The following is a 57,671-nucleotide window of genomic DNA, read 5'->3' on the forward strand; positions in this document are numbered from 1 at the left end:
AGGTATTATCATCATGGCGTGTTTAACTACAACCGTAGGATTAACCAATGCATGTGCAGAATACAGTCAACAAACATTTCGTATTCCGTTTGCAATTAGTGCAACTGTTGTGACTGCGATGACAGGCATTGTTGCCAATTTTGGTTTAGAGCAAATTCTAGCCATCAGCTTACCTGCCATACTTATACTGTGCCCAGTGGCGATTGCTTTAGTATTAGCGGCATGGTTTTTACCTACGACAAAACACAACACCATTTCATACGTTAGTGTTGTGATAATTAGCGTTGTATTTGGTGGATTAGATGCATTGCATATCTTGGGCTTATTACCTGAATTTTTATCAACACCTTTAACTCGTTACGTCCCTTTATTTTCGGCTCATGCGAGTTGGTTCTTACCTGTTGTGCTAGCGGTATTTATTAGCTTATTGCTAAACCGACAATCAAGAGTGTTAAAAGCGTCAGCAGAAGTGTAGCAGGTCTACATAAAGTGGATGACTAACCGCGAAAATATGAATGTACTTAACTTGCTAATGACTTATGTTAGTCGTTGGTTTGGTTAATATTTGGTAACGTTATACTCGTTATTGTAAAGGCGTCTGTTGCCTTAATTGTTAATATTAACAATAGTCTTAAATTCTGTGATATTTCATTCTTTTATAAGGGTTTATACTCTTTTAAAAATGGTATTTAAGGAGGATACTCACTCTATTAATGACTTTTGTCATCAGAGAAATAGTGAGTTGAAAGAGGTCAGTATGACAACAATAAAGAAAGGGTTACGTGCGGTTGCCGTATTGGAAGCAAGTAAGGGGGTTGTATCTCTATTAGTTGCTTTTGGGGTACATGCTTTAGCGGGTCATAATTTACGCCATTTAGCTGAGTTAATAGTGAGTCGTTTGCACTTAAATCCGGCAAGTCATTTATCCAGTGTATTTATTAATGCCGCGAGTGGATTAACTGATGGAAAAATCCTATTTTTTACCATTGGTGCAGTGGTGTATTCAATCATTAGGCTGGTTGAAGCTTATGGATTATGGCGAGCGCAAGTGTGGACAGAATGGTTTGCTTTGGTGAGTGGAGCAATCTATATCCCGTTTGAGCTGTATGAAATTATTTTCCGCACAAGTATTCTTAGTATCGGTGCATTCATTATTAATATTGTGATTGTGGGATACATGGCTTATGTGATCTTTGATAAGAAGAAAGTCGCGCCAATAGCTTGATCGTTAATTTACCTTCAAATACGCACTGAATAAGTTTCGTCATAAATACAAAAAATCCCCATACTCTTAAAAAGTAAGGGGATTTTTGTATTTATATATTAGCAATTATAATGGAACCGAGAATCCTGCTTGAAAGCTGTTTTTATCGGTGATTGGATTATCATCATTGTGAATATATTGCGTGTAAAATCCAATCGGTAATGCATTCATAATTAACGTATCAAAATGAAGTCCAACAACGCCTTGGTTAACATCCACATCACCCAGAGTATTTACACTCCCTAAATCATAACGTCGATAAGAAAACTCAATCATTTCACGACGCAGTGATATTGGACCTTTGAAAGAATAAGCAGATAAGTTGATCACTTTTGAAAGTGTTAACTCAGCCAAGCTAGCGGTTTCAGCAAAGGCATCGTCTTTAAGTGATGGCATAATAAAGCTGCTAGGGTCATTATTTATAAAGTCACTGCCTTGTGTTAGCTCGACACCTCGACGTTCATATATGCCTGCTTTGTTTGTATCGCTGGCTGAATATTTACCTGATAGATTAATGTAAAACTCTGATGGTAAATCAGTACCAAAAGATAAAGAAGCACCGTGAATCATGTCATGTCGATCTTGAACACCATAGAGTGACACAGCCGCTTCTTTGTTTAATAGCCAGCTATTGCCGTAATGCTCGGTACGAGAAATATCTAATTGAGCAGATAAGGGTTCACGTTCGTCTAATTTATAATCTTGATAGAAATTACTTGAGATCTCTGCATTCCAAAATCCTGTTTGCAAGAAAGGCAAACGTAATTGAGCAGCAATACCGCTATTTCGAGTTTGATCTTTTTGGATATGAGTATCAGAGTAATTGTCATTTAAGACATAATAAGCACGAACACCACCCATAATGAAAAATTGGTTATTGCTGAAACCAGCACCGATCAAATCACTGTATTCATCATCATTCATAGCCCATAAACTATAGGTACTGCGCTGTAGAGGGTCAGAAAACTCAAATGTCGCGTTGTAGCGCAATTTTTGTTTACTATCACCGTTATCCTCTTTCTCAGTTACCGCACCAGCCGTTAACGCCCCTCGGGTGTAGTGAATGTTGTTGAAAAGCCCATAAGACGTTTCAGTGTTGAGTGGTTTATCTTCAATATTCGCTAATTTCTGCTGTTGTTGATCGGCTAGACCACCTTTGTCATCCCAAAAAAGCGTAACTTGATAAGGCGCTTCTGCAGTTATCGCCATATCTTCAACGACATAATAGTAATCATCTGCAGAGATCGCGGTTGCGAGTACTTTATCATCATTAATTAATCGAGCATCAATGACATTGTCTGCATTAAGAACGCGCTCAACTTTGCCATCTTTAGTTCGATAAAGAGAGCTACCTGTTTCAGTGTTTGCGATAAAGTACACTCTGCCTGAGCTATCTACATCTTTAACGATGGTATAGAAAGCGGGCAGGGTTAAGATCGCTTCTTTATTTCGGTATAAAGTTCGGTCATTGCCTTTTTGGACAAAGTAATAGAGGTTGTCATTTTTAACTAAGACCGATGAATTAACTGCGCTGTAAAACTGGTCGCCAACATAGAGTTGAGGTTGAACAAAAGACTCTGTGGTTTTGAAATAAACCTCTTTGCCATCGTTCATATAGCCTTGATGTACTCGACCTTCGCTGCCTTCCTTAATTTGGGCATCGTTATCAAATAAACCTTGAGTGGTACGCCAAACCGAAGTGCGACGTCCTGAAACCGTATAGTATTTATCTTGGTTGTAATAGACTTTCCCCATATCTAAGCTGCTGCTTTCTTTTGTTATTTCATTATTGGTTAAATCATAATGAACAAGCATTGGCGCACGAACAGCAGTCGGGTTGGTTAAGAAAAGAATATTGCCTTGCTGGGTATTCAGTTCACCATAATATTTAGAGCGGGCAACGATTTTACCTTGTGCTAATTGCATCTCTTTTGCTTCTTGGGTTTCTTGTTTAACCCATGCCGCGAAAGTGGTATCAAAATCTTCTCCAACCGTTTGTTTCATTGGTCTGTTGACTTGGAAAGGCCATAACCAATGTTGAGATCGATTTTTGAAATACTTATTAGTGACATCTAGGCCGTAAGTTTCTGCTAGATAATATTGGTACTGAGAACCGAAAACATAAGCACTTTCTCCATACGGGAAGAAAAGCGTGTCGTTATAAAGGCGCTCTGGCGATAAGTTACCGGCTTTAGCGTGCACATGTGTCATTGCTCGGTATCGACCACTATAAAGTCGCCCCCCTTGACCATGCCAAGATTCATTTAAAACTGCATTACCCTCAAGCATAAAACTGGAAGAGGTTGAGTTAGGTAATACAGCAGGAATGATGCCAATAGGTCCAATAGAACCATTATGAAGAACAGCAAACATAGACTTAGAAACTACGTTATCTTTCGCGTTCATTTGATAATCATGAGCGGTTTCATGAAATAATAAGGTGTCGAGCCAAGAGCTTGATGAGAAATAGTCGGGAAGTTGTGCTCCACCCATATAGTTGATTTGTCGGTTAAGTGGGAATTGAGTTGAAAAACCATTGGCAATTTGATTATAAGATGACATCAAGCCAACATTTAAACGGTCATCCATTTGATAGCCAAAGGTGTCCTCATAAGCTGGTTGTAATATGCTCTCAACACCGGCGGCATGTTCGGCGTGTTGTTTGTTTTCTTCGGTGAAAATAAGGCGAGTATTACGTACATCTTGAGTGTAGTAATCCTGATCTTGTGCAACACCCGCTTCATTTGGCGTTACCAATGGTGCAGCATAGGCAAGCGTAGGGATTGCAATAAAGATAGTTAATCCGGTAATGAGTATTTTCATTTAAATTCTCTTAATATATTAAAAGGTTGTGTTGCCTAGAACTGATATAAGTAAGTGAGCCATGAAAAATGCAATGAGCACAAAGGTGATGAGATAAATTATAGGTCTATTTTTAGATATATAGAGTGATTAGAGGAGGAATAAAATGGGCAGTCGAAAACTACCCACAGATTAATTGCCTAGCCAACAATCGTTATTATTAGAATTTGTAAGTTGCGCCAGCGTAAAATGAACCAATGTTCATAGCGTAATCATCAGAATAGCTATAGTAATCGTAGTCGTTTTCTTCAACGAAAATGTCTCCCTCATAAGCGACACGGAAAGCTAAACCACGGAGAGCTTTTGGTGCGTACTCAACTCCTGCGCCATAATGGAAAGTGGTGCTATTATCACTAAAAGAATGGCCTAATACTTTTGTTGAAGATTCTAGTGAACCTAAACCAATAATTCCAAATGGACGCCAGCCACTATCAAAGGTGTAACCAAGATTTGCTGCAAGTGAAAGAGAAGATGACTCAATTGCCAATCCCTTAAAGCCTTTTGATTTAGCTAAAGGGTGGTTAACGGTAACATCACCATAATTTGTATATTGCACTTCTACAGCAACAATACGATTGAATTGATAGCCACCAATAAATTTAATGGTTGAGTCATCAGTATCAATAGATACGCCACTATAATCAAAAGCACCACCATCATCAAAAGTTGTAGTACCAAGACCAGCACCTAGGTAAAAGCCTGAAATGTTATCGTTAGCGCTTGTAAATGCCGAAAAGAGTGTGAGTAATAATATGATTTTTTTCATGAGGTTCTCATTCTATAATGGGGTGCTTAAAAGTTGGTTGAATTATAAGAACACGAAAAAAATAAACTAAATAAGTTCCACACTAACAGCAAACATTTGAATTTTATTTGATTTGTCGTTTTTATAAAAATCTAAATTTAACTGATAACACAATTTGTTGAATGATATAACTAAATGTTTTAAAAGATAATTCTATGATTTAACATCAAATAAAGAGTCTGTTATTGATTTGTTTTATAATTGCGGTAGACTTCACGCTATATGTTTAAATGTTTGTTTTTTCAGCGTGTTTTTAGTTTTTTATTTAAATTATCACTAATCGTTAGGCCTAGATGCAGAAAATCACAATTGCAAATTTGGTTTTAGAACCCGCGACAAGAAGGTTAAGTAATAATGCGGATGATGCCATTATACTTAGGCCTTTGCCTTATAACGTCTTCACATTATTGTTAGAGCAAAAAGGAAATTGCATCGATCGTGATGAACTGTTTGATGTTTGTTGGGAAGGGGCGATTGTTACCGATCAAGCCTTAACGAATGTTATCTCCGGATTAAGACGTAATCTTATCCAATTAGAGGCAGAAGGCATTGCGATAAAAACCGTCAGTAAAGTAGGGTACTTACTGACCGTAGATGAAACCGTCGTTATGCAACCGGTAGTTGAACCAAAAATTATACCGCCAGTTATTGATGATATCGAACCGAAAGCGGTTTTGGTGTCACCTCAAGTTGAAGAACCCTTAATGGTTCATGAGAATGTCGAAATCAGTCACGATGTGCCGGTGTTGTCGACGACAGACGTTGGCCGTTCTCGCGTGCAATTATTAACAAAGCCCTCTTTGAAATCGGCATTAATCGCTTTTTGTTTATGCTCACTAATCGCCGCAGTGTGCTGGTATGAGAAAGCATCGTCTGTTCCTTATTTTTTAGTGAAAGAAAATTACAATCATTTTGAGATAAAAAATACAGATTTCTACATACTGAATAACACAAGAGGTAAAGATAATATTGAAGCTATTCAATCTGGTCTTGAATCTTTAAATTTAGTTGAGTGTAATGCTGAAATTTATATCCGTATGTATGACTCTGTGTACGATGATGATACCTATTCATTGAAAGGGTATATTGTTGCAAAAAACAGCAACCGTAATAGTAATTATTCATTAAGTAAGTTTTCACATGAAAATTTACCGGGCATTATTGCGAAGGGCCTAAAAAGAGCGAAATTAATATGCGAATAGTAAATCTAGTCCTATTCTTAATTTTAATTGGGGCCGGTATTTATAAATGGATGCCTGAGAATACCGAGTTTTCTGGAACTCGTTGGTCTTGCAATGAATTGTCGACGGGCTTCACTTCAGCACCTTATGAAAAGTATCAAGAAATTCTTGAACGAGATTTATTTGATTTTGCTTCGTCTTCGAATTTAACACTCTATCAATCAGGCGAGTTAGTGTTTAAAAACGGAGATAGGGAAAAGTACGAATTGCTTTATGAATTAGGATACAAAACGGTTGCTAAGAATAAAATATCACTGGTTTATAAGAAAATAGATTGGCATAGGCAGCCTAAGAATGCGCCTATTTTTATTCGAGATATTGAATCCCTAAAAGGGTTTGAGTTTGATCTAAAATACATGATTGATGATGGTCAATTGTATTTCCAGAACCGTATTAAAAATGAAGATAAGAATTTTGTCTGTTTTGCTTCTTAAGTAAAGGAGAGGTAGTTGTTATTTACCTCTTCTTTCTCATAATTCCACATTAAACGTCATCGAATATGCCATAGTTCCTGTATGTTCATCCGCTTGTACTACTTTATATAAAACCTCACCAAAAACACAATAAAAGTAAATCATTTGTTAGCGATTTGTACTAACTAAACATTAGGCATAACAATGGTTTATATATTTCATCTTATATTTATATAATTCTTAATAATGTGTGATCTGCCGCTATTTATTTAATGAATAACAGGACTATTATCCCTGCGATTTTTGGAGTTTAAATTACTAACGGTATACCCCTGTAATTTAAAAAATTAATTATATTAAATCTATCATCAGGGAGATTGATGTGTTTTTAATTGAGTTTTTAATCGTTCTAGTTTGTATTTTAATTGGTGCTCGAATTGGTGGTATCGGTTTGGGTGTTATGGGCGGTATTGGTTTAGCAATACTGAGTTTTGTTTTTGGTTTACAGCCAACAAGTCCACCTATTGATGTAATGTTGATGATCATGGCCGTTGTTGCAGCAGCAGCAGCAATGCAAGCGGCTGGTGGTCTTGAATATTTAATTAAGATTGCTTCAAATATTTTACGTAAAAACCCACGTCACATTACTTTCATTGCACCTTTAGTGACGTATATGTTCACCTTCTTAGCTGGTACTGGGCATGTTGCTTATTCTGTATTACCTGTAATTGCAGAAGTAAGCCGTCGTAGTGGCATTCGTCCTGAACGTCCATTAGGTATGGCTGTTATTGCATCACAATTTGCGATTGTTGCAAGTCCAATTGCCGCAGCTGTTGTTGCTTTGGTTGCTTTTTTAGAGCCTCAAGGCATTACATTAGCAGATGTGTTGATGATAACAATTCCAGGTACTTTCTTCGGTTTGGCTACTGCTTGCGTTATCGTAAACAAGCTTGGTAAAGACTTGAAGGATGATCCTGAATACCAACGTCGTATGGAAGATCCTAAGTTCCGTAGCGAGATGGAACAAGAAGTTAAGGTTGAGGATATTGAGATTAAACCTGGTGCTAAAAAAGCAGTAGGTCTGTTCTTATTCGGTGCCGTAGTGGTTGTGGTTATGGGGGCATTCCCATCATTACGTCCTAACTTCAATGGCTCGCCAATGGGCATGGCACATACGATCGAGATCGTCATGTTAGCAATGGCCGCATTTATTATCTTACTTTGTAAACCTGATGGTAACGAGATCACTCAAGGTTCTGTGTTCCATGCTGGTATGCGTGCAATCGTTGCTATCTTTGGTATCGCATGGTTAGGTGACACGTTTATTGCTGGTCATGATGCAATGGTTAAAGAAGCGGTTTCAGGTTTAGTTGAAGTTGCTCCTTGGACATTTGCTTTTGCATTATTTGGTTTATCTGTAATGGTGAACAGCCAAGGTGCGACAACGGCAGTATTAGTGCCTGTTGGTATCACGTTAGGTCTTCCACCTGAAGTTATTATCGCAACGTTTGTTGCTGTAAATGGTTATTTCTTTATTCCTAACTACGGTCCAATCATTGCGTCAATTGACTTTGACCGCACGGGTACGACTAAGATTGGTAAATACATATTCAACCACAGCTTTATGATCCCAGGTCTATTAAGTATGGTATTTAGTATTATCTTTGGTTTCATTTTTTCGAGTATGGTTCTATAACCCTTTATTTTTCGTAAAAATGTATCAAATACATGGCCATGGTTTGATTAAAAATGGTGGCCGTTTTTAATGTTTAACTTAATTTAACTGTACGTCGTTCCAATAGTTTGATATCATTATTTAAATAAAAGAAAGTAGTAACACTTATTAACATCGACTTTGGCTAGATACAAAAAATAAGAAATAAGACATCATACAAAATAAACGTATGGGTCCAAAAAAAGGTAATAGTATTAAGCTATTGCCTTTTTTTGTTTTTGTATTTTATTCAGAGAGAGTAATCTTATTCTTGTCTTTAAATTGAAATAAATCCGAAAACAAACTGTCACATAACCATTCTATGATCGCCAAATCAAATTGATCATGGAGGATACATGAATCGTAATACACTCACTTTAACCACATTAGCGGTGGTCACTTCAGCATTATTAGGTTGTAGCCAACAATCAAATATACCAACATCAGAAAATACATTTTCAGCAATAGACACTTTTGGTATTCAATGTAAATCACAAGAAGAACCAAAGCGCGGCAGTTTAGAAATTAGCGGGCTGACGTTGGTAGGATCATCCATCGCTGATGCCCCCTTCGTTACCTCAGCAGCAGAGATCGTCAGCTACGACTCGTGTACTGATAAGTTGTATGTAGTAAACGCTCAAGCTAAAAAGATTGATGTATTAACCCTTGATGCCAATAGCCAACCAAAGGCGGCAGGGTATATTGACCTTCAATCAGCCGCTAAGCAGTCTGGGGTTGAGATTGGTGCAGCAAACAGTGTCTCTGCTCATAGTGGGTTGGTTGCTGTTGCGATTGAAAACAAAGATAAACAGAAGAATGGCATTATTGCTTTGTTCCGATCGGATTCTCTTGAACTACTCACGACATACCCCGCAGGGGCTTTACCTGACATGGTGAGTTTCTCTAAAGATGGCCGCTATATTGCTTCTGCAAATGAAGGTGAACCTAATGCTGATTATTTGATTGACCCTGAAGGCAGCGTAACGTTAATTGATATCACTAATGGGCCACTAAATGCGTTAGTGACTCAACTTGATTTTAATGCGTTTGATAAGGGGGGCTCACGTCATTCAGAGTTAACCGATAACGTTCGTATTTCTGCACCGACGGCAAGCGTTTCCCAAGATCTCGAACCTGAATACCTCACTTTTGCCGATAACGGTAAACTGTATGTCGCATTGCAAGAGAACAATGCATTAGCTGCGATTGATGTAAAAAGTGCATCGATTGATGGTATTTTTGGTTTGGGTGGAAAATCATGGGAAAACGCTCAATTAGACGCTTCAAATAAAGATAAAACACTAGGAAATTTCCAAAATTACCCAATGCTTGAAGGGTTGTATATGCCAGACAGCATCACAAGTTATAGCGTTAATGGTAATACTTATATTGTGACGGCTAACGAAGGTGATGGCCGAGAATATGGGGTCCAAACAACCCAGAAACAGTGTGATGAAAAAGCGTATGAGTGGGATGGAGATGACTACAAGGGCACTGCCGAATATGTGACTAAACAAGATTTTTGTATTGCTTACGTTGATGAAATTCGTGGTAAAAAATTAGATGTTGATAATAATCATCCATTAGCATCGGCATTGAAAGATAAAAATCAGCTAGCCCGTTTAAAAGTGGTTAAGCCGCAAGGCACGTTAGCGGCTGATGAAAAAGTACAAGCGTTTGGCAGTCGTTCATTCTCTATTTGGGATGAATCTGGAGAGCTTGTATTTGATAGCGGCGATGAGTTTGCTCGTGTTGTGTTTGAAAAGAATAAAGAAAATTTCAATAGTACTAATGACAATAACAGCAGTGCAGATGATCGCAGTGATGATAAAGGCGCAGAGCCAGAAGCCATCGAAGTCGCTAATATTAATGGGCATCAATATGCGTTTATAGGCCTAGAGCGTCAAGGTGGCGTGGTGGTGTATGACGTAACAGAACCTAAAGCCTCTCGCTTTATTACGTATGTAAATAATCGAAACTTTGATGAGCCTGTATGCACGCAAGTGGATGAAGAGGGCGAATGCCAAAATGGTATTTATAACCCTAAAGCCGGAGATTTAGGACCTGAATCGATAAAATATTTTACGCGCCTAAATCAGCATTTTATTGCGGTTGGCAATGAAGTAAGTGGAACGACATCGGTATATCGCCTTGATTTTTAATCTCGATATATAGGATGAATAGATAAAATAACGTAAAGGGTAATCAAGAAAATTGATTGCCCTTTTTTATTCTTTATAAGACCATGTAAATACGATAATTTAACACTTAGTTCACATTTGTTGTGTAATTTATTGGACTTTAGTTTCACCGCGAGTAATGTGAGCTTGCTGATAAATTAATCTATTATAAACGGGTTTATCTAGTGGTGATATCTAGATAAAGCCTAATAATCAAGGAGATGATTGTGCTTAAACGTAATTTACTATTGGCTTTAATGCTTATATTGCCATCAGCGGTAAACGCTGAGAACTATTCAATTGGTACGGGTGGACAGAGTGGGATCTATTATCCGTTTGGTGGTGCGTTAGCAAAAGTGTGGTCAGAACATGTACCCGATGTGAATGCGAAAGCGGAAGTGACAGCCGCTTCAGTAGAGAACACAATCAAAGTGGTACGTGGCGATATGATCGCAGGTATCTCAATGGGGAATGTCGTGCTTGATGCCTACAATGGCAAAGGTAAATTTCCGAAAAAAATGCCAGTAAACACCCTTTTTGCACTGTACCCAAACCTAGTGCATACACTAACTCTTGAAAAGTCAGGCATTACGTCATTATCACAACTAAAAGGCAAACGAGTGTCTTTAGGGGCTCCTGCCAGTGGTACGGCTGTGACGTCTGCTGCTTTGCTTGAATCTTTAGGTATTGATGTAAAAAAAGACATTGATGCCGTGTATTTAAATTATTCTGAAACGACTAATGCGCTTGCGAATGGTCAAATTGATGCAGGCTTTATTGTGGGTGGTCAAGGCGTAGGGGCCGTAACTCAAATTGCGCTAACGCATAAAATTAAAGTGCTTTCAATTACACCAGAAGAAAGTGCAATGTTCATGAAAAAATACCCTGCATACAGCACGTACGATATGCCTGCTGGTGTATACAACAATGTAGGTGAAGTATCGACATTAAGCGTATGGAACGTATTAGTTGTAAACGCAAAAATGAGTGATGACATGGCCTATAACTTAACGAAAGCCGCGTATGAAAATATCGGTGATGTTCGTAAAGTGGTGAAAATGGCTGAGATGACAACACCTGAAAATGCAGATCGCTTACAAGGTGTCCCTCTTCATCCTGGTGCTCAAAAATATCTTGATTCAATCATGAAATAATAAGCGCCAAATACACGCAAAACGAAAGGGTAAGTGTCTCGCTTGCCTTTTCTTCTTTTCTGACTTTATCCAAAGGCATTAATATGGATATTATGACCGATAAAAATCAACCTGATATAGAGCATTTACCTCATGAAAAAACAGTAAATGTATTTGGATATCTCATTTTAGGTATTGCTGTTGCGCTCTCAATGTTTCAAATTTGGCAGGGCATTAGCTCGACCATTTCTGCGACGTATTTTCGCCCTATACATCTTTGTTGGGTGCTTATTCTTATTTTCTTGCATTACCCATTAATTAGTAATCGAAAAAGCCATTTATACCTTGTAGGACGAGTCGTTGATCTCGCTTTATGTGGTCTGATTGTCTTCGCAGCTTATCGAATGTCGATATTTGATTACAACGACATCAACCATCTATTTTATGGACTACAACTGCCAGACATGATTGCAGGGTGTTCATTAATTCTCTTATTAATGGAAGGATGTCGTCGAACGGTCGGTTGGGTGATGGTGCTTATCGCGGTATTATTCTTATCTTACAGTGCGTTTGGTGACTTGTTACCAAGTGGCTTTGCGATAAAGTCGTACTCTCTGCAAGAACTCATTCAATTTCAAATATTTTCTGCTAACGGTATTTTTGGTTCAGCCTTAGGCATCGCAGCAACAACGGTTTTTATCTTTGTTTTATTTGGGGCATTTTTAGAAGTCACAGGAGCAGGGAAATTCTTTATTGATTTGGCGTTTTCCATTGCTGGTAAATATCGTGGTGGTCCAGCTAAAGCAGCCGTATTGGCCTCAGCAGGGTTAGGTTCAATCTCAGGTTCTGCAATTGCAAATACTGTGACCACAGGCTCAATCACCATTCCTATGATGAAAAAGTTGGGTTATAAACCAGAGCAAGCCGCAGGGATTGAAGCCGCGGCCTCAACGGGCGGGCAAATTATGCCACCAATCATGGGGGCAGGTGCGTTTGTAATGGCACAGTTTACAGGCGTACCTTACAGCGAGATCATGTTGGCCTCTATCGCACCTGCGATTTTGTATTTCTTCTGTACCTTGTTATACGTGCATTTAATGGCGTGTAAGCTTGATCTTAAAGCCGTAAGTCGAACAGAAGCCGTAATGAGCGTGATGAAAGATGGCGCGCACCATTTAATTCCATTAGCACTGATCACAACATTACTTATGATGGCTTACTCTCCATTACTGGTCGGTGTGGCTGGTTGTGCCGCTATTCTAGTGACTGCGGCATTGCGTAAGCACAGCCGAATTGGCTTGAAAAAATTCATTGAAGGCATGAAAAACGGTGCCTTAATGGCATTACCTATTTCCGCTGCGTGTGGTGCTGCCGGTATTATAGTTGGGGTCGTTGGACAAACTGGGATTGGTTTGCAATTCACTCAATTTGTGATGGATTTCTCTGGCGGTTACATGCTAATAGCTTTAGGGTTAATAAGCCTTGTTGCTTTAGTGTTAGGCATGGGATTACCCGTGACTGCGGCCTATATTGTATTAGCGGTAATGGCGGTGCCAATGTTAAGTGATTTTGGTTTACCATTATTAACAGCACATCTTATTGTGTTTTGGTTATCGCAAACCTCAAATGTGACTCCTCCGATTGCTTTAGCTGCCTTTGCCGGTGCCGGTGTTGCGAATGCTAATCCAATGAAGTCTTCTGTTGAGGCGTTTAAATTGGCTGGTGGGTTATTCATTATTCCAATCATGATGGCGTATACCAATTTAGTTAATTCTGATGCCAGTGCGATGGATCTTGGTTTTTCTATCGTACAAACTCTAACGATCATTATTGCGATAGCTATCTTTATTGAAGGGTATTTACTGCGTCCACTAACCAGAGTTGAAAGGTTATTGGCCTTTTTTACCATCCCATTAGTCATGCTTAATCCTTTTGGTGTCGGTTTTCTCGGCATTATGATTATGCTGGGTTTGATTGTGATTCAGTGGAAAGGCAGAGGGCGAGTGAGCCAGAGTTAGTCTTTTATCATTAAAAAACGTATCTTAATTAGAATCCTCTTTGGTTATCAGAATCAAAGGGTTTTTTTTGTATTTATTGCTGAGTATTGAGATCTATAAGTCGAATAATCACCATTCAACTGCTACCTTTTAATAAGAGAATCAATTCAGTAGGGCGTTTTCGAGGATACATGGGAGAGTGGTATGTTTGATGAGAAAAGGGGTTTCCGTCATTGTGTTATTTCAATGGTTATTTTCGTGGCGGCGATGATTGGAGGAATAGAAAAAAGCCAAGCGAATACCGAGCTTAAAGTAGGGACATATCATTGCCCACCGTTTATTTTTCACGACAAAGGTCAAGAGTTTGCAGGTCTAAGCATGACGTTGTGGGAACGTATTGCTGAGATCATGGGCGCGACTTATACCTTACAGAACTACGAACTTGATGATTTGCTGTTAGCCTCAGAAAAAGGTGACATTGACGTTGGTGTATCCTGTATCTCTATCACGCCTGATCGTGAGGGACGGGTCGATTTCTCTCATTCTTTCTACGAAACGCATCTGGCTATTGCGGTGAAAAGCCGTAGCTATTTCGATACGTTTATTAGCATTGTCACTAACCCGACCTTATGGAAAGCGATAGGTATTTTTTTCACTGTTGCGATTAGCGTCGGTGGGTTCTTTTATTTGTTAGAACGAAAAAATAATGACAAATTATATTCAATGCCAACCAAGAAAGGTCGCTTGGCAGAAGCGTTGATCTTAGGGGTTTTATTCATCACAAAAGGGCCGTTTAATTACTTTGAGTTTAAAACGTTATCGGCACGAGTGATGACGGTATTGATCGCCATGTTCTCCACAGTATTTATTGCCAGTATCACCGCTATTTTGACCAGTTCACTCACATTAGAACAATTAAGATTTGATGTGAAAAACGTGAATGATTTATCTAAGCTCAGAACAGGAACAAAGCAAGCCACAACGGCATCACTATTGTTGGCTGATCACAGTATTGCTCATGAAAATTATCAAACTATGGATGAGTTATTATTGGCATTAGAAAATGATCAAGTCGATGCGATTGTTGCCGATGATGCAGTACTTCGCTACATGATAAAGAAAGGAAAGGGAAAAAATAACTTTTCTGATTTAGTTGTATTGCCATACCAACTTGAAAAACAGAATTATGGTCTAGTTTTAATTGAAAACAGCGAATATGAAGAAGATATTAATCGCGCCTTACTGCAGATCCGAGAAACAACAGAATGGCACCAGATATTACTAGAATATTTTACTGAGAAGTAGAATTGAATGATTAATCGTATTTTATTGTTCAAACATGTCTACGGAAAATGCAAAATGAACATTCCAAGGGCTATGCATATTAGTCAGTAATATTTGATGGTATCGCTTTAATTCATTGAGATGAATAGAATCTTGTGAATGCAAGGGATGATTATTATTGGCTACCATCGAAATAGGTAAATAACCCACCAAGCCAAGCTCCACTTTTTGAGGAAGAGCATCGTCACAGAGCATAAACCCTATACAGGCTTTTCCTTGGGCGACTAATTCAGAGATATGTTTATTTTCTGCAGTATTAATATGCAGCTCTGTATGAGGAAAAGACAGATAATGGATTGTATCAAAAGTTAGCATGATAATGCATAAACTTAATTAAAAGCACGGCGGCTTTTGTGGAAAGATAGATTATAAATAAAAATTAGGCGCTTATTAATTAAGCGCCTAATTACCTAATACGATACAAACTAGATAGTACGATAGTGTTTTAGAGCTTCACCAAGAGAAAGTGATGCTTGTGTGATGTGAGAAATTTGGTCAGATGATTGCTCTGCGACTGCTTTTACTCTGCTTGACTGAATACGAATATCACTTAATTCTGAGGCGATATCATTAGCTACCGCGCTTTGCTCTTCAGAAGACGTTGAAATTTGAATACTCATGTCCATTAATGCAGTTGCAGAGTTAGCAATAGTGCTTACATTATTACCGATATCTGAAATCAAATTACTGCTTGTGTGAGCTTGGTTTACCGTCTGTTGGGTGATGTTCGCGATATGTTGGCTTTCTGATTGCAATTTCTCAATCATCACTTGAATTTCTACAGTAGCCGCTTGAGTTCTACTTGCTAATGTTCTTACTTCATCAGCAACAACGGCAAAACCACGACCTTGTTCTCCAGCTCTAGCCGCTTCAATGGCAGCGTTTAATGCAAGCAGATTAGTTTGTTCAGAAATTGCATTTATTGTAGTTATAACATCGTTAATGTGAGTGGTATTCTCATTCAGAGTAGCCACTGAATTTGATGTTTTTTCAATGTACTGAGACAGTTGAGCAATTTCATTAATAGCTTGCTGAACGCGTTCGTCACTCGAATTAATGTGCTTAGCGTCTTGATCGGTTTGCGTGGTGGCTTTTTTAGCAATACTAGACACTTCTTGTGCTGATGCTGTCATTTGTTCCATTGCGGTTGCAACTGAATCGAGAGATGCATATTGATTTGCTATTTGTTCCTCGCTTTGTTTCATTTCTTTTTCAAAAGAAGAAGAGGTACGAGTAAGTGTCTCTACATTATCTTTTACACTAACAACAAGCTCGGTAAGCGTGTCCATCGATTTATCTAAAGCACACCCAATGCTACCAAACTCATCACGACCAGGATGAAAATTTAATCGTGAAGTAAGATCGCCAGCACCGATTTTCTCTGTAGTTGTAAATAGAACCCATAATGCACCACCAAGGAAAGTGGCAACCCAATAGATAAAAATACCGACAGGAATAGCCCACAGATAAGTTAAGAAAAAAGAAGTAAGGGCTTGTTGCTTTTTACCATTCTCAAGTGCTTTTACATTTTCTGTTAAGGAGAATGCCTGACCAGAAGAGTGAGATGCACTTGCAGTAACCGTTCCGTTAATATATTTAGTTGATTGAACACGGTTACTTTTAACAAGAGATGATGAAAGTGTATCAACATCGGGGTTGGATAATATGCCTTGAAGTTTATATTCTACAGCAGTAATGGATTGAGCTTCAATTTGTTCAATACTGTTGAAATAGCGAGCGCCTGCTGTTGATGTTATTGCGATTAAAAATAATCCAAAAATCACCCACATCTTATCATTAACTGACATTTTTATAAATAGTCGATCAATTGTCCTAAATTCTACTTCTTTCATGAATCCCCCAGAATAAAATAATATTGCATGAGTTTGACTTAATAAAAACCAATTTAATGTGCTAAGACTCACTTTGCTGTGAAATGGAATCACCGTTACTTTATTTTAGTGACACATCTATCATTTTGTTATTTACTGGCTAGTAATGACTTTGGGGTAAGCACTAGTGAACTTATCTCATTTTAAATGCAGTATTTTTGCTATCATTTATTTTAACTGTCTGAGTAGATGTTATTATCCGCCGCCCAGATACCCTTTGAGTTAAAGGACAAGAGAGATGCATGATCGTGCCAGCCAAATGGTGATATTTTACGCCCTAGCCAAAGCGGGAAGCTTTACTGCTGCCGCAAAACAAATGGGCGTATCTACCTCTCATGTGAGTAAGCAGCTGGGAATATTAGAAGCAGAGCTTAACGTTAAGTTAGTACAGCGCACGACACGCTCGTTAACACTGACTGATGCAGGGCAACAGTTCTATTTGTATTGTGAAAAGATGTACAGTGCGATGACCGAAGCCAGTGCCATTATGGATAATGAACGTGATGATGTCGCGGGCATCTTGCGTTTAGGGTTATCACAGTCTTTTGGTACTATGCATATTATCCCAGCGATAGATAAATTACGTCACCAATATCCAGATCTTCAGGTCGAAGTTCGTTTGTTCGATCATCGTGCAGATATGCTTAAAGACGGTCTAGATCTCTGGGTAACCAACTTTGAAGACTTACCAGAAGGTTACGTTGCACAGCGATTAGCGGATTCGCATTTTGTATTGGCAGCATCACCTGATTATTTGATTGATAAAGCGGTTCCTCATCATCCTCAAGATCTCACTGAGCACAATTGCTTAACGTATCAAAGCCGTCACCGTGATTACAGTAATTGGGATTTCAGTAAAGGTAATGAAGCATTGTGTGTGAAGGTATCTGGTAATTACCGTGTCGATTTAGCTGAAGCGGTAAGAGATGCCGCTATTTCAGGATGGGGCGTGGCGTATTTAGCCAGTTACTTACTTACCAATGAGTTTAATGATGGCAAATTGATTCAGCTTTTACCCGACTGGAAAGCGAGTCAAAAAATGCCAATTTACGCGGTTTACCCAAGCCGTAAACACCTGCCAAGAAAGATAAGTGCGGTGATTGATTTTTTACGAGAGCACATTGGACAACCGCCATATTGGGACAAAGCGCTAATGAAACGGGTTAAGTTATAATCAACGTTTGATTCGTTCAACATTGTCATTGATTAAATAAAATACAGCGCAATGATGTCTTTTTAATCAATGACTTAAATCTATTATCAGCCTTGAAATAAATATCTTTTCCATACGGCAACAATCCCCTTTCTATATTCTTTTCTTATGCTATAAATCAATTAGTTAACGAGGCCTACAAAATGTGATCTAAATCACCATTAACAGAGTGTTAGCAAACCCGACTTGCACGCAAACCTTTGCGCATTAGAATGCAGGCTCATTTTCGATAGCACAGGTTTCTATCATGACATCTTTCCTTGGTATTTTTGCCATTTTACTATTTGCTTACCTATGTTCGACTGATCGCCGTAATATCCCTTTAAGAACTGTCTCTTTGGCGTTTGGTCTACAAATTTTATTTGCTCTGTTGGTACTTTACGTTCCAGCAGGTAAAGAAGTTTTAAACTCAGTAACTGCAGGCGTTTCAGGCGTTATTGAATATGGACAAGAGGGCATTGCCTTTTTGTTTGGTGGTTTAGCAACGGGTAAAGTCGGCTTTGTATTTGCCGTTAACGTTCTTGGTATTATCATCTTCTTCTCTGCCCTTATTTCTGCGCTTTACCATCTTGGTATTATGCCTAGAGTAATCAATTTTATTGGCGGTGGATTACAACGCTTATTAGGCACAGGACGCGCAGAATCACTTGCAGCGACGGCAAATATCTTTGTAAGTATGGTTGAGGCCCCACTAGTAGTAAAACCGTACCTAAAGCACATGAGTGATTCGCAGTTCTTTGCGGTGATGACCTGTGGTTTGGCTTCAGTGGCTGGCGGTACTATGGTAGGTTACGCATCACTTGGTGTGGATCTTAACTTCCTTATCTCAGCGGCATTCATGTCGGCACCAGCTGGCTTATTAATGGCTAAGATGATGGTTCCACCGGGTGATGACGAAAATAATGATGATGAAATTACATCGGTAGAAATCGATCACGCAACCAATGTATTTGAAGCACTAGCTGATGGTGCAATGTCTGGTTTACGTATTGCAGTCGCTGTTGGTACAACGTTATTAGCGTTCGTGAGTGTGATTGCATTGCTAAATGGCTTATTAGGTCACGTGGGTGATTTATTCGGTTTAAATCTGAGCTTTGAATTGATCCTTGGCTATGTATTTGCACCAGTGGCTTTCCTATTAGGTGTGCCATGGAACGAAGCGATCCTTGCGGGTTCATTAATTGGTAATAAGATCGTAGTTAATGAGTTTGTTGCCTTTATTCAGTTGATGGAAGTGAAAGATCAATTAAGTGATCATTCAGTAGCTATTGTGACTTTTGCCTTGTGTGGTTTTGCGAACATTTCAACCATGGCGATTTTGATTGGTGGTTTGGGTAGTTTAGTACCAGAGCGTCGCTCATTCATTGCTAAAATGGGTTTCCGAGCAATCACTGCTGGCGTATTAGCGAACTTAATGAGTGCTGCGATTGCAGGTGTGATTCTTTCTTTATAGAAACGCACAATAAGTTGATTAAATAAAAAAGAGGCGCTCAATTGAGTGCCTCTTTTTTTCGCTAGTTTTGCCATTATTAAGAGGTAGGGTAGAGACTTTAGAAATACAATCCAACACCAACAAGGAAACCTTGAGACGCGGTGTTATAAGTGAATGTGCCTTCATTATCATAATCAACCCAAGTGGATTTATACGCCATGTTTAAATCTGACCATTCGTTCATTTCATATCGCACCCCAGTTAATACCGAACTTGTGAAGCTGGTATCGCCACTTAACCCGGCATCAATACTGGCGTGAAATTGCCATTTATCAGTAATGTCATTTATCCAACGTGCACCAATTAAGTAATCCACCCAATCTTCATTTAAGCTTTTGCTTGACGACAAATTTCCGTTGGTGGTATATAACTTGGCATCAATGTCATTATCCCACCAACGTATACCAAACATATAATCAATAGAACCAAAATCGTATTGATAACGTTTGAAACCTTTGGCTTCTAGTACACCTTGTCGTATTTCAGTCTTACCTTTAAGTAACTCTAGACTCGTGTTAAGTACAGAATTAGTACTCGCGCTTAGGTTCATGTAACTGTAATCAATGTAATAACCCCATTGATTATCATAAATGCCTTCAAGTCTAAGCATAGCCCCCATGTCGATATGATCCATGATGAATTTAGGATCAACATCAACGTCAGCTGAAAGGTTGCCAATCGTACTGTCGCCTCGAATATTGAGTGCAAGCGCATAGATCTCGACACTGTGTTCCCATCCGGATTTTTCTGTATTCATCTCCTCTGAAAAAGCAGAAGTACCAACAAAAGAGAGAGCAAGTAAACTGGTAGAAAGTGCATGAATTCTAGTCATTTTCACATCCTTGTTTTTAGGCTATTTTGTGTTCTTCATATAAAGCCTAGTGTATAAAAAAGTGAAATCCAAACTGAGAGAGAAAAATAAGAAGTCATAACAATTAACAAAACCCTGACAAAAAAACGCTAGACCGACTGGTTTGTATTGTGTATTCTGCAGTCAATCCAATAACGAGGTGACTTATGAAAAACGAAACGATGATTGAAGGTATGGAACATTCATTGACAACAATGAAGGCGGCATTTTCTCAGAGCCCAATGCCTTCGCTTGAACAACGAATCGAAAAACTAACTAAGCTAAGAGTGGCTTTGATTGATCATTGCGACCAGATTTGTGAGTCAATGAATCGTGATTATGGCCAGCGTAGTGAGCAAGATACGTTGATTGCAGATCTACTGCCTTGTATTGGAAATATTGATCACACCATCAGTCATTTGGTTGAATGGATGGCGCCTTCAGTCAGAAACGCAGGCCCATTGTTGTCGTCTTCAAGTGTGGAGGTGGTCTATCAACCAATGGGTGTTGTTGGCATTGTGACTCCGTGGAACTTTCCTATCATGTTATCGGTTGGCCCATTAATCTCAGCCATTGCGGCCGGTAACCGAGCAATGATAAAGATGAGTGAGTTCACGCCAAATACCAACCACGTACTGTCTACACTATTAAGCACCGTGTTTGAGAAAGACGAAGTGAATGTAATTGAAGGTGAAGCGGGTATCTCTGCGCACTTTACAGGACTGGCGTTTGATCATTTATTGTTTACTGGTTCGACTCAAGTTGGACGCTTAGTGATGAAAGCAGCATCAGATAACTTAACACCAGTGACCTTAGAGCTTGGTGGTAAGTCACCAGTGATTATCGCGGATGATGTTTCTATGGAATTAGCCGTAGAGCGCATAATTTATGGAAAAAGTCTGAATAATGGCCAAATGTGTGTTGCACCAGATTACGTATTACTGCCTGAAGATAAAAAAGAAGCCTTCATTACTGAATACAAAAAACAGTACCAAACCTTATTTGCTCGTGGTGTGCATTCAGACAATCTGACTTCTATTGCTAATCAACGTCAGTTTGAGCGCATTAATGGGCTATTGAATGAAGAAATTACGGCGAACACACGAATCGAAGCGTGTCACAGTGACAGCATTGACGAGCCTCAACATCGTTTAGTGACTCACTTAGTAATCAATCCAAGTTTAGAATCAACAATTATGAAGGAAGAGATCTTCGGGCCATTACTGCCTATTTTGACTTACCAACATATAGATGATGCGATTAACCTTATTTTAAACAAGCCACGTCCGTTGGCGTTGTACTTGATGTCATTTGATGAAGTGCTACAGAATCGAATTAAAACCACGGTTCACTCTGGTGGTATGTGTATTAATGATTGTGTATTCCATTTAGCAGTCGATGATGCGCCTTTTGGTGGGATAGGGGAATCTGGTAAAGGTAATTATCATGGACACGAAGGGTTCGTTACTTTTTCACACGCAAAAACAGTGATGACAAGCGGTGATGATCACCAAATAAAACATCTGTTTTCAGTTGGAAATAACGATTTTAAAGCCGCTGTAATGAGCATTATTGGAAAGTAATTCCTATACTTAGTTTATAACCACTTTTTGAGAGTTGAATTATGTTAGAACGTTTTTTTGAAAAAACCATGAAAGCCTATTTATTGGGGACAGGATTTTTAACCGCAACGGCATTCTTGACGTTTTTAGCGCCAGAATGGAGCATGCAAAACCTCTTTTTTTACAACGACGCGATGATGGAGAACAAAGAGTACCTTCAAGCAACTTATCAACATTGGGGGATAATGGTTGGTTGTATTGGTGTGTTGCTGATGTTCTCGGCTAAATACAAACAATTACGTACTTCAACCATGATTTACAGTGCATTTGAGAAATCAATGTTTGTTGGATTATTCTTATATAACGTATGTGTTAATGAATACAGCTGGTTCTATGGATGGAGTGGGGTATTTGCATTGGATGGCTTTGTTACTGTCTACTCACTTGTTTATCTATATTATTATTTAACGCGTGATAAATCAAAAACGCCAGCTCACTTGCGCTAATTTAAATGAGTCATAATCACCAGATTTTAGGAAGGAAATACGATTCATACCATTTATACCGATGCTCAGTTTATTCCAAAAAGACATGGTATTCGCGATGAATCGATACTTGTCAGCTATAACCAACATATTAATGAGCTTGTGGATGGTTTAGATAATACGAAGCCTGTAAATAGTGAAGGAGTGACAGAGGGTTATGGCATTGAAACGTTAGTTTCTGAATATGATTTTGACATGACATTAACAAAAATTAAAAAAGAGGTATTAAATCAAGATGACACCGTTTGGTTTATGAACTTTGATTATAAAAAGCGTGCAGAAGCGATAGGTAAAACGTTGCCAAATACAACCTTGCTCGTTTTTGGAGGGCCAGCACCAGGTGCTAAAGCAATGGTTGATTTTCCTAGCATTGGTTTAGATGCTTTTGGGCAAAAAGTACTTGTTATTGAACAAGATGGTCAGGTCTTAGTTAAATACAATAACATCGTTGATTTCGCAGAACTTCATTATGGCGATAATGCAATAGCTCACAAAGTCATCAATTATCGTTTAAGTAAAACATTGAGCAGAGCTATTGAGAAATAACGGATACGCTAAAAATCGGTCTAAGTAATTAAACTAAGGCCGATAATAAAGGCAGTTAATGTTGTATTTTTAGGATAATTTAACGCTCAAGAACCGCGAGCGTTTCTTTCATTGCGCTGTCAAGAATATCTCGACGGCGTTGCATAGCAGATGACAAGGTACTGCCTAACCACAAGCTGTATATCATTCGAGAGGTTTCTTCAGGATTTTGAATAGTAAAATCGTTTTCAACACGGCCTTGCTCAAAGAACTGAGCCATGCGTTGAATCACTTTTTCAGCGCCTTCTGCCATTACCATCTGCATCTTGCCAGAGGCTCCAGATATTTCACCTGCCAGTTTTACGACTAGACATTTAATATGGAAATCTTCTGTCAATTTAGACGTCGCCCAAAACTCGAAGTACGCTTTTACACGCTCACTGCGAGTCATTGAATCATCATTCAGAAAAGATTCCAACGTTGCTAAGTGTTCTTCAAAGTAGTCGCTCAGTAAGATCTCGCCAAAATGTTCTTTAGATTTGAAGTAATGATAAAAAGAACCTTTCGTTCCTTCGGCTTCATTGATGATTTTCATCAAGCCGACACCAGCAAAACCATGTTCATTAATCAGTTTTAACCCTGCATCGAGCATAGATTGTCGCATGTCTTTCATCATTATTTACCTATAACTAAAGTCAGTTAGAAAGTGTAACTGGCCTGTATACCAACCGTCCAGTTTAATTTGGTCAAAAATGTGTCAGAATAGTATAAGCAATCAATAAATAGAGGTTTTAATCGCTACATTACAACCTCTATTTACAGTAAATCTGTCTTATTTTGTTAGTTTAATACGTATCGGAGCTGTGTTATTGAACTCAACATTATCAAAGCTATCAAGTTGATGGTGCTTGATTAGAGATTGTAAATTCTCTACATAAGCGTCGCCACGAGTAGAGTAGTGAGATAAAGCCTCGACTAACTCATACCCTGATAATTTACCTTCACGACTTAGTTTTTTACGTAAAATCCAAAGATCTTTATAAGCCGATGTCGTATTTAAGTTATACATATAACGAGCAGTTCCTGCGAACAGGTTATCAAATGCAGCAACTTTTACATGCCCACCTGGGGTACTTAAATACTTACCGCCTTTAGAAGATAAGTGCTCTCCATATAAGCTATTCCCTTTAACTGCGAAATAACTGGTTCCCCAGCCACTTTCATCAATTCCTTGAGCGAGAACCATACCGACAGGAATAATATCTAGGCGCAAAAGCAGGTCATCAATGCTGTTTGATTTAATATCATAAGACGTCATTAACTCATTTAGCCATACTGTTTCTTCTTTCGACCATTCACTTTTAGGCTGCTTCGATAGCGTAATTACGTCATTTCTAACCGCACTTATGCGTTTATTCACCTCAATAATGGTAGGCAGTAATAAACGAATAAACCCTGAAATTTTCTCTTGAACAGGTAACGAATTTAAATCACTAGGAAGATTCTCAACAAAGAACGCTGGGATTTGATCCGTGCTGCTAACATTCGCTAATTGATACTGATGCAGCTTAAATTGATTGATAAGCGATTGAGCTGAGTTAAGTGTGGTGACTTTTACTTCAGGGTAGGGATTGTGGAGCTTCTCTGGTGAAATAGGCAGTTGAGTATCCGCAAGAGTGCTAGAAGATGCGATGAGAAGTAAAGAGGCAGAGATATGTTTTAACTTTTTAGATAAAGACATAAATGGAGTTCCATTTTAATATTAATAGGATCGAAAACGGCGCTATATTCAGCACCGTTTTTAGCGTTTATGTAGAGTTAACAGTCGCTCTGTTATTCTTCTACAATAGTCACTTTCTCGATCACAATACTCTCTTTTGGAACATCGTCAAACTCACCGATAGATTTAGTTTTAATTTTTGCAATTTTCTTAACTACATCCATACCAATAGTTACTTCACCAAATACCGCATAACCCCAACCAGTATTCGTGGTGGCAGTGTGATCAAGAAAAGTATTGTTAGCGATGTTGATAAAGAACTCACTGGTTGCAGAGTGAGGTGCATCAGTACGTGCCATAGCGATAGTACCGTTTAAGTTTTTCAAACCACGGTTCGCTTCATTCACAATCGGTGCGCGCATTTCTTTTTCTTGCATGTCCGCAGTAAAACCACCGCCTTGGATCATAAAGCCTTTGATAACACGGTGAAAAATAGTGCCTTCGTAAAAACCCTCTTGGCAGTATTTTAAGAAGTTTTTTGAGCTTACCGGTGCTTTTTCTTTGTTAAGCTCAATGTGAATGTCGCCAAAATTGGTGGTTAAAATGATCATATAGTTAATGTCTATTTAAAAGTTAATTGAGAAAGATTATACGTAGTTTCTTAGTTTATGTTGAACTCTTTGAATATCGCATTGCCCACTTCCACAATAATTTGGTTGCGTGAGGCCATATCTAAATTCGTTTGAGTTAAGTAGATAGAGATAATGATAGGGGCGCGTTTGTTACTCCAAACAATGGCCGTGATCCCGCGTGATCCAAAACCACCTGCACCAGAGCGATCAGCAATGGACCACTTAGCAGGTAAAATAGAACGCAATAGCGGATCAGATACCTTGTTATCGACCATCCAGGCCTTTAGCGTGCGTTTGTCTTTGGTATTAAGTGTTTGACCAAATAACAATTCGTTGAGTGTATTTGTCATCGCATTCGGAGTAGTCGTATCTCTAACATCTCCCTTTTGAGCTTCATTTAATGCAGGTTCAATACGGTCTAATCGAGTCATGTCATCTCCGATCAAACGTAAGAAAAGAGTCAGTGACTTAGGAGAGCCTGTCTCTGCTAGTACGATATTTGCGGCCGTGTTATCGCTCATTAGCATGGTCGCTTCACAGGCTTTTTCGGTACTAATTGTCTCGCCGATTAACTTTTCAGTGATAGGGGACCATGGAATGATGGATTCTTTGGTGATCCTTGTTAGCGCATCTTTATCCAAGAGATTATTGCTTGAGTTATAAAGCATCTGAGCACAAGCCAGAGTTTTAAAGGTACTCATCATAGGAAAGCGATGGTCGCCTTTATAACTCCATGTTGTATTTGTTTCGGTATCTAGAACTGAAACACCGATAGTGCCAGAGCTTGATAATTCAATAGTTTCAACGGTTTCTAATACAGAAGAAGCCATTGCGGTGTGAGAGAGCAAAGTTAAACAAAAAAGAAGAGTGATACGTTTCATTATTACGCCTAAAGGGAGGGCTGTTGTATATACAGTGATAGATTAATCAAATTTTCGCTGGTAGCGAGGTAGCATACTTTCATTACCTAACAAACCACCTTGGTGGATGTACAGTAGAGTCTGATTGGTGTTGTTTGGTAGCCAATCACTTAAGCAGCGCCACATCAAAGGATCGTATAGAAGTTCAAATTCAACGTCAGTTTGTAAGAGAAGCGTTTTCCACATCTCGTAATCGTGACGATATAACTTCCCAAAATGGTGTTTTTTCGTTGGCGTTAGAATCTCAGGATGATCTGTTTCACCAAGCTCTAAAAATTGCTCGGTAAGATAAGAATTACCACCGACACAAGCACAAGTAATCACTTTTATATCATGAGCTTTTAAGTGCTTATGAAGAAATAAAGCCGTTGTTCCTGTTCCTGATGGTAAGGCAACCGTTAGAGAATTGAGTGCTTGCTCTTTTTTCCATGTAATAAGCTCTGTCGCCAGCTGTTTTACTCCACTTTCAGCTAAACCACAGCGACCCCCTTCAGGCACAAATAACTCATGAGCGTTGGGTTGTCGAACTTGGTGGATGTAGTCGAAACTTGAATAAAGAGTACCGTCACTTTTTATCGCATCGTCACGCTCATTCAATGCAATTATATTTCCCCCTAATGCCAAGGCAGCGCGGTAGTTCCCTTTTGGATTTTCTTGTAGAAAAGAGGGAATATGATCAACGTAAAAGTCTAACTGCCAGCCTTTTAATTGAGCCAATGCCGCTAATGAGTAAAGTGAGTTTGCCTGTGGTGAGCCATAGCCAATAATCGTGGTAATCGCAGGGAAATCACCGTCTAACAATCCCATAAACTTACGAGCTTTGTTGCCAGAAAATTGAGGGTGAAGTTTATCATCGCGCTTTAAATAGAAATCGACACCATTAAATTGATGCTGAGTTACTGGGCTGTTTTGGATTTTCATGATGAGATATAAATATAGAGTGTAGGGAAGAAGAAATGACCTTTCAGTGAGTTGAAAGGCCATATAAATCTGTAATGAGAATTACTTTTTCATCATTGATTTTAAAGCAGCAAACGGGTTGTGCGTTGCGCCTTGATGATCATCTTCACCGGCTTTAATTTGAGAGCCGTATTGATCATGCTCTGTGTATTTAGAGTGCTCATGATCGTGACAGAAAAGACAAAGAAGCTCCCAGTTACTGCCATCATTTGGGTTATTAGTATGATCGTGATCTTTATGGTGAACCGTTAATTCACGTAAGTTTGAATAGACAAATTCACGCGCACAATTACCACAAACCCAAGGGTACAGTTTTAATGCTTTTTCACGGTAACCAACTTCTTGACGGGCATAAGTGGCACTAGAGCCATAAAAATCTGATGACATATAAATCTCGACTGCTAAAGTTAATACAATAATTATATGGAAAGAATATACCACGTTTTTAAGGAGAATAAATGCTATCAAAACTAGAACTGAGAATTCCACCGCCGTTAGTCATGCTACTGTTTATGGTAACCGTATTTGGCTTTGATAAAATAATGCCATTTACTCTATTTTATTTACCATGGTTAACTTACGCTTCGGTTATTAGCTTAGTCACGCTTGGTGGTGTCATTGCATTGTGGGGAGTGAAAGAGTTTAAAAATGCCAAAACAACAGTTAATCCACTCAAGCCAGAAAGCAGCTCATCACTTGTGAACTCTGGTATTTATCAATACACACGCAATCCTATGTATCTTGGTTTGTTACTGATCTTATTGAGTGCAGTGATTTATAGCCAACATCCACTTGGTTTAGTGAGTGCGTTAGGTTTTGTTCTGTATATGAATCGCTTTCAAATTGAACCAGAAGAAAAAATGCTAGTTAAGCTATTTGGTGATGAGTTTGTTGATTATAGCAATCAAGTAAAACGCTGGTTCTAATTTGCCATTTTAGATTGCGTCGTTGCTGTGTTGGTTTTGTTATCTCGACATAACCACGCGGCGAGTTCGCGAATCTTCGGTAAAACAGTTAAGTTAGCAAATATCGCAACAGGCCAAGCGATAGTAAACCCATTCATCCACGCAGATACCCATTCCGAACTAAATCCGCCCATCCTAATCGCAGATATTGAACCAGACATTATTAATGCCATGGTTCAATCTTGACATTTTTATGACAGATATTTGGATAATTTCGTCTTACAGCTCACGATTTAATCATTTTAAATCCATTAAAATATGTTCATAAATTCAACATCATGGCTGGGTGTATTATGAAAAATAAGATCAAATTTATAATTAGAATTACGTTATTTTTTGCTTTTTTCGGTGTCGTTGGGCAGGTTTTTGCCACAGAAGCTTTGTCAGCAAAGACTATTATTGAGAAATCAGATAAACAGATGCGAGGAGAATCAAGATACATTGAATTGACCATGAATGTTATTCGTCCTGATTCGACACGAAGTCTGAGTATGAAAAGCTGGAACAAAGGAGAAAATTTATCTTTAGTACTTGTTACTGCTCCGGTCAAAGTACGTGGTAATGCCTTTTTGAAACGTAATCATGAGATCTTGAGCTGGGATCCAAGAACAGCAACAGTCAGTGAAATTGTGCCATCAAAATTAGATCAATTATGGCTAGTGTCGGATTTTACCAACCATGATGTGATTAACCAATCATCAATATTGACCGACTATGACCAAAAAATCATCAAAGAAGAGGTGATTGACGGCGATAAAACGTGGGTGATTGATGCCATTGCAAAGCCCGATGCCCCTATTATGCTGAGCAAAGTCCGTTTATGGATTTCACAAAAGACGTTTATTCAACGTAAAGTAGAATCGTATGATGAGTTTAATAAATTAGTTAATACCATGAGCATGAATGACATTAAAGAATTTAATGGTCGTAATGTTGCCACTCGTATCGATATGATCCCAGCCAATAAATCCGGTTATAAAACCGAAATCCTAATTAATAAAGCGCAGTTTGATTTCATTATTGATGATGAGTTTTTCTCTGAATTACAAATGAAATCACTACGTAACTGATTCATTTGAGAACTCACACGTTTGTTGTCTTGTTACTACAGCTTTAATCTGGTAATTAGCAATATAGAGGAGATAAATGGCAAGAACTTACTGCATTATGTGAGATAGATCTTGACCTTAATCTGAGAGGACATAAACTCCATTGATTAGTATTATTTTATAACAGGCGTTTGAGCTTACTCTAACGCCTTTTTCTATTCATTGACGAGGTTAAGTCATGTCTAAGCGTGATTATTATGAAGTCCTTGGTGTCTCTAAAAGCAGCACAGAAAAAGAGATTAAAAAAGCGTACAAACGTCTTGCGATGAAATACCACCCAGATAAAAATCAGGGAGATCCACAAGCCGCAGACAAATTCAAAGAAATCAAAGAAGCGTATGAAATTTTAACGGATGCCGATAAACGCGGGCAATACGATGATTATGGCCACGCTGCATTCCAAAATGGTGGTTCAGGTGGTGGTGGTTTTGGTGGTCAAAGCCAAGGTTATGGCGGATTTGATGATATCTTTGGTGGTGCATTTGGTGGCGGCGGTCGTAGTCGTGGTGGTTTTGGTGGCGGCTTTGAAGATATGTTCTCTCAACAGCGTCGTCCTCGCCCACAAAAAGGCCAAGATCGTCAATTCAATTTAACGGTTGAGTTTGCGGATGCCATTAATGGGTGTGAGCAAGTTATTGAATTACCGATTAATGGTGAGAATAAAAAAATCAACGTTAAAGTACCTGCGGGTATTGATGATGGTGAGAAAATTCGCTTTTCTGGTAAAGGTGAGTCCGGCGCTAATGGTGGTCCGGCAGGGGATTTATTAATTCAAATTAATACGCGTCCTCACACTCATTTAAAACGTGACGGAAACGATTTAATTTGTCCTGTTACGATGGATTTTGCAACCGCAGCTCTTGGCGGTGAAGTTGAAATCCAAACGTTAGAAAGCCGCTTTAAACTTAAAGTGCCTGCGGGTACTCAAAGTGGTCGTAAATTCCGTATGAAAGACAAAGGTGTGACAAGTCGTAAAGGGATTACGGGAGATCTAATGGTAGAGATTATTGTCGCGACTCCGACAAATCTAACGGATAAGCAAAAAGAATTATTGATGGCGTTTAGAGATCTAGCGACAGCATAAAGAATTCATATTTATAAAATTTAAGGCATGAACGATGAGTATATTATTCATCGTTCATGCCTTATTTATTCATAACCAGTTGGCCCCCTTCAGACAGAAAGGGACACATTGAATTTGATGCTAATAAACGGTGCACCACTCATTTTTTATATCGATAAGATACCAGTTATCACGTTGGTTAGCTTCATCCATCGCTTTATCTAAATGGCCAATGCTCGACTTGCGGTCATATTCCCACTCACGTTTTTTATCGGTGTGATGAACAATCATTGCCATTGAGTTTGGTTGGCTAGTTGCCCATTGCATCATCGCCTGATCGCCATCTGAGTTACCAATGGCTAATACCGGTTTTTTCCCAATGATGTGTTGAATGTTTTCTACTTTTCCTGCTTTATCATCATTGGTTAGTAATTGAGGTTGCTTAGTCACCGTTGGGTTACCATTGTTATAATCATACTTGTATTTAAGTGCGCTGCCGATGATTTGCTCTTCAGGAATACCATAGACTTCTGGTGCCCACGCACGCATGAAGTCAACACCACCGCCAGAGACGATGTAAGTTTTAAAATCATGATCTTGTAGGTAAGTTATCATTTCTCGCATCGGTTTATACGTTAGTTCTGTGTATGCTTTTTTGAAGTGCGGATCTTTTGCTACTGCTAACCATTGAGTAACGGTTTCTTGGTACTCTTCCACAGTCATGCCACTATGAGTCGCAATGATAAGCTTTAGTAGTGATTTCTCTCCTCCAGCAAGCACTCCTTTAATATCGTTATTCAAAATAGATTTAAATGGTTCTTGTGTTTTCCATTCTGGATGTTCTTTCGCCATATTCTTCACTTGGTCTAGCGCGAAAGCTAACTGGAAGTAATACGGTTTTTCCGACCATAATGTCCCATCATTATCAAAAACGGCGATACGATCTTGCTGTGGAATAAATGTCTTTTTTGAGCTGTTGGTTGATTGTTCTACGTAGTTCACAATCGCCGTTTTGCTTGTGCCATCTTCCCATGAAGGGAGCAGATTTGGATCGCAATCTAAAGCCATCGCTGAAAATGATAGGCCAGACAAGACTGCTAGGGTACAGATTCTTTTCTTATTCATATTATTATTTACCTAAATGTTTTATATTCAAGGCTAAGAGTAAAGCCATATTAGTCAATCTCAGATATAACTATAGACTGGTTACGAAGCTATGATGAATATTAGCAATAAATTTCATGAAAAAAGGTTATAAACGCTATTACGGTCTCATTGATTTTTGTGCCTTTTATGGTTGTAACAATCATCTCTTAGCTAATATGAAGGTATTAAATTCTATTCATTGTCGATGAGATTTCATCAATCAATAGTTTTGCAGTGTCGCTTTTTATTTGCAGTAACGTCATAAACAATAAATCGGTAATTACATTCTGAGCGGTTCTTGAAGATATTGATGAACTGCGGAATTGTCTTTCATCTGCTATCGTATCAATACAAAAATTAGCGAGTTTACGTAAAGGGCTCTTTTTTGTACTGGTTAATGCAATCACGGTTGCCCCTTTATCTCGTGCGGTTTGTGCTGCCATTAAAATGTCTTTTCGACTACCAGAATATGAGATAACAATTTGAATATCATTTTTGGTTAAGGCGTTCGCTGTTGCAATTTGAACATGACTATCTTGTTCAGTCAGAGCGGTCATTCCTATCTTTAATAACTTAAAGGCCAGATCTTTAGCCGTTAATGCTGACCCCCCAATGCCTACTATTTGAATACGTTGTGCTTGGTTAAGTAGGGTGGTAATGACTTCAAATTCTGAAAAATCAATGGCGTTGGTTGTCGCAATAAGTGCGTGGTTTTTTTCTTGCACTAATTTTTGCGCAATCGTTAGGGCAGAGTCGTCACTATTTATCTTGTTATGAATGGGGCGATCTGGTTCTAGTATTGCTTGTTTTCGTCCTGCATCTTCAATGATAGCTAATTTAAAAGCGGTAAATCCTTTGAAGCCAAGTTTCTGAGTGAATTTGACAATGCTTGATTGAGATACACCGATTTTAGTGGCAAGCGCTTGGCTTGAATAGGCGCTAATTTCTGATGGTTGCTCAATGATAAAGTCTAAAATTTTAATACCATTGGTTGATAAATGGCTTCTTTGGTTTTGTATCTTTTCTAAAATACTCATAGTACCTATCTTTCTTGAATTAATTATTCCAAATATATTTTGATTATTCTTTGTGGTTTTACTTAATCTAATATATTGAATTTAAAGTTATTTATGTGCATGTTTGTGTGGGGTTATCTTATTGTTAATTTTGTTTATTCCACCTATTTTGGAAGCTTAGAATAACTTTTGTTGTGATTTTGGTCACTAAATGGAATTTTTTATTCTTTATGATGGCAACCATTGAAATTGAGAATTTATCTTTGAAGAGAACGCCATTATGAAAATTGATCTAACCACATTGGTAACTGAAAGCCGTAATCAAGCAAGTGAGCAAATTGATGTGTTATCAACCGTAGATATGTTGACGGTTATTAATAAAGAAGACCAGAAAGTGGCGTTAGCCGTTGAAGCTATTTTGCCTCAAATCGCAGAAGTGGTAGATGCCATTGCAGTGGCATTTCAATGTGGTGGACGTTTAATTTATACCGGTGCAGGCACATCTGGCCGCTTAGGTATTTTGGATGCAAGTGAATGCCCTCCAACCTATGGTTCTAATCCTGACCTGGTTGTGGGTTTAATTGCTGGTGGTCATAAAGCGATTTTAAAAGCCGTTGAAAATGCAGAAGACAATCGTGAATTAGGCGCGTCAGATCTGCAAGATTTGGGATTGAACGAGAAAGACGTATTAGTGGGTATTGCTGCGAGTGGCCGCACTCCTTATGTTCTTGGTGCGATGGCATACGCAAAATCAGTCGGCGCAACCGTAGCAACGCTGAGTTGTAACCCAAATAGCCCAATGACAGAACTGGCAGACATTAACATGACACCAGTTGTTGGCCCTGAAATCGTAACGGGCTCTTCTCGTATGAAAGCCGGAACCGCTCAAAAATTAGTACTTAATATGCTAACAACAGGCGCGATGATCCGTACTGGTAAAGTCTTTGGTAACTTGATGGTTGATGTCGAAGCAACCAACGCAAAATTAGTGCAGCGCCAAAAGAACATCGTAATAGAGGCGACAGGTTGTTCAGAAGAAGAGGCTTCTACCGCTTTATCTCAATGTAATAATCACTGCAAAACGGCAATTCTTATGGTGTTGTCTGGACTTGATGCGAAAAGTGCGACGGAAAAACTAGCGCAACATAATGGATTTATTCGCGACGCTCTCGCTGATAGCTAACCTGACTGTGCAGATTGTTATGGTCTGCAATAGCCTCTAAATTGAGAAAGGAAAATGGCATGGCCAAGATAACAACATCAATGGTACAAGAGATTTTAACTGCAATTGGTGGCAAAAATAATGTCATCAAATGTGGTAACTGCATGACGCGTTTACGTCTTACCTTGCATGATGACAGTTTAGCGAATCGAGATACGATTAAACGTATTGCCGGCGTGATGGGTTTGGTTGAAAGTGATGATCAATTTCAAATCGTTTTAGGTCCAGGAAAGGCACAAACCGCCGCTGAAATGATGAATGAAATGATGGAGGGAGAAGAGAGTAGCGACAGTTCAAATACGTCAGAAGTGAAAGATTTGAAAGACGTAGCGTCTGAGCATAAGCAGAAATTAAAAAAGAAACAAACCAGTGCGACACAGCGATTTTTAAGTAAGTTCGCGACCATTTTTACTCCGTTAATTCCGGGTTTTATTGCCGCTGGTCTGTTATTAGGTTTTGCTACGCTGCTAGACCAAGTTTATGTGATGGGTAATGAGTCACCAAATGCCAATTTGGTTGATTTAATCCTCTATATGAAGGTATTCAGTAAAGGGTTGTTTAGCTTTTTAAGTATCTTGATTGGTTACAACGCGCAGCAAGCTTTTGGTGGATCAGGTGTAAACGGTGCGATTTTAGCCTCATTGTTTGTATTGGGTTATAACCCAGAAGCAACCACTGGTATTTATTCTGGAATGACAGACTTTTTTGGTCACGGTATCGATCCTAGAGGTAATATTATTGGGGTATTGATTGCTGCGATTGTTGGTGCGGCTGTCGAGAAAAAAGTACGTCAATACATGCCAGACAACTTAGATATGATTTTAACCTCAGTGGTTACGCTGCTTATCATGGGAGCGGTTACCTTTGTGGTCATCATGCCACTGGGCGGTGTGTTATTCCAAGGGATGTCATGGTTGTTTATCAACTTAAATGGCAATCCGTTTGGTAGTGCCATCTTAGCTGGGCTGTTTTTAATCTCAGTGATGTTTGGTATTCACCAAGGTTTCGTTCCGGTTTATTTTGCTCTGATGGATGCGCAAGGTTTCAACTCATTATTCCCAATTCTAGCAATGGCTGGAGCAGGGCAAGTCGGAGCATCATTAGCTTTGTACGCTAAAGCAGGAAAAGACGCTTTACTTCGAACTCAAGTTAAAGGCGCTATTATTCCAGGATTTTTAGGAATAGGTGAGCCACTGATTTACGGGGTAACCTTGCCACGAGTAAAACCGTTTATTACGGCGTGTATCGGTGGTTCAGCAGGTGGCTTCTTTATTGGATTAGTGTCGTATATGGGATTACCTGTTGGTTTGAATACGGTCTTTGGGCCATCAGGTATTGTTGCGTTACCATTAATGACGTCAAGTGCTGGTATTTTCGCAGGTATGATGGTGTTTGCCGCGGGTCTTGTGATTTCTTATGCGGTTGGTTTTGTTGCAACTTGGTTCTTTGGTACTAAAAACGTAGATTTGAGCTAAATTTAGTATTAGATAAATACAGAATTAATAAGTACTTTCCCCTATAAGTACACTAAGGCCTCGCAGGTACCACTGTGAGGCCTTTTTTTATGCCTAGCTAAGCAACAAGAATCGCGTACAATGCCCTCAATTCTCAAATAGTTAGGAAAGCCAGTGGCTATCAAACCAACCATCTACAAATTTCGTGTCGCGTTAACAGATCTGAATCGTGATCATTATGATTCAGTAAGCTTGACTATCGCTCAGCATCCATCAGAAAGTGAAGAGCGTATGATGGCTCGTGTATTGGCATTTTGTTTGAATGCTGAAGAGCGTCTAACGTTTACGAAAGGATTGTCTGCGATTGATGAGCCTGATATTTGGGTTCGTGAATACGATGATACGATCTCTCTTTGGATTGATGCGGGTGAGCCTGATCCTGAGCGCATGAAAAAAGCATCACGCCAGTCTAAAGTCACTAAGGTATACAGCTTTAATTCAAAATCTGAAGTGTGGTGGAAGCAAAACCAAAGCAAATTCAAACAATACCCTGTTGATGTGGTTCGTTTTGATTCTGTTCAAATCCATTCATTTTCGGCATTGTTAGAAAGAACGATGGAAATGTCAGTGATGATCACTGGTGACTCTGCGTTTATTTCAGCAGCGAAAGGCGACTGTGAAGTGACGTGGGAAACTCTGCAATCGGTTGAATAATAATGAAAGGGAAATAGAGTGTAATACTGCTATTTCCTTTCTAAAATCTAGTTCATAATGCCTTCTGTTTTATATTAATAATCAGAAGGCATTTTTTATGGAATTACCACTGATGGATCTTGGTTTACTCTTTGCAATGATCCTGATTTTTATTGGCTCATTTGTGCAAAGCGCCATTGGTTTTGGCTTAGCCATTGTGACTGCTCCACTATTATTTTTAATCTCTCCAAGCTATGTGCCTGCACCCATCGTGATTGTTGGCTTATTCCTATCTATCATTAATGCCTATAAATACAAAGCGAATGTCTCTTTTCGCGGCTTAGGCTATGCATTTTTAGGTCGAATTCCCGGTTCTGTATTTGGTGGTTTACTGCTTTATTACGTAGATGCAAAACTGTTGTCTCTTTGGATTGGCGTGGTTGTATTACTTGCTGTTGCGATTAGCTTGCTTCCATTTCGTATCGAACCAAATAACTCAAGAATGACGATTGCGGGTTTCTTCTCTGGCCTATTCGGGACCAGTTCAGGTATTGGTGGCCCGCCAATGGCGTTGTTATTACAGCATCAAGAAGCAAATCTTATTCGAGCTAACTTATCGGCTTTCTTTGTGGTGAGTAGTCTTATCTCATTAGCGGTTCAAGTGCCTGCTGGGTACATGAGCTTGAATCATTTATATCTTACATTGCCATTACTTCCGGCTTCGGTTATCGGTTATCTAGTCGCTATGAAAGTGGTGGATAAAATAGATAAAGAGACGATCAGAAAGATATCTTTGGTGATGTGTTCAGTATCGGGTGTGGCAGCGATTGTGTTGGGAATGAGATAGCGATTTGTTATTTAATGAAAGGTTAGAAGAAGAGAAAAAGGGTTAATGCCGGCATATTAGCTACAGACATTAACCACAAAGCTAGATTAGCTTGGCGAGTTCAATCTTGTTTTAATCGCCGATTTAACATCTTCATTTGCTTGTAAAGCTTCGTCTTCGGCCTTTTGACGCATTAATGTATCAAAGGAAACACGCGCTTCTTGAGCAAGCTCAGATGCCGCTAGTTTCGCTTCTTTAGCTGACATCGAGTCATCCGTTAATTGGCGTAACTTTTCAATGATTTCATCAGGTGCATCGCCTAAATCAACGCTTGATTCACCACGTGCTAATGCTTCTTTACGTAATTGTTTTTTCAGCATCCAAATAGCATCGTTCGCTTCACGCTCAAGATCGGCTGCTTCAATTGCGTTATCACGTAGTTGTTCAAAACGAGCCAATGCTTGGCCTTCTTTGCTCCAAGGATCAACATCTGGTAAGTCAGAAATGTTGATCACAGGATCCACGTAATCATCTTGGTGTGATAAGTCTAGCATCGCTGCTTTAACACCAGAGATCATTAGCATAACTGCGATAACCAATAGTGGTAAACCACCAACAATTGCCGCTGTTTGCAATGTTGCCAAACCGCCCATAAACATCAATGTCGATGGCATGAATGATAGGGTAAAAGCCCAGAATAGACGGTTCCAACGCATTGGCTCTTCAGTTACGTTAGTTTGTACCACTGACGCTAAAATATAAGAGATAGAGTCAAACGTTGTCGCGGTGAAAATTACACACAACAAGGTAAATACAGCAATAACGAAGGTACTAAATGGCAGTGTTTCTAAAATGGAGAAGATAGCGCGAGTAGGGCCTTCTACATTAAGAATACTTACCACATCTAACTCACCTGATAACTGCAGTGATAAACCGTAGTTACCTAGAATGATGAAGTACATTGAACAACCTAGAGAGCCGAAGAACACCGCTCCAGATACCATTTGCTTAATTGTTCTACCGCGTGAAATACGAGCAACGAACAGGCCCATACTTGGTGCAAATACTAGCCACCATGCCCAGTAGAAAATAGTCCAATCTTGTGGGAAGTGAGTATCTTCAAAAGGACCCATGCCACCAAAAGGTTCAGCCCACGTCGCCATCACAAAGAAGTTAGACAGCATACGACCGATTGAATCTAGACCCGTTTCCAACATAAAGATTGTTGGACCACAAACCAATACAAACAGCAATAAACCTAACGCACCCCAGAAGTTAATGTTACTTAAAATCTTAATGCCTTTGTCCATGCCCATGTACGATGAGTAAGCAAAAATCGCGGTACACACCATCAATACTAATATTTGGCTGCCAGTGGTTGCAGGAATACCAAATAAGTAGCTAATACCTTCGTTAATCAGTGGTGCTGCTAAGCCTAAGGTCGTAGCCGCGCCGCCTAATAAACCAAAGATAAACAGTACATCAATGACTTTACCTAACTTACCAAAACTGTTTGCTTCACCAATAACAGGCATAAGTGCAGCAGAGACTTTTAGGACAGGTTGTTTACGGACATAGAAGAAATAAGCGATTGGAATTGCAGGGATCATATAGATACACCAAGCAATTGGACCCCAGTGGAACAGGCCATAAGTCGCAGCCCAACGGATTGCTTCTTCACTGCCTGCTTCTAATTGAAACGGTGGGTTTTGATAGTAGTATGCCCATTCAATGGTACCCCAGTACAAAATACTGGCACCGATACCACCACAAAATAGCATTGCCGCCCAAGACGCTAATGCAAATTCAGGCTTTTCATCTGGGTCACCCAGTTTGATCTGGCCGATATCAGAAAAAACGATATAGATCATGAAGAAAAATGCTGCTAAACCAAGGCCTAAATAAGCAAAGCCTAGCTTGTCGGTCATAAATGTTTTAGCAACGGCAATCCACGCAGCCCCTTCTTCTGGAAATATCAGTAAAGGAATTACAACAGCACAAAGCAATAATATTGCGCCGAAAAAAGTGGGTTTATCGATAAGCTCGAAGTGTTTTTTCATTTTTATTGTCCGTAATAAAAACAGAGTCAATGATTAAGTACGCGCACTAACAACTCCCCGTACTGAGGGGTTCAGACAGGTTTAACTTAAAATTAATAGAGTATAAATAGTGTAGGCGGACGGTTTTTTGTGAGTAATATAGCGCTCGAAAATTATCCAAATCACGATTGATATGGATTCGAGTTAAAATAGTGCTAATTCATCAATCTGTCGACAAACTTATTTCTTTATTTTATAAAAAGCGTGACGTAGGTATCATAATTTTAATGATTAAAATCAGTTATTTAATAAATTTCACTAAAGTGATTAAAACCTAAATCATCAAGATGAAATCATTTTAGGATCTCAAGAAGAAGAGAAGCATCGTTAGGTCAGTGATGACACAGCAGATGATTCATCTTGGTATTTTTTAGCGGCTTTGCTAAATAGCTCTCTGAACCATTGATGAGTTGGGTCGTTCGTACGTGATGAATGCCAATAAATGGCTACTTTTATTGGCTCTTGTAAGAAATCAGCGTCGAGCTGTTTAAGTTGGTGTACATGAAGATACCGGTCTACGAGTTTTTGTGGCAATAGCGCAAGGTAGTCACAACGTTCAATGATAGGCAACATTTCCATAATACTACTCGCTTGCCATGCTACTCGTCGCTTACCAAGAATACCTTCGTCTTTTAATCCTCGCCCTTGTAAATAACCGCCTTTCTTATCTAATTGTGAATGAGTGACGTGGCTTTCATGCAAAAAGGCTTCTGGTGAAATGGTGGTACCGGTTAATCTTGGGTGATCTTTTCGGCACATAACACTTAACGTGTCTTCCATTATGACTTTAGATCTAAGTAATGAATGTTGGTTTGAATAAGCTTCTATCAGTAAATCGCATTGCTGCGAACGTAGTGTATTGACGTGGTCTTGATTATATAACGGTTCAATTTTGACACTGGCTAACGGAGCTTCTTTACTCATGAGTGCTGATAACTCAGGCAATATGGTATAACCCAATACGCTAAGAGAAGAGACGATAAATTCTTTATCGCATTTTAATGGATTGAATTTTTTAAATTCCGGCATCATATAAGCGATATTTTCGACCGAACTGGCTAAGGTTGGGTAAATATCTAATGCAAACTGAGTGGGTTCAACCCCTCGACTGCCTCGAATAAAAAGGGGGTCTTTGAAGATCTCTTTTAATCTGATCACACCTTGACTTACTGCTGACTGACTAATACCTAAGCGTTTTGCGGCTTTGGTGTAGCTTTTCTCTTCAACAATGGCCACAAACGTAGGAATTAAACTGTAATCTGAATGCTTCATATCTTCTCATTAGATGCTTTATTTAAAGTGATATAACTTAACTTATATCATGTATCAGCCTACTTTTGTATTTTTTATGTACGATAGCATCATTAAATATTGACTATATGAACGAGGCTATTATGAATAAATCTATCATTACGTTATCTGTACTTCTTGCGACTTCTTTTTCTGGAATTGCTGCTGCTGGTGAAGACCATAACCATCGCTTTGATGGTGTGAATGTTGATATCCCAACATTGTCCCACGACTACTATTTAGGTGAGAATTCAGGGGCTACGCATTTTTGGCATGGCGATACGAAAGACATGAAATTTATTCGTACTGGTGGCAATGATGCCTTTGATGCGAAATCAGACAAAGTACATCCGCAATTAACCGCCCATTCAAAGAAAATGGATAAAGGTATTTTTGTTTATAAAGATAAATTTTTCCAAGTTTATGGTTACGGTTTAACATCACCAATGATTGTTGATGGTGATAATGGCTTATTGATCCTTGATCCTGTTGAGTCAGTAGACAAAATGCAGTCGGTAATGGCAGATTTCCGTAAAGTTACTGGTAATGACAAGCCTGTTGCTGCTGTGATGTATTCACATTGGCACCCTGATCATTACGCTGGTGTTCGTGGTATTAAAAACGTTGAGGATGCAAAAATCATTGCGCACGACACTTTTATGACGAATGTAGTGAAAGGGTCAATGGGAGGAACGGGCCCAGCTCTTGGTTTCCGTGTTGATTATTCATTGGGGACGTTACTTAATGTTGAAGAAGATGGCCGTATTAATGGTGGTTTAGGGCCTGATTTTGAAATACGTCAACACAGTCTTATTAAGCCAAATACATTAGTTGAAGGTAAATTTGGCACACTAGATATGGAGATTGAAGGTGTGAAGGTTGAATTTCGTCATGTTCCTTCTGAAGCGTCTGATGAAATTACCGCTTACTTCCCAGAGTTTGATCTGCTGTTTGGTTCTGAAGTAATTCAAGGTGAAAGTTTCCCTAACCTTCACACTATTCGTGGAACACAATATCGTGACCCAAGTATCTGGTTCCCAGGTGTGGACATGCTGCGTGAATACAACGCGGACGTTATGATGCTATCGCACGGCCGACCTGTAAATGGTGAAAAATATGTGGATGACACATTAACGTCATACCGCGATGCGATTCAATTTACGTACGACCAATCAATTAAAGCGATTAATGATGGGGCAACTCAAGAAGATTTGATCCGCCAAATCAAACTGCCTGCACACCTTGTTAACCACCCTTGGTTAGGTGATTTTTATGGTTCAATTCGTCACGCTTCAAAACAAATCTTTGTCGGCGAAATGGGGTGGTTTGATGGCGACCCAACAACGTTAAACCCAACTTATTCTGTCGAAGCCTCAAAGCGTTATGTTGAAATGGTTGGTGGTAAAGAGAAAATGATGGGTTTTGCAATCGATGCGTGTGATTCTGGTGATTTCCAATGGTGTGCTGAACTGGCCACTCATGCGATCCGTATTGAATTAAGTGATATGGAACCGCGTGAATTGAAAGCAAGAGCATTACGTGAACTTGGTTACCGTGAAACCAATAATAATTGGCGTAATTGGTACTTAACATCAGCGCAAGAGTTGGACGGAACCATTGATTACTCTAAGAAAATCAACCTACAAGCACCAGATTTGATGGCAGAATTTGAACCATCACAATTAGTTAGTGCAATGCGCTTTAGCTTGAATGCTGAACGTAGCCAAGATAAGCACTTCACTGTTGCGTTTGAGTTTGGTGATTCTAAAGAAACACATGCTTTAGAAATTCGTCGTAGTGTTGCTCAATTCCACAAAGACTATGAGGGTGAGCCAAAAGCAACGGTCAAGTTAACGAAACCTGTTTTCTTGGGCTTGTTAGTCGGTAAAGTTGATTTTGTTGAAGGGGTTAAGCAAGGCTATATCCAAATTGATGGTGATGCTAAAGCAGTGCCAGAATTCTTCAGCTTATTTGATAAACCTGCGGAATCTCCAAAAATCACACTTCGTTAATTACACGACCTATGATTGAATAACGCTAAACATGCCATCTCTATTTAATAGGGTTGGCATGTTTATTATGAGGAAAAGATAGATGAAAAAGACAGTATTTATAAAATCGATGCTAATCGTTGGGATGAATCTATTGTCATTTAACGTGATAGCTTGCGGTGGTGATGTTGATATGACGGTGCCACATATACATGATGAAAACGGTATGCTTGTTGCGATAGAGCAGACTAAAAACAATTCATTAAAACACATCAATATTTATCAAATTTTTGCGGGTGAATTGGCCTCTAAAACCTTAATACATTCTCATTCAGATGAGGGGATATTTCACGACCATGAGAATGAAGCGGAAGTTATGTTTCATTAGTTGTATTAAGAATGTAACGCTGCTCGTACCAATAAATAACCTATCTTAATCAAATCATTGCATTCTTATTTTTAATGAGCGTATTCTAGTGAATACCTGCAAATAAAATTATTAATATAGGGATGCTCATGACTTATCCAATGACCAAACAAGGCTCAACCTCAGATACGTATTTCAAGCAGACCATCGCTGACCCATATCGCTGGCTAGAAGACGACAGAAGCGAAGAAACGGAAGCGTGGGTAAATAAGCAAAATGAAGTCACATTCGACTGCCTTTCTCATATTGATTTTCGTGATGATATTCGAGCTTTAATCGCAAAAGGTCAGGATTACCAAAAAACCTCACAGCCATTCAAGCGTGGTGATTACACCTACTTCTATCAAAATGACGGTTTACAAAACCAAAGCGTATTGTATCGTTCAAAAGAAGATGGAGAGTTTGAAGTTTTTCTTGACCCAAATACCTTTAGTGAAGAGGGAACGACCTCTTTAGGTGCTGTCAGCTTTTCTAAAGATACCTCTTTAGTGGCTTATTCAATTTCAGAAGCGGGCAGTGATTGGCGCAAAATCTTCGTATTAAAGACAGAAACTAAAGAGCAAATTGAAACGCCGATTGTCGATGCCAAATTTACTGATATTTCATGGTTAGGTTCAAAAGGATTCTATTATTCAAGTTATGACAAGCCAATGGGCAGTGAGTTATCGGCAAGAACAGAGCAGCATAAACTCTATTTTCATGAAATAGGTAAACCGCAAGCAGACGATATTTTGGTGTTTGGTGCGACTGAAGAAGAGAAGCACCGTTATGTCAGTGGTTATACAACCGAGGATGATGCGTATTTGGTAATATCAGCCGCGACCTCGACCTCTGGTAATAAGCTTTATCTTGAGCGTTTAAGTTGTGAGAACCCAACTCGAATCACCGTATTAGATCATACCGATTCAGATACCTACGTCATTGAAAATGAAGATACTCGTCTATTAATGTACACCAATCTCAATGCGCCAAACGGTAAGATCGTTTCTTATAATGCCGTAACGTGTGATTGGCTAGATGTAATTCCAGAGCAACCACAGCCACTTGAGATCAGCGTTGGTGGGGGAACCTTGTTCGCAAGCTATATGGTTGATGTGTTAAGCCAAGTGAAGCAATATGACTTCTCAGGCAATTTACTAAGAGAGATTGACTTACCGGGTGAAGGGCAAGTTACAGGCTTTTCAGGTAAACGAGAGCAAACCGATTTGTTCTTTACCTTTACCAACTATGTAACACCACCTACGATTTATCAATGTGATGCTAAGACAGGCTGTACTGAGTTATATTTGGCTTCTGCATCGCCGTTTGAGAGTGAGAAATTTGAGTCAACTCAAGTGTTCTACACATCAAAAGATGGCACTCGAATTCCTATGATTATCTCGCATAAAAAAGGGACAGTCTTAGATGGTAAAAATCCAACAATTCTTTATGGTTACGGTGGCTTTAATGTCAGTCTAACACCAAGCTTTAGTGGCGTAATGGCAAGTTGGTTAGAGTTAGGTGGTGTGTATGCAGTTCCTAATATTCGTGGGGGTGGTGAGTATGGTAAAGCGTGGCACAATGCCGGAACACAACAGAAAAAACAGAATGTGTTTGATGACTTTATTGCAGCCGCAGAACAGTTGATTGACTCTGGTTACACGGATTCAGAACATTTGGCACTTCGTGGTGGATCAAACGGTGGTTTATTGGTTGGCGCGTGCATGACACAACGACCTGAGCTATTTAAAGTCGCATTACCTGCGGTAGGCGTATTAGATATGCTTCGTTACCATACGTTTACTTCTGGTGAGGGCTGGGCGTATGATTTTGGTACATCAGCACAAAGTGAAGAGATGTTTGAGTATTTACTAAACTACTCGCCAGTGCATAACGTGAAAGAGGGGGTTGAATACCCAGCAACATTAGTGACCACCGCTGATCATGATGACCGCGTTGTTCCTGCGCACTCTTATAAGTTCATTGCCGAGCTACAAGCCAAGCAATCAGGTGATAACCCTGTGTTAATTCGTATTGATATAAACGCAGGTCATGGTGCCGGTATGCCAATTTCAAAATCGATGGATTTAATGGCCGATGTGTATGCCTTTACGTTAAGTAATATGAAGGTGGATCCGTTTAAGTAATTTAAATATTTATTAGTAGTAATCAAATTACAGTAAATAGGAATCAGTAATAAAAAGCAGAATGAGCATCACGCTTCATTCTGCTTTTTTCTATGAAATAACTTGTCTATTAAGTCATTGGTTTAATATTGATTAGTGCTGCTCAACGAATTCAATTTCTTCTGGCTGTGAACTTGTCATCATACGATTCAGTTTTGGTGCTGTAATCGCCATTACGATAGCAACCGCTAGAGTCACAAAACCGATATTTTGGAACAGCTCAGTATAGACAGGTAGGGTATCTAGAGGATCAGTAAGATGCTCAGGAGTCGCACTGAATGTAGCAATATAACCACCAATGATGAATGAAGCCGCTTGAGTCAAGAACCATGCACCCATAGTAAAGCCCATTAAACGCTGTGGAACTAAACTTGCCACCATTGCAAGACCAAGGCCACTGATCATCAGCTCACCCAAACTTTGGAATAAGTAAACCAGAACCATCCACCAAACAGAAACCATACCGGCTTGGTCAGCAAACCAATTACCCGCAGCTGCAACTGATAAGAAACCAAAGGCAGACATAAACATACCAACCGTAAATTTCCCTGGCATAGATAAGTCTTTATTTTTGTTGCCGTAGTAAGTGTATAAGTAAGCCAAGATAGGGCTACAGAATACGACCCAGAATGGATTTAACGCTTGTAAACTCACCGGGTTAATATCCATGCCGAACAGTTCAGTGTGGACGTTATTAATCGCAAAGAAGTTTAATGAGGTTGGCATTTGCGCGTATAACACGTAGAAAATAATCGCTTGTAGCATAAGAATGAAAGCCACGATCATTTTGTTACGTTGCTCACCTGTCTCTTTAAAGGTCTCTTTTAAGAAGATACCAACCACACCAACACCTATCAGCCCTAGTGCTAAGTTTGCCATCATAATATTTTGCAGTAACCATGCACAAACTAGGGTAGAGGCAATAGTGCCGATCAAGACAATTAAAGCTTTGGTTTTATTTAGTGGTTGAGAATCAGGTTCTGAACCTATCCCTTGCACTGTGCTACGAAGAGAAAAGTAGCTAAATAGACTAGCGATTAACCCTAGACCACAGATTAGAAAGGCATATTCATAACCATAATTATTAGCGATTACAGGACTTAGAGAAAGCGAAACTAAAGAGCCAATGTTGATTGACATATAATAAAGGGTAAATGCACCATCTAAGCGTGAATCACCTTTTTCATAACACTTGGCTAATAGGCTTGATGGGTTCGCTTTAAATAAGCCATTACCAACAGCGATAGCACCAAGAGCCAAATAAATAAAGTTAGGGTTCAGAATGGAGAAACCCATTAAGAAATAACCTAAAGCAAGAACGATAGCACCAAAGACCATAGTGCGTTTAGTCCCGAGAACATAATCTCCGACGTAACCACCGACAGAGACAAGACCGTAAACTAAGGCGGCAAATGCACCAAAGGTAACAAAAGAGTCTTGCATGCTAAAACCGAGTTTATCTACAAAGTAGACGGCGAGGATCCCTTGAAGTCCGTAATAACCAAAGCGTTCCCATAATTCAATGAAAAATATCATTTTAAATGGTTTTGGTTGGTTTAATATACTTTTTTTATTATCCATATTAGTTATTTCACCTGGTTTGTTGTTATTGTGTACGCATTAAAAGCCAATTTATTAAAATAAAACGTGATATTTGTTCGTTTTGTAATTTACTCTCTGTGATTCACGTCGCATTAGATTAAATAGTTTAATAATTAATCATTAGGTAAATCTAATTGAATTGCTTAATTAAGTGTCTTATAGGTTAAGTAGGTTGCTGAAATGTTGGAATATAATATTAATCGTGTGGTTTATTTGTATTTACGCGTAATAAAAAGCATTAGATTTACTAATCAATGGTGGTTGTTTTTTAATGCGTATCAAGGTCGAGTGCTGCTAGCATAAGGTTTAGGTATTTAGAGTGAGATAGATATTCATTAACTTGCCGCTTTTTTGATGCCATAATTTGGTCATACCAATTGACCAGAAGCCATGATTCTAGCCTTAGCACCGCCCACTAAGATGCTCTAATCACCAATTACGACCTCATTTGTGCTACAATACGTCGCTTGGGATTGAGAAAAAGAGCAATTAATCACCTACAGTGGTGATTCTTATCATGTTTATTTATATGGTACCGCTACTCAATCAAACAGTAATTGGATAAGGAGTTGTCCTTATATTCGTCTAGCTGTTCGCTTAGCCGGATATGTGAACATTATCGTTTATGGGTTTTAAATCAAAAAAATACAGTATTGAATCGACGGATTATGAAGTCGGTCAAGATAACATTAGTAAATGGGGCATGGATGTCCACAACACCGTTTTTGTAGCCTCAGTCGGCTTATCTCTTCTCTTCATTATCACTCTTCTCGCATTACCACCAGCAGACGCAAAAGCCGCCATTGATTCTCTTAAAGGCGCTGTATTATCAAATTTTGACTTCCTCTTTATGTGGGGAGCCAACATCTTATTAATTTTAGCTATTATTATCGCGTTTTCACCTTTGGGTAAAATTCGTTTAGGTGGTGAAGGTGCAAAACCTGATTACTCCAAAGCCTCATGGATCTCGATGCTATTTGCCGCAGGTATGGGTATTGGGCTTATTTTCTGGGGTGTTGCAGAGCCAACCGCGTTCTTTACCAACTGGTTTGGAACGCCGCTTAATGTAGAACCTTTCACAGAAGCAGGTCGTGAATTAGCTCTGGGCGCAACTGTCTTCCACTGGGGCTTACATGCGTGGGCTATCTATGGCATGACAGCACTTTGCCTTGCTTATTTTGTTTACAACAAAGGGCTGCCATTATCAATGCGCTCGGTGTTTTATCCACTGTTAGGCGATCGAGTTTGGGGTAGAACCGGTGATGTGATTGATATCTTAACCGTATTAGTTACCTTGTTTGGTCTTGCAACGTCTCTTGGTTTAGGCGGCTCGCAAGCGGCGAGTGGTATTAGCCATGTTTTCGGAATGGAAAATAACATCTATCTTCAACAGGCCATTATTGTATTGATAATGGGCTTAGCTATTATCTCTGTTCTACGCGGTATGGATGGGGGCGTTAAGTTTCTTAGTAACCTGAATATGGTTATCGCCTTTGTCTTCCTTGGTTTGATTGCTGTGTTGAATTTCACTACCGTATTAGATTCTCTAGTTACTGCGGTAACAGGCTATGTGAAAAATATTATTCCATTAAGCCAAACCTCTGGTCGTGATGATACGACTTGGTTACATGGGTGGACAGTGTTCTATTGGGCATGGTGGGTAGCGTATGCTCCTTTCTTTGGTATGTTTGTAGCGCGTATCTCTAGAGGCCGTACTGTTCGTGAATTCCTTCTTTGTGTCATGCTTATTCCGACGATGGTAACAACGGCTTGGATGTCAATCTTCGGCGGTGTTGCGATTCAACAAGTAATAGATAAAGTTGGATTATTGGGCGCTCAACAAGGTATTAGCGATGTTTCTCTAAGCTTGTTCCATATGTTAGACGCTTACCCATTTGGGGATATTCTATCCTTTATTGCCGTAGCACTGATCATCGTTTTCTTTGTGACAACGTTGGACTCAGGCTCTATCGTTATTGATGGAATGACCGCCGGTGGTAAGTTAGAAGTACCCGTTAAACAGAAAGTGGTTTGGGCGGTTATCTCTGGTGTTATCGCAATGGTTATGTTGTGGATTGGTGGTACTCAATCTATTGAATCTCTGCAATCAATTACCATTATTGCCGCAATGCCGTTTACGATAATTCTTTTACTGGGCAGTGTGAGTCTACTTAAAGGACTATTGACGGAAGTTGATAAACCAAAGGTAGCCACTAAGCGAGTTAACTAATTAGGTTAGCTTGTTGTTACTAGACTTAACTTCAAACGCTCCTATTTAGGGGCGTTTTGTTTAAGTAAAACGAGGAGATGATTTTCCTGAATGGATCACAGCAATAATAGTAGAGTGGAGGAAGGCACTTTATTTTCATGATAAGTATCTATTATCATGCTTGAGTAATTTCAGGACTATCTAGCTTGTTTCTGCCCCATAACTTGTTAGCTACGATAAGCTATTGAGTTGCGATGAATTATTTTTTAATACATAAGCTAATGGATAGGCAAAAGGCAATACTTGGCCCTATCGATACATAATACAGCCCAAATCAACGGGCTAAAGATCGCCATAGCTTGTTAATAACAAAGTCGGCTTGGTCTGCTGTATGTACATCATATTGCTCTTTTCTGCCTAACATCAGCGTACAGAATCCATGTAAACTAGACCAAACAAAATTCGCTTGATGTTCTATGGATTCATTAACAATACTGTTGTCTGCATGGCCAATTTCTATTAATTCTACTAAACGCTGAAAAGCCTCATTCAAACCTTGTCGTAATTCGTCGGTTGGATTTCGATGTAAATCTGGTGAGTTAAAGATAAGGGCATAACGTTCTGCCGATTGAAACGAAAACGTTATGTAGGCTTTCGCCATCTGTTGAAATTGTCGTTTGACACTATCATTCGAATTTACAGAACTCGCCAAGACAGACGACAATTCATTACCCACAGAGCCTGCTAACGCGCATAGCAGATCATGTTTATCCGTGAAATGACGATAAGCGGCCCCACGAGAGACATTTGCCACCTCCCCTAAACCACGCATTGAGATCGCCTGAACGCCACTTGACTCCACGATATCACGCGCCGCCTGTAGCAAGTGATTCCTTAGTTTACTCATTGTTTTACTCTTTCCACTCAATTTAACGTATTGAATCATTGCCTGTTGACAGTGTCAACCACATCAAGCTATAACGGAGTTGACGCTGTCAACAGTGTTGCAGCCTGATATCCATTCGCCAGTATTTAAGGCCGAAAATTCAAAAACGTACAGACTTATCTCTCAGGTAGTCTTACCCATAAGGTAAGGTAGATTATGAATAAGGAGTTCATTATGAGTCATCAAAAACGTCTTATCGTCAATGTCGATGACGGTGCTAACCACCCTGACACGATACTCGCTACACTAGAACTTTACGAAATGGGAAGAATTTCCTCCACGAGTCTTATGGTATATGGTCCGGATTTCCCTGATACCCGTAAAGTACTCGCCAAGCATAATATACCTTACGGTATCCACCTCGGCGTGCATCATGGAAAACCGATCAGTAAACCTAGCGATGTTCCAAGTCTATGTCTCGATAACGGTTGCTTCTATGACGATATCAACGACAACCTACAAACAATGCAGGCACTTGACGTTGAAAGGGAACTTAGAGCTCAGTTAGATACGGCGCTACGTGTGGGTTTAAAACCGCAGCACATCGACTGTCACACCGGATTTCTCTATATGAGGGCAGATTTGCGTGCGCTATTTCAAAAGCTGGCAGTGGAATATAAGCTTCACGCTTCGTTACCTCATCATTCGGTTTTTAATCCGACTAGACATGCGCTGGTTGGTATAGGGAAAAAAGGAACCGATGGCTTTAACATGATTTTTGAACTGCCAGATGGAATGATAGCCAATCGAGTGGAGCAACGAGTTAGCCAGTATAAGCCGATGCTGGCTGCATTAAAGCCTGGGCTTCATTATCTGGCTAGCCATCCAATGCTGGACGCTCCTGAAACGCGTAATATCATAGGGGGGATGAATTTTCGAGTCGCTGATTATGCGTTTTTTAAATCGGATTCGTGGCTTGATTTACTTAAACAAAATGAAATTGAGATCAGCTATTTTTTCTAATTGGAGGCGATCGTTTATTGAGCAAAAAGGATAATCGACATAATGCTGAAATCCACTTGGTGGATGTACTAGCAGCATCCGCGACGATATAAAAAGATCCACTACGAATATAATGTGTGACATAAAGTAACCCCCATGTTGCGATAAACTCGTGGGGTCGGGCATTGCCTTTTGTAGGTCGACGTTTTCCATAATTTAGTAATCCATAGATCGCTAATTTAGCAAAGCAGCTGACAAGGTTCTGTCCAAATATCAGTTACCCACTAACCCCCACACAAAAAAGGTCGCTCACTTGCGACCTTTCCCTACAAAACCTTCAACGCTCTTTCTTTAAGTTCTTCCGTATACCCATTTATCTTCCAATGCTCTGGACTCCAGCCTTTTACAAAGCGTTGAAAATCAGCCCAAGCAATGCAAAACAGTGGTCGCCACTCTTGCTCAATATCGTTACTTGCTTCGGTGCGACCTAAACGTAATAGGGCGATTTTAAGTTGTGTAAAGTAATGATCCAGTAATTCATTTTCAAGATCTGCGCATTGTTCTGGCATAACGGCACTACTGATAAATAAGATCACATCCTTCATACCGCAGCCTTTTCCTATGTATTGGAAATCAACCGCAGCAACGTGTTTTCCATCTTCAGAAAAACAGAAGTTCGCTAACTTAGCATCACCATGTACCAAGGTTTGATAGCGGCTGTTTTTAAGTGTTTCATCAATCTTAACTGCTGCATGTTTTAATGGTAAATCCGTTAAGGCTTCAAGCTCATCAGGGCGCGTGTCTAAATGCCAATAAGTGCCAGTTTGCCATAAACCAATAGGCTCAACATTAAGGTGTGCTGCATGAAAGTTTGCAAGCCACGTTAAGCAGGCTTTGGTTTCACTTATAGAGGCGCTGGTTTGTAATGGTCCAGTTTTTACAATTGGAAAACCGCAGGTCGCTAAATCTTCCAGTACTAAGATTAGCTCGTTATCACGCTGCTCTACGTATAAACAGCGCGGTACAGGACAATGGGTAGAAACTGCATTGGCGTAACCTTGATACCAATTGAGTTCCACTTGGTATGAGTCGAGTTTACGTTGGTGTGATAAATCCGTATTCCAACCTCTAGGATGTACTTTAGGCTTGGGTAAGGTGATTTGTTTGATGATGATAGAAGAGGTGGGTGCTTGTATTAAATGCAAACGCACCAACTCCCCATATCCGCCCCACAAGGTTTGTAGGGTATCGGTTTGGGTAATTGATGCGTTTTCAAAACCCGAAATACGTGACAAATCAAACATGTCGAGTTCCTTTATTTATCTAGCTTAACGTAGATTATTTATGGTTTGAGAAGTTTTCGCCTTTTGCCATGCGATCATACATGATCACGTTCACAGCTGCGGCTAAGTTCATGCAGCCATTGGTTGGGACATAAATAGTCTCACGGCAGAAATCAGTGATCTCTTTTTTCAATGTACCGTCTTCTGGGCCAAAAATGTAAAACGCACGAGGAGGGTGCTTGTAATCTGGTAACGGCTTTGCGCCTTCGATAAGATCGACAGCAACAGGAACACAATCTAAAGGAATGATGTCTTTTAGATCTTCAACGCCGATCAATGGAACGTTAAGATGCTGGCTTTTTGTATCCGTACAAAATTTCTTGGCGATATCGTAACGTCTGCCTGTGTAAAATACTGAGTTTACGCCATAGCAGCCAGCCGCTCGCATTACTGAGCCAACATTTTCAGGTGTTTTTGGGTTTACCAATCCAATACAAGAGTAGCCTTTAGTCATTTTACCGTCTTTCCAATACAAAATTTGCGCGAAGTATACCTAAATTAAAGGGATTCATATAGACTCATTGAATAATTTCCTACGAAGGTGAAATATGAAAACAGTTGCGATTCTCGTTGATGTGCAAAACATCTACTACACTACGCGTGACGTATACCAACGTCATTTTGACTATAATGCATTATGGGCAAAAGTGACTGATGGTCGCAAGGTCATTGGTGCAAACGCGTATGCCATTGCTCGTAGTGATGATAAGCAAAAGCAGTTTCATAATATTCTTCGTGGTATTGGATTTGATGTAAAGTTAAAACCGTTTATTCAACGTCGTGACGGTTCCGCTAAAGGCGATTGGGATGTTGGCATCACTCTTGATGCAATAGAGTTGGCTGAGCAGGCTGATATTGTTGTTATTTTGTCTGGTGATGGTGATTTTGAGTTACTCGTTAAGAGAATTCAGTCACGTTTTAACAAAGAAGTTGAAGTGTATGGTGTTCAGAATTTAACGGCAAATTCATTAATTGATGCAGCCGATCGTTTTATTCCAATTGAAGATAATTTGTTATTATAGAATAAGTTATGAACAGATATCCTTTCTGGTATCGTTGTTAAGCAGTACTTGTTTTGTGATCTACGCCCTACTGCTCCTACTTCATTTTATAGGATAAAGGAGGAGGAAAGCAAAATAAGGACTTTTTATAATTGAATGGTGTTACCTATGAAAGGATAAAAATAATGAGCCAGCAAACACAATGGCACTCAACAAAAGTTCCAACGGTTAGTAATATCATTCTTCATGCTTTTGATTGGACTTATCAAGATGTTGCTGAACAAGCTGAATTGATTGCCAGTTTGGGTTACCGCTCGGTTTTAGTATCTCCTGCGATGAAATCTCTTCGATTGCCATCTGGTACTCAATGGTGGCAGCGATATCAACCACAAGATTACCGTCTTATCGACAATCCATTGGGAGATACCATTGATTTCACTCGTATGGTGTCACGCTTAGCTGAACTTAATATTTGGGTTTACGTTGATGTCGTGTTTAATCACATGGCGAATGAATCGGATATTAGAGCGGACTTAGAATTTCCTAATCAATGGGATAGAGAAGATTACGCTCGTGAACCTAAAAAGTACGAGTCATTAACGTTGTTTGGTGATTTATCTCAGCCACTGTTTTCTGAATCTGATTTTGTAGAAGCGTTCGGTATTGAAAACTGGAACGATAAGTGGGAAGTGCAAAACGGTCGAATTTCAGGTGGGCCGCATGATCCTGGTTTACCGACACTGTCGGATAATGACCATGTTGTGGCTCAGCAAAGAGCCTATTTAAAAGCGTTGAAACAGATTGGTGTGAAAGGATTCCGTATCGATGCGGCAAAACACATGACGCTTGAGCACTTGAATAAAGTGTGGGATGAAGAAATTACCCAAGATGTGCATATCTTTGGTGAGATAATTACCGACGGTGGTGCGACAAAAGAAGAATATGAGACGTTTTTGAATCCTTATCTGCAAGGAACGACATTGGGAGCGTATGATTTCCCCTTGTTTAATTCTTTGTATCAGACCTTAGAAAATAAAGGCTCGTTTAAGTCATTAATTGATCCTTATTGCTACGGCATGGCATTGTCTCCACTACGCGCAATTACGTTTGCCATTACTCACGATATTCCAAATAACGATGTGTTTAAAGATTTAGTCATGAGTGAATCGAATGAATGGCTCGCTTATGCTTATTTGTTTGGTCGAGAGGGCGGAATACCATTAGTGTATTCAGAGCTTGAAACCAGTGGGATTAAAAATAAGCACAATCAACCACGTTGGAAGGAAGAGTGGAAAAGTGCTCGTATGATTGCGCTAATGGCATTTCATAACCAGATGTATGGGCAAGAACAACGACTGGTTGAGGCCAGTGATGATCACTTGATTTTTGCAAGAGGAGACAGTGGTATCGTGGCGTTAAATAAATCGGATCATAATATTGAAGTAAATATGAGTGTTGGATCTGATGTTGTTTGGTTAGAAAGAGGGTCTAATTCTTACTATGCACCGCAGCAGGGTAATCTTAGATTTTTTATACCGGCACATTCATACATGTTGTTTTCGCGGTAATCATTATTTTTAGTTTAAATAAAAAAAGGTGGATAATTTATCCACCTTTTTTATTCTATTTTTTAAAAGTATTAATACTCAAAGTTAGGAATATCAATATCTACACGACGATTAGCACTTCGCCCTTCAGCTGTTTTATTGGTGGCAATAGGATTAGATTCGCCTTCACCTGACGCATTGATTTGGCTTTCTTTTACCCCTTTCTCTTGTAGGTAGTCAGACACTGCGTTTGCTCTATCTTCTGATATTTTTTGGTTGTAAGCTTCTGATCCTGATGAGTCGGTATGACCTACAATGTTCACATTTGCTTGTGGATGTTCAACTAGGATTGCGGCAATTGAATCAAGTTCAGCATGACTTTCTGGTGCGAGCTCAGAACCATTATTTTTAAATAGGTTTTGATGTGATTGAGCCTTGTCTTGTTTTACAACCGGTTCCATTGGTTTATTTTCCATTGGCTCTTCAATAGGCTCTGCCATTTGCTTCTCTGGCTCTGGTTCTTGTATTACTTCTTCCGCTACTACAGCTGCTGGTGCTGCTGCTTTTGAAGCACTACCGAAGGTATAGGTCAAACCCAGGGAGATGAAATGTGATGATAAATCATAGATGTAACTATCATCAATATCGTCAAAATATTGGTATTCCAGACGTAACGCTAAATTGTCGCTAAATGACAATTCACTCCCTAAGCCAGCAGTAAATACCGTGTCATTTGCACTGCTATAATCCATGTAAGCGGCACCAGCTTTGAGGAATATATCGATGGTATCAGTAGCAGAAAAAGTATAACGAGGAGCTAGAGAAAGGGCGGTAAGACGGCTATCAACATATTTTGTTGTCCCGTTATAAGAATGACTAGATTCAAACTCGCCAATAGAATCGAATCCAAGCTCTAATCCCCAGCGTTCAGTGAAATGATAACCACCGTATGCACCGTATCCAAATGCATCATCGTCACAGGGACCAGAGGCGGAACAGGCGTCATCAAGAAGGCCTAAGCCTAATTTACCACCGACGTACACCTCTGCAAGTAGAGAAGAGGAGAAGCCTACAGTAGTTAGAGCAACAGCAACAAGTAAAGATGATCTTTTCATATTTCAGTCCTTTAGTTAGAAACACATCATTGTTAGCGATCTATTTATAGCGTAGAACATGAATCAGTACTTCTGTAGGAATTTGCTAATATTTTTATGTTATTGCGTATTGAATCATGAATTAAACCTTAAATTGATGCACGATATCACTTTGTTGATGTGCTAATTCATTCAATGTAGAACTGACATTAGCAATATCATTCATTGCGGTTTGGTTCTCTTCTGCAATGTGGCTGATGTCCTCTAAACTGCGTGCAATTTCTGTGGTGGTTGCACTTTGTTCATTTGCAGCTTGAGAAATGTGGTTGCTCATGTGGCTTATTTCATCTATTAAATTTTGGATCATCACCATTGCAGTATTAGCCTCATTTGTTTGGCTTACACTTTGCTGCATATCTGAAACACAGCTTTCGATAACCACTGTGGTTGTTTTTGAGCTTGATTGAAGGTTTGCAATCATAGCCTCGATTTCTGAGGTTGATTCAGCGGTACGTTTTGCAAGAACTCGGACTTCATCGGCAACGACGGCAAAGCCTCGACCTTGCTCACCAGCGCGAGCGGCTTCTATTGCGGCATTCAAGGCGAGTAAGTTGGTTTGTTCTGCAATTTTATTAATTACGTCCAAAATAGATCCAATCTCACTGCTGACTTTTTGTAAATTACCAACTGCTTGTACAGATTCATCAAGGCGACGTGATAGTTGTTCAATGGTTTGTAAGTTACTTTTCATTACTTTTTGGCCATGCTCTGAGGCCGCTTCAACTTCTTGAACTTTAAGTAGAGAGCTTTCTGAACTTGATGCAACTTCAACAACAGAGTGCTCCATTTGTGTCATTGCGGCTGCAACACTTGTTGTTTGTTCGCGTTGGTTTAGTAGTTGTTGTTTTGCTCTTTCTGCAGTCGAGCTATTGTTTTGAGCAACGGTGGTTAACTCATCTGAGGCACGGCTTAGTTGCAGCAGGACTTTCTGTAAATTGTCTGCGACGGTATTGATATGGCGAGATACTCGGCTAAATTCAGTATTATGTTTTGTTTCAATACGTTGAGTCATATCTCCAGACGTCAGAGATTCTAAAATTTTCAGCATGTTTTGAAGTGGTGTTCTTACAGATGATGCTAGGTGAAAACCGATGATAGTTGCAAATAGAGAAACCACAACGCCTAACGCGAGCGCTTTATATACACTTTGCTGATAAATAACCTCGGCTTGTTTTAATGATTGTTGTAGACCTTGATTTGCTAATTCATTAAATGAGGTTAATACCATTAATGCACGATCAATTTGGTTAGCGAGGCTAGAAATGTTGTTGTAAAGTGTATTTTTAGCATTTAGATAAACGAAATGGGTGTTTAATATCCCTTCTTTTTGTCCAACTTCGGCACTGAATTGACTTACCGGTTTATCGAACGTTTCTTTTAGCTGAGGTAACTGATTAACCAAACCACGGTAAGCATAATTTAAATGAGTGACGGCTTTCTTATTTTGATTGACTGCTTTTTTTACAAATTCAATGTTGTTACTTGCGAGTGCATCGGAAGTAATTAGCTCGGCATCTTCAAGTTTTACAAAATAGCTTTTTGCTATCATTTTAATGGCAATGCTTTCTTGGTCATTAACGTATTCTTTCATCCGAACGCTGAGTTCAGTATATAAACGTTGAAAGTTGCGAGTCGCTTTTTGCTTCTCGTCATCAGCCAGTAATAGCTCTTGATAATTGTCCATGGCTATTTTTGCTTCGTTGAAATAACTTTCTTTGATTTTAGATAGCTCTGATTGTTGTTGAGAACCTGTGTTTTGTTGTTCTGCGACATTAATTAAACGCTGATAAATTTTATTAAATGCAGCTTCGGTTTCAGTAAAGGCTTGTCGTGCTTGTTGCATTTGAGCGGGGTCATTGGTTGTTAAGAAATCTTTAAATGATTTATCTGCAGCAAGAAGGGTTACGCTTGTTTCATTTGATAAGCTAACAAGAGGTAAGGAATCAGAAGAGACTGATTTCATTTGATTGTGGATATTACTCGTTCCGTTGAGCATAAGGATAACCGTCGTAATAAACAAGATCACGATAAGTGAAAAACCTGCATACATTCGACGTACTACCGAACTATTCATGTACTTACTCTCTATATAGTATTAATTTAATTAAAACCAGTGCTTAAATGTGTAATTGGCACTCTGTCTTAATTTGGAGATAATAAGTGGACATATTATGATTATTTATCATCACCTGTTGTG

General features: G+C 39.3%; 50 protein-coding genes (1 of these 50 running past the window's edge). 28 read left to right on the forward strand and 22 right to left on the reverse strand.

Annotation, left to right across the window (positions count from 1 at the left end):
• Positions 1 to 475, forward strand: partial view of a branched-chain amino acid transport system II carrier protein gene (gene brnQ / locus A6E03_RS12890; protein ID WP_065601059.1) — the final stretch only. It extends 830 nt beyond the left edge of the window; only the last 475 of its 1,305 coding nucleotides appear in the window; the start codon falls outside the window, past its left edge; it ends in the stop codon at positions 473 to 475.
• Positions 476 to 757: 282 nt separating this feature from the next.
• A complete protein-coding gene (locus A6E03_RS12895; protein ID WP_065591684.1) occupies positions 758 to 1,225 on the forward strand; it encodes a DUF2127 domain-containing protein in 468 nt (155 codons plus the stop codon).
• Between the two features lie 105 nt (positions 1,226 to 1,330).
• Here the strand turns inward: A6E03_RS12895 and A6E03_RS12900 are convergent, their stop codons facing one another.
• Both A6E03_RS12900 and A6E03_RS12905 read right to left on the reverse strand, forming a co-directional pair.
• A complete protein-coding gene (locus tag A6E03_RS12900) occupies positions 1,331 to 4,087 on the reverse strand; it encodes a hypothetical protein (RefSeq protein ID WP_065601001.1) in 2,757 nt (918 codons plus the stop codon).
• 199 nt (positions 4,088 to 4,286) lie between these two features.
• Complete coding sequence (locus tag A6E03_RS12905; RefSeq protein WP_065591686.1) at positions 4,287 to 4,892, reverse strand: porin family protein; 606 nt, start codon at positions 4,890 to 4,892, stop codon at positions 4,287 to 4,289.
• Between the two features lie 332 nt (positions 4,893 to 5,224).
• On the opposite strand from A6E03_RS12905, the gene A6E03_RS12910 reads away from it, so the two are divergent.
• The 7 genes from A6E03_RS12910 (at position 5,225) to A6E03_RS12940 (ending at position 14,914) form a co-directional block, all read left to right on the forward strand.
• Positions 5,225 to 6,133: a winged helix-turn-helix domain-containing protein gene (locus tag A6E03_RS12910; RefSeq protein ID WP_065601002.1), complete on the forward strand. Its 909-nt coding sequence runs from the start codon at positions 5,225 to 5,227 to the stop codon at positions 6,131 to 6,133.
• Positions 6,124 to 6,606 (forward strand): hypothetical protein, encoded by a 483-nt coding sequence (locus A6E03_RS12915; RefSeq protein WP_065601003.1) that lies wholly within the window; start codon positions 6,124 to 6,126, stop codon positions 6,604 to 6,606. The genes A6E03_RS12910 and A6E03_RS12915 overlap by 10 nt, the downstream gene beginning before the upstream one ends.
• A gap of 361 nt (positions 6,607 to 6,967) precedes the next feature.
• Positions 6,968 to 8,281, forward strand: coding sequence for an anaerobic C4-dicarboxylate transporter family protein (locus tag A6E03_RS12920; RefSeq protein ID WP_065601004.1), 1,314 nt, complete (start codon positions 6,968 to 6,970; stop codon positions 8,279 to 8,281).
• Positions 8,282 to 8,655: 374 nt separating this feature from the next.
• A complete protein-coding gene (locus A6E03_RS12925) occupies positions 8,656 to 10,461 on the forward strand; it encodes a choice-of-anchor I family protein (RefSeq protein ID WP_065591690.1) in 1,806 nt (601 codons plus the stop codon).
• 239 nt (positions 10,462 to 10,700) lie between these two features.
• Positions 10,701 to 11,633, forward strand: a complete 933-nt coding sequence (locus A6E03_RS12930; RefSeq protein ID WP_065601005.1) for a TAXI family TRAP transporter solute-binding subunit — start codon at positions 10,701 to 10,703, stop codon at positions 11,631 to 11,633.
• 83 nt (positions 11,634 to 11,716) lie between these two features.
• Positions 11,717 to 13,630 (forward strand): TRAP transporter fused permease subunit, encoded by a 1,914-nt coding sequence (locus tag A6E03_RS12935; protein ID WP_065601006.1) that lies wholly within the window; start codon positions 11,717 to 11,719, stop codon positions 13,628 to 13,630.
• 183 nt (positions 13,631 to 13,813) lie between these two features.
• Positions 13,814 to 14,914 carry a transporter substrate-binding domain-containing protein gene (locus A6E03_RS12940; RefSeq protein ID WP_065601007.1) on the forward strand — a complete coding sequence of 367 codons (1,101 nt, stop codon included), beginning with the start codon at positions 13,814 to 13,816 and terminating at the stop codon, positions 14,912 to 14,914.
• A 21-nt stretch (positions 14,915 to 14,935) separates the two neighbouring features.
• On the opposite strand, the gene A6E03_RS12945 is transcribed toward A6E03_RS12940, so the two are convergent.
• Together A6E03_RS12945 and A6E03_RS12950 are read right to left on the reverse strand one after the other, a co-directional pair.
• Positions 14,936 to 15,268, reverse strand: coding sequence for a LysR substrate-binding domain-containing protein (locus A6E03_RS12945; RefSeq protein ID WP_065591694.1), 333 nt, complete (start codon positions 15,266 to 15,268; stop codon positions 14,936 to 14,938).
• A 110-nt stretch (positions 15,269 to 15,378) separates the two neighbouring features.
• Complete coding sequence (locus A6E03_RS12950; protein ID WP_065601008.1) at positions 15,379 to 16,806, reverse strand: methyl-accepting chemotaxis protein; 1,428 nt, start codon at positions 16,804 to 16,806, stop codon at positions 15,379 to 15,381.
• Between the two features lie 277 nt (positions 16,807 to 17,083).
• Here A6E03_RS12950 and A6E03_RS12955 point away from each other — a divergent pair, with 277 nt between their 5' ends.
• Both A6E03_RS12955 and A6E03_RS12960 read left to right on the forward strand, forming a co-directional pair.
• Positions 17,084 to 18,019 (forward strand): LysR family transcriptional regulator, encoded by a 936-nt coding sequence (locus tag A6E03_RS12955; RefSeq protein ID WP_065591696.1) that lies wholly within the window; start codon positions 17,084 to 17,086, stop codon positions 18,017 to 18,019.
• A gap of 286 nt (positions 18,020 to 18,305) precedes the next feature.
• Complete coding sequence (locus A6E03_RS12960) at positions 18,306 to 19,511, forward strand: NupC/NupG family nucleoside CNT transporter (protein WP_065601009.1); 1,206 nt, start codon at positions 18,306 to 18,308, stop codon at positions 19,509 to 19,511.
• A gap of 97 nt (positions 19,512 to 19,608) precedes the next feature.
• Here the strand turns inward: A6E03_RS12960 and A6E03_RS12965 are convergent, their stop codons facing one another.
• The gene (locus tag A6E03_RS12965; RefSeq protein WP_065601010.1) at positions 19,609 to 20,382 is read right to left on the reverse strand and encodes a hypothetical protein; all 774 of its coding nucleotides are present in this window, start codon (positions 20,380 to 20,382) and stop codon (positions 19,609 to 19,611) included.
• 185 nt (positions 20,383 to 20,567) lie between these two features.
• Between A6E03_RS12965 and A6E03_RS12970 the strand changes: the two genes are divergently transcribed.
• The 3 genes from A6E03_RS12970 (at position 20,568) to A6E03_RS12980 (ending at position 23,053) form a co-directional block, all read left to right on the forward strand.
• A complete protein-coding gene (locus A6E03_RS12970) occupies positions 20,568 to 21,983 on the forward strand; it encodes a coniferyl aldehyde dehydrogenase (protein ID WP_065601011.1) in 1,416 nt (471 codons plus the stop codon).
• A gap of 41 nt (positions 21,984 to 22,024) precedes the next feature.
• Positions 22,025 to 22,468, forward strand: a complete 444-nt coding sequence (locus tag A6E03_RS12975) for a hypothetical protein (protein ID WP_065601012.1) — start codon at positions 22,025 to 22,027, stop codon at positions 22,466 to 22,468.
• A gap of 141 nt (positions 22,469 to 22,609) precedes the next feature.
• The gene (locus A6E03_RS12980; RefSeq protein ID WP_255310640.1) at positions 22,610 to 23,053 is read left to right on the forward strand and encodes a DUF302 domain-containing protein; all 444 of its coding nucleotides are present in this window, start codon (positions 22,610 to 22,612) and stop codon (positions 23,051 to 23,053) included.
• Positions 23,054 to 23,132: 79 nt separating this feature from the next.
• Here the strand turns inward: A6E03_RS12980 and A6E03_RS12985 are convergent, their stop codons facing one another.
• The 6 genes from A6E03_RS12985 to A6E03_RS13010 form a co-directional block, all read right to left on the reverse strand.
• Positions 23,133 to 23,705, reverse strand: coding sequence for a TetR/AcrR family transcriptional regulator (locus tag A6E03_RS12985; protein WP_065591701.1), 573 nt, complete (start codon positions 23,703 to 23,705; stop codon positions 23,133 to 23,135).
• A gap of 159 nt (positions 23,706 to 23,864) precedes the next feature.
• Entirely contained in the window at positions 23,865 to 24,773 is a 909-nt protein-coding gene (locus A6E03_RS12990; protein WP_065591702.1) for a glucosaminidase domain-containing protein, read from the reverse strand.
• A gap of 92 nt (positions 24,774 to 24,865) precedes the next feature.
• Positions 24,866 to 25,363: a peptidylprolyl isomerase gene (locus A6E03_RS12995; RefSeq protein ID WP_065591703.1), complete on the reverse strand. Its 498-nt coding sequence runs from the start codon at positions 25,361 to 25,363 to the stop codon at positions 24,866 to 24,868.
• A 50-nt stretch (positions 25,364 to 25,413) separates the two neighbouring features.
• On the reverse strand, positions 25,414 to 26,265 hold the full coding sequence (gene bla, locus A6E03_RS13000; protein WP_065591704.1) for a class A beta-lactamase: 852 nt from the start codon (positions 26,263 to 26,265) through the stop codon (positions 25,414 to 25,416).
• Positions 26,266 to 26,307: 42 nt separating this feature from the next.
• The gene (locus A6E03_RS13005) at positions 26,308 to 27,225 is read right to left on the reverse strand and encodes a 1-aminocyclopropane-1-carboxylate deaminase/D-cysteine desulfhydrase (protein WP_065591828.1); all 918 of its coding nucleotides are present in this window, start codon (positions 27,223 to 27,225) and stop codon (positions 26,308 to 26,310) included.
• A gap of 81 nt (positions 27,226 to 27,306) precedes the next feature.
• Positions 27,307 to 27,651: a YajD family HNH nuclease gene (locus tag A6E03_RS13010; RefSeq protein ID WP_065591705.1), complete on the reverse strand. Its 345-nt coding sequence runs from the start codon at positions 27,649 to 27,651 to the stop codon at positions 27,307 to 27,309.
• Positions 27,652 to 27,722: 71 nt separating this feature from the next.
• Here A6E03_RS13010 and A6E03_RS13015 point away from each other — a divergent pair, with 71 nt between their 5' ends.
• Positions 27,723 to 28,190, forward strand: coding sequence for an isoprenylcysteine carboxylmethyltransferase family protein (locus A6E03_RS13015; protein WP_065591706.1), 468 nt, complete (start codon positions 27,723 to 27,725; stop codon positions 28,188 to 28,190).
• On the opposite strand, the gene A6E03_RS13020 is transcribed toward A6E03_RS13015, so the two are convergent.
• Complete coding sequence (locus tag A6E03_RS13020) at positions 28,187 to 28,402, reverse strand: DUF2798 domain-containing protein (protein WP_065601013.1); 216 nt, start codon at positions 28,400 to 28,402, stop codon at positions 28,187 to 28,189. The genes A6E03_RS13015 and A6E03_RS13020 overlap by 4 nt on opposite strands.
• Before the next feature lie 120 nt (positions 28,403 to 28,522).
• On the opposite strand from A6E03_RS13020, the gene A6E03_RS13025 reads away from it, so the two are divergent.
• Together A6E03_RS13025 and A6E03_RS13030 are read left to right on the forward strand one after the other, a co-directional pair.
• Complete coding sequence (locus A6E03_RS13025) at positions 28,523 to 29,299, forward strand: outer membrane lipoprotein-sorting protein (protein ID WP_065591708.1); 777 nt, start codon at positions 28,523 to 28,525, stop codon at positions 29,297 to 29,299.
• Positions 29,300 to 29,516: 217 nt separating this feature from the next.
• A complete protein-coding gene (locus tag A6E03_RS13030; RefSeq protein ID WP_065591709.1) occupies positions 29,517 to 30,422 on the forward strand; it encodes a DnaJ C-terminal domain-containing protein in 906 nt (301 codons plus the stop codon).
• Positions 30,423 to 30,542: 120 nt separating this feature from the next.
• Here the strand turns inward: A6E03_RS13030 and A6E03_RS13035 are convergent, their stop codons facing one another.
• A complete protein-coding gene (locus tag A6E03_RS13035; RefSeq protein ID WP_065591710.1) occupies positions 30,543 to 31,526 on the reverse strand; it encodes an HAD family phosphatase in 984 nt (327 codons plus the stop codon).
• 206 nt (positions 31,527 to 31,732) lie between these two features.
• Entirely contained in the window at positions 31,733 to 32,584 is an 852-nt protein-coding gene (locus A6E03_RS13040; RefSeq protein WP_065591711.1) for an SIS domain-containing protein, read from the reverse strand.
• 259 nt (positions 32,585 to 32,843) lie between these two features.
• Here A6E03_RS13040 and murQ point away from each other — a divergent pair, with 259 nt between their 5' ends.
• The 4 genes from murQ (at position 32,844) to A6E03_RS13060 (ending at position 36,779) form a co-directional block, all read left to right on the forward strand.
• Positions 32,844 to 33,746 (forward strand): N-acetylmuramic acid 6-phosphate etherase, encoded by a 903-nt coding sequence (murQ, locus tag A6E03_RS13045; RefSeq protein ID WP_065601014.1) that lies wholly within the window; start codon positions 32,844 to 32,846, stop codon positions 33,744 to 33,746.
• A 59-nt stretch (positions 33,747 to 33,805) separates the two neighbouring features.
• Positions 33,806 to 35,260, forward strand: a complete 1,455-nt coding sequence (gene murP / locus A6E03_RS13050; protein WP_065591713.1) for a PTS N-acetylmuramic acid transporter subunit IIBC — start codon at positions 33,806 to 33,808, stop codon at positions 35,258 to 35,260.
• A gap of 153 nt (positions 35,261 to 35,413) precedes the next feature.
• Positions 35,414 to 35,953, forward strand: coding sequence for a YaeQ family protein (locus A6E03_RS13055; protein WP_065591714.1), 540 nt, complete (start codon positions 35,414 to 35,416; stop codon positions 35,951 to 35,953).
• Positions 35,954 to 36,065: 112 nt separating this feature from the next.
• Complete coding sequence (locus tag A6E03_RS13060; RefSeq protein ID WP_065601060.1) at positions 36,066 to 36,779, forward strand: sulfite exporter TauE/SafE family protein; 714 nt, start codon at positions 36,066 to 36,068, stop codon at positions 36,777 to 36,779.
• Between the two features lie 86 nt (positions 36,780 to 36,865).
• Here the strand turns inward: A6E03_RS13060 and A6E03_RS13065 are convergent, their stop codons facing one another.
• Both A6E03_RS13065 and A6E03_RS13070 read right to left on the reverse strand, forming a co-directional pair.
• On the reverse strand, positions 36,866 to 38,818 hold the full coding sequence (locus A6E03_RS13065) for a BCCT family transporter (RefSeq protein ID WP_065601015.1): 1,953 nt from the start codon (positions 38,816 to 38,818) through the stop codon (positions 36,866 to 36,868).
• A 366-nt stretch (positions 38,819 to 39,184) separates the two neighbouring features.
• Entirely contained in the window at positions 39,185 to 40,129 is a 945-nt protein-coding gene (locus A6E03_RS13070; protein ID WP_065591716.1) for a LysR family transcriptional regulator, read from the reverse strand.
• A gap of 122 nt (positions 40,130 to 40,251) precedes the next feature.
• Here A6E03_RS13070 and A6E03_RS13075 point away from each other — a divergent pair, with 122 nt between their 5' ends.
• The 3 genes from A6E03_RS13075 (at position 40,252) to A6E03_RS13085 (ending at position 44,691) form a co-directional block, all read left to right on the forward strand.
• A complete protein-coding gene (locus A6E03_RS13075) occupies positions 40,252 to 42,159 on the forward strand; it encodes an alkyl/aryl-sulfatase (RefSeq protein WP_065591717.1) in 1,908 nt (635 codons plus the stop codon).
• An 82-nt stretch (positions 42,160 to 42,241) separates the two neighbouring features.
• Positions 42,242 to 42,526 carry a hypothetical protein gene (locus A6E03_RS13080; RefSeq protein ID WP_065601016.1) on the forward strand — a complete coding sequence of 95 codons (285 nt, stop codon included), beginning with the start codon at positions 42,242 to 42,244 and terminating at the stop codon, positions 42,524 to 42,526.
• 128 nt (positions 42,527 to 42,654) lie between these two features.
• Entirely contained in the window at positions 42,655 to 44,691 is a 2,037-nt protein-coding gene (locus A6E03_RS13085) for a prolyl oligopeptidase family protein (RefSeq protein ID WP_065601017.1), read from the forward strand.
• Between the two features lie 132 nt (positions 44,692 to 44,823).
• On the opposite strand, the gene A6E03_RS13090 is transcribed toward A6E03_RS13085, so the two are convergent.
• Positions 44,824 to 46,311, reverse strand: a complete 1,488-nt coding sequence (locus tag A6E03_RS13090) for an oligopeptide:H+ symporter (RefSeq protein ID WP_065601018.1) — start codon at positions 46,309 to 46,311, stop codon at positions 44,824 to 44,826.
• Positions 46,312 to 46,957: 646 nt separating this feature from the next.
• Between A6E03_RS13090 and A6E03_RS13095 the strand changes: the two genes are divergently transcribed.
• Complete coding sequence (locus tag A6E03_RS13095; protein WP_065601019.1) at positions 46,958 to 48,562, forward strand: BCCT family transporter; 1,605 nt, start codon at positions 46,958 to 46,960, stop codon at positions 48,560 to 48,562.
• A 313-nt stretch (positions 48,563 to 48,875) separates the two neighbouring features.
• On the opposite strand, the gene A6E03_RS13100 is transcribed toward A6E03_RS13095, so the two are convergent.
• Positions 48,876 to 49,448 carry a TetR/AcrR family transcriptional regulator gene (locus A6E03_RS13100; RefSeq protein ID WP_065601020.1) on the reverse strand — a complete coding sequence of 191 codons (573 nt, stop codon included), beginning with the start codon at positions 49,446 to 49,448 and terminating at the stop codon, positions 48,876 to 48,878.
• Positions 49,449 to 49,661: 213 nt separating this feature from the next.
• On the opposite strand from A6E03_RS13100, the gene A6E03_RS13105 reads away from it, so the two are divergent.
• Complete coding sequence (locus A6E03_RS13105; protein WP_065601021.1) at positions 49,662 to 50,450, forward strand: ChbG/HpnK family deacetylase; 789 nt, start codon at positions 49,662 to 49,664, stop codon at positions 50,448 to 50,450.
• Positions 50,451 to 50,755: 305 nt separating this feature from the next.
• Here the strand turns inward: A6E03_RS13105 and A6E03_RS13110 are convergent, their stop codons facing one another.
• Together A6E03_RS13110 and A6E03_RS13115 are read right to left on the reverse strand one after the other, a co-directional pair.
• The gene (locus A6E03_RS13110) at positions 50,756 to 51,733 is read right to left on the reverse strand and encodes a phosphotransferase (protein ID WP_065601022.1); all 978 of its coding nucleotides are present in this window, start codon (positions 51,731 to 51,733) and stop codon (positions 50,756 to 50,758) included.
• 34 nt (positions 51,734 to 51,767) lie between these two features.
• Positions 51,768 to 52,226: an RNA methyltransferase gene (locus tag A6E03_RS13115; protein WP_012550001.1), complete on the reverse strand. Its 459-nt coding sequence runs from the start codon at positions 52,224 to 52,226 to the stop codon at positions 51,768 to 51,770.
• A gap of 94 nt (positions 52,227 to 52,320) precedes the next feature.
• Between A6E03_RS13115 and A6E03_RS13120 the strand changes: the two genes are divergently transcribed.
• The gene (locus A6E03_RS13120; protein WP_065601023.1) at positions 52,321 to 52,794 is read left to right on the forward strand and encodes an NYN domain-containing protein; all 474 of its coding nucleotides are present in this window, start codon (positions 52,321 to 52,323) and stop codon (positions 52,792 to 52,794) included.
• Between the two features lie 164 nt (positions 52,795 to 52,958).
• Positions 52,959 to 54,341: an alpha-amylase family protein gene (locus tag A6E03_RS13125; RefSeq protein ID WP_065591725.1), complete on the forward strand. Its 1,383-nt coding sequence runs from the start codon at positions 52,959 to 52,961 to the stop codon at positions 54,339 to 54,341.
• A 71-nt stretch (positions 54,342 to 54,412) separates the two neighbouring features.
• On the opposite strand, the gene A6E03_RS13130 is transcribed toward A6E03_RS13125, so the two are convergent.
• Both A6E03_RS13130 and A6E03_RS13135 read right to left on the reverse strand, forming a co-directional pair.
• Positions 54,413 to 55,435: an OmpA family protein gene (locus A6E03_RS13130; RefSeq protein WP_065601024.1), complete on the reverse strand. Its 1,023-nt coding sequence runs from the start codon at positions 55,433 to 55,435 to the stop codon at positions 54,413 to 54,415.
• Positions 55,436 to 55,556: 121 nt separating this feature from the next.
• Complete coding sequence (locus A6E03_RS13135; RefSeq protein WP_065591727.1) at positions 55,557 to 57,548, reverse strand: methyl-accepting chemotaxis protein; 1,992 nt, start codon at positions 57,546 to 57,548, stop codon at positions 55,557 to 55,559.
• Positions 57,549 to 57,671 lie beyond the last annotated feature (123 nt).

The sequence above is a fragment of the Aliivibrio sp. 1S128 genome (assembly GCF_001691065.1).
Taxonomy (GTDB): Bacteria; Pseudomonadota; Gammaproteobacteria; order Enterobacterales; family Vibrionaceae; genus Aliivibrio.

Excerpts from the sequence above, each read along its gene's own strand:
- A6E03_RS13040 (WP_065591711.1), bottom strand. The coding sequence starts at position 32,584 with ATGAGTATTTTAGAAAAGATACAAAACCAAAGAAGCCATTTATCAACC.
- A6E03_RS13125 (WP_065591725.1), top strand. The coding sequence starts at position 52,959 with ATGAGCCAGCAAACACAATGGCACTCAACAAAAGTTCCAACGGTTAGT.
- A6E03_RS12970 (WP_065601011.1), top strand. The coding sequence starts at position 20,568 with ATGAAAAACGAAACGATGATTGAAGGTATGGAACATTCATTGACAACA.
- A6E03_RS13120 (WP_065601023.1), top strand. The coding sequence starts at position 52,321 with ATGAAAACAGTTGCGATTCTCGTTGATGTGCAAAACATCTACTACACT.
- A6E03_RS12930 (WP_065601005.1), top strand. The coding sequence starts at position 10,701 with ATGATTGTGCTTAAACGTAATTTACTATTGGCTTTAATGCTTATATTG.
- A6E03_RS12900 (WP_065601001.1), bottom strand. The coding sequence starts at position 4,087 with ATGAAAATACTCATTACCGGATTAACTATCTTTATTGCAATCCCTACG.
- A6E03_RS12905 (WP_065591686.1), bottom strand. The coding sequence starts at position 4,892 with ATGAAAAAAATCATATTATTACTCACACTCTTTTCGGCATTTACAAGC.
- A6E03_RS13035 (WP_065591710.1), bottom strand. The coding sequence starts at position 31,526 with ATGAATAAGAAAAGAATCTGTACCCTAGCAGTCTTGTCTGGCCTATCA.
- A6E03_RS12990 (WP_065591702.1), bottom strand. The coding sequence starts at position 24,773 with ATGTCTTTATCTAAAAAGTTAAAACATATCTCTGCCTCTTTACTTCTC.
- A6E03_RS13135 (WP_065591727.1), bottom strand. The coding sequence starts at position 57,548 with ATGAATAGTTCGGTAGTACGTCGAATGTATGCAGGTTTTTCACTTATC.
- A6E03_RS12950 (WP_065601008.1), bottom strand. The coding sequence starts at position 16,806 with ATGAAAGAAGTAGAATTTAGGACAATTGATCGACTATTTATAAAAATG.
- A6E03_RS13070 (WP_065591716.1), bottom strand. The coding sequence starts at position 40,129 with ATGAAGCATTCAGATTACAGTTTAATTCCTACGTTTGTGGCCATTGTT.
- A6E03_RS12915 (WP_065601003.1), top strand. The coding sequence starts at position 6,124 with ATGCGAATAGTAAATCTAGTCCTATTCTTAATTTTAATTGGGGCCGGT.
- A6E03_RS13085 (WP_065601017.1), top strand. The coding sequence starts at position 42,655 with ATGACTTATCCAATGACCAAACAAGGCTCAACCTCAGATACGTATTTC.
- A6E03_RS12965 (WP_065601010.1), bottom strand. The coding sequence starts at position 20,382 with ATGACTAGAATTCATGCACTTTCTACCAGTTTACTTGCTCTCTCTTTT.
- A6E03_RS13080 (WP_065601016.1), top strand. The coding sequence starts at position 42,242 with ATGAAAAAGACAGTATTTATAAAATCGATGCTAATCGTTGGGATGAAT.
- A6E03_RS13030 (WP_065591709.1), top strand. The coding sequence starts at position 29,517 with ATGTCTAAGCGTGATTATTATGAAGTCCTTGGTGTCTCTAAAAGCAGC.
- A6E03_RS13025 (WP_065591708.1), top strand. The coding sequence starts at position 28,523 with ATGAAAAATAAGATCAAATTTATAATTAGAATTACGTTATTTTTTGCT.
- A6E03_RS12940 (WP_065601007.1), top strand. The coding sequence starts at position 13,814 with ATGTTTGATGAGAAAAGGGGTTTCCGTCATTGTGTTATTTCAATGGTT.
- A6E03_RS12995 (WP_065591703.1), bottom strand. The coding sequence starts at position 25,363 with ATGATCATTTTAACCACCAATTTTGGCGACATTCACATTGAGCTTAAC.
- A6E03_RS12985 (WP_065591701.1), bottom strand. The coding sequence starts at position 23,705 with ATGAAAGACATGCGACAATCTATGCTCGATGCAGGGTTAAAACTGATT.
- A6E03_RS13005 (WP_065591828.1), bottom strand. The coding sequence starts at position 27,225 with ATGAAAATCCAAAACAGCCCAGTAACTCAGCATCAATTTAATGGTGTC.
- A6E03_RS12910 (WP_065601002.1), top strand. The coding sequence starts at position 5,225 with ATGCAGAAAATCACAATTGCAAATTTGGTTTTAGAACCCGCGACAAGA.
- A6E03_RS13075 (WP_065591717.1), top strand. The coding sequence starts at position 40,252 with ATGAATAAATCTATCATTACGTTATCTGTACTTCTTGCGACTTCTTTT.
- A6E03_RS12960 (WP_065601009.1), top strand. The coding sequence starts at position 18,306 with ATGACATCTTTCCTTGGTATTTTTGCCATTTTACTATTTGCTTACCTA.
- murP (WP_065591713.1), top strand. The coding sequence starts at position 33,806 with ATGGCCAAGATAACAACATCAATGGTACAAGAGATTTTAACTGCAATT.
- A6E03_RS13060 (WP_065601060.1), top strand. The coding sequence starts at position 36,066 with ATGGATCTTGGTTTACTCTTTGCAATGATCCTGATTTTTATTGGCTCA.
- A6E03_RS13065 (WP_065601015.1), bottom strand. The coding sequence starts at position 38,818 with ATGAAAAAACACTTCGAGCTTATCGATAAACCCACTTTTTTCGGCGCA.
- A6E03_RS12925 (WP_065591690.1), top strand. The coding sequence starts at position 8,656 with ATGAATCGTAATACACTCACTTTAACCACATTAGCGGTGGTCACTTCA.
- bla (WP_065591704.1), bottom strand. The coding sequence starts at position 26,265 with ATGAAACGTATCACTCTTCTTTTTTGTTTAACTTTGCTCTCTCACACC.
- A6E03_RS12895 (WP_065591684.1), top strand. The coding sequence starts at position 758 with ATGACAACAATAAAGAAAGGGTTACGTGCGGTTGCCGTATTGGAAGCA.
- A6E03_RS13130 (WP_065601024.1), bottom strand. The coding sequence starts at position 55,435 with ATGAAAAGATCATCTTTACTTGTTGCTGTTGCTCTAACTACTGTAGGC.
- A6E03_RS13010 (WP_065591705.1), bottom strand. The coding sequence starts at position 27,651 with ATGTCATCAGATTTTTATGGCTCTAGTGCCACTTATGCCCGTCAAGAA.
- A6E03_RS13115 (WP_012550001.1), bottom strand. The coding sequence starts at position 52,226 with ATGACTAAAGGCTACTCTTGTATTGGATTGGTAAACCCAAAAACACCT.
- A6E03_RS12935 (WP_065601006.1), top strand. The coding sequence starts at position 11,717 with ATGGATATTATGACCGATAAAAATCAACCTGATATAGAGCATTTACCT.
- murQ (WP_065601014.1), top strand. The coding sequence starts at position 32,844 with ATGAAAATTGATCTAACCACATTGGTAACTGAAAGCCGTAATCAAGCA.
- A6E03_RS13020 (WP_065601013.1), bottom strand. The coding sequence starts at position 28,402 with ATGGCATTAATAATGTCTGGTTCAATATCTGCGATTAGGATGGGCGGA.
- A6E03_RS12945 (WP_065591694.1), bottom strand. The coding sequence starts at position 15,268 with ATGCTAACTTTTGATACAATCCATTATCTGTCTTTTCCTCATACAGAG.
- A6E03_RS12975 (WP_065601012.1), top strand. The coding sequence starts at position 22,025 with ATGTTAGAACGTTTTTTTGAAAAAACCATGAAAGCCTATTTATTGGGG.
- A6E03_RS13110 (WP_065601022.1), bottom strand. The coding sequence starts at position 51,733 with ATGTTTGATTTGTCACGTATTTCGGGTTTTGAAAACGCATCAATTACC.
- A6E03_RS13100 (WP_065601020.1), bottom strand. The coding sequence starts at position 49,448 with ATGAGTAAACTAAGGAATCACTTGCTACAGGCGGCGCGTGATATCGTG.
- A6E03_RS12955 (WP_065591696.1), top strand. The coding sequence starts at position 17,084 with ATGCATGATCGTGCCAGCCAAATGGTGATATTTTACGCCCTAGCCAAA.
- A6E03_RS13090 (WP_065601018.1), bottom strand. The coding sequence starts at position 46,311 with ATGGATAATAAAAAAAGTATATTAAACCAACCAAAACCATTTAAAATG.
- A6E03_RS13095 (WP_065601019.1), top strand. The coding sequence starts at position 46,958 with ATGGGTTTTAAATCAAAAAAATACAGTATTGAATCGACGGATTATGAA.
- A6E03_RS13015 (WP_065591706.1), top strand. The coding sequence starts at position 27,723 with ATGCTATCAAAACTAGAACTGAGAATTCCACCGCCGTTAGTCATGCTA.
- A6E03_RS13105 (WP_065601021.1), top strand. The coding sequence starts at position 49,662 with ATGAGTCATCAAAAACGTCTTATCGTCAATGTCGATGACGGTGCTAAC.